The sequence below is a fragment of the Streptomyces sp. NPDC090994 genome, assembly GCF_044768905.1.
Classification (GTDB): Bacteria; Actinomycetota; Actinomycetes; order Streptomycetales; family Streptomycetaceae; genus Streptomyces.
Genome location: NZ_JBIVWS010000011.1, coordinates 140,416 through 194,687, shown reverse-complemented (window position 1 = coordinate 194,687; position 54,272 = coordinate 140,416). Strand labels below are relative to the sequence as shown.

Annotated in this window: 60 protein-coding genes, 1 tRNA gene and 1 pseudogene (1 of these 62 running past the window's edge); 45 read left to right on the top strand and 17 right to left on the bottom strand. The window is 71.2% G+C overall.

Going from position 1 to position 54,272, the window contains the following annotated elements; all coding sequences use genetic code 11:
• Positions 1-335: the 3' portion of a response regulator gene (locus tag ACIQR3_RS23340; RefSeq protein ID WP_403541912.1), read on the top strand. The gene continues 331 nt to the left of window position 1, outside the view; only the last 335 of its 666 coding nucleotides appear in the window; its start codon lies beyond the left edge, outside the window; the stop codon is at positions 333-335.
• 43 nt (positions 336-378) lie between these two features.
• On the opposite strand, the gene ACIQR3_RS23335 is transcribed toward ACIQR3_RS23340, so the two are convergent.
• Complete coding sequence (locus ACIQR3_RS23335; protein ID WP_403541909.1) at positions 379-840, bottom strand: ATP-binding protein; 462 nt, start codon at positions 838-840, stop codon at positions 379-381.
• Positions 841-1,049: 209 nt separating this feature from the next.
• Between ACIQR3_RS23335 and ACIQR3_RS23330 the strand changes: the two genes are divergently transcribed.
• From ACIQR3_RS23330 to ACIQR3_RS23315, 4 genes are read left to right on the top strand one after another with little or no spacing between them, the layout of a single operon-like run.
• Positions 1,050-1,901 (top strand): helix-turn-helix domain-containing protein, encoded by an 852-nt coding sequence (locus ACIQR3_RS23330; protein WP_403541908.1) that lies wholly within the window; start codon positions 1,050-1,052, stop codon positions 1,899-1,901.
• The gene (locus ACIQR3_RS23325; protein ID WP_403541905.1) at positions 1,901-2,086 is read left to right on the top strand and encodes a DUF397 domain-containing protein; all 186 of its coding nucleotides are present in this window, start codon (positions 1,901-1,903) and stop codon (positions 2,084-2,086) included. The genes ACIQR3_RS23330 and ACIQR3_RS23325 overlap by 1 nt, the downstream gene beginning before the upstream one ends.
• The gene (locus ACIQR3_RS23320) at positions 2,083-2,271 is read left to right on the top strand and encodes a DUF397 domain-containing protein (RefSeq protein ID WP_403541904.1); all 189 of its coding nucleotides are present in this window, start codon (positions 2,083-2,085) and stop codon (positions 2,269-2,271) included. Before ACIQR3_RS23325 ends, ACIQR3_RS23320 begins: the two co-directional genes overlap by 4 nt.
• 14 nt (positions 2,272-2,285) lie before the next feature.
• Positions 2,286-2,870: a hypothetical protein gene (locus ACIQR3_RS23315; RefSeq protein WP_403541903.1), complete on the top strand. Its 585-nt coding sequence runs from the start codon at positions 2,286-2,288 to the stop codon at positions 2,868-2,870.
• Between the two features lie 32 nt (positions 2,871-2,902).
• Here the strand turns inward: ACIQR3_RS23315 and ACIQR3_RS23310 are convergent.
• Positions 2,903-3,085 (bottom strand): annotated as a pseudogene (locus ACIQR3_RS23310) (IS5/IS1182 family transposase); the annotation flags it as partial.
• Between the two features lie 172 nt (positions 3,086-3,257).
• Between ACIQR3_RS23310 and ACIQR3_RS23305 the strand changes: the two are divergent.
• Positions 3,258-4,103: a hypothetical protein gene (locus ACIQR3_RS23305; RefSeq protein WP_403541900.1), complete on the top strand. Its 846-nt coding sequence runs from the start codon at positions 3,258-3,260 to the stop codon at positions 4,101-4,103.
• Positions 4,104-4,141: 38 nt separating this feature from the next.
• On the top strand, positions 4,142-5,365 hold the full coding sequence (locus ACIQR3_RS23300; RefSeq protein WP_403541898.1) for a cytochrome P450: 1,224 nt from the start codon (positions 4,142-4,144) through the stop codon (positions 5,363-5,365).
• Positions 5,366-5,421: 56 nt separating this feature from the next.
• Here ACIQR3_RS23300 and ACIQR3_RS23295 read toward each other — a convergent pair whose 3' ends face one another.
• Both ACIQR3_RS23295 and ACIQR3_RS23290 read right to left on the bottom strand, forming a co-directional pair.
• The gene (locus tag ACIQR3_RS23295) at positions 5,422-6,990 is read right to left on the bottom strand and encodes an ABC transporter permease (RefSeq protein ID WP_403541895.1); all 1,569 of its coding nucleotides are present in this window, start codon (positions 6,988-6,990) and stop codon (positions 5,422-5,424) included.
• Positions 6,990-7,874 (bottom strand): ATP-binding cassette domain-containing protein, encoded by an 885-nt coding sequence (locus ACIQR3_RS23290; protein ID WP_403541892.1) that lies wholly within the window; start codon positions 7,872-7,874, stop codon positions 6,990-6,992. Before ACIQR3_RS23290 ends, ACIQR3_RS23295 begins: the two co-directional genes overlap by 1 nt.
• Before the next feature lie 81 nt (positions 7,875-7,955).
• Between ACIQR3_RS23290 and ACIQR3_RS23285 the strand changes: the two genes are divergently transcribed.
• Both ACIQR3_RS23285 and ACIQR3_RS23280 read left to right on the top strand, forming a co-directional pair.
• Positions 7,956-8,453, top strand: coding sequence for a GbsR/MarR family transcriptional regulator (locus ACIQR3_RS23285; protein WP_403541891.1), 498 nt, complete (start codon positions 7,956-7,958; stop codon positions 8,451-8,453).
• Positions 8,454-8,516: 63 nt separating this feature from the next.
• The gene (locus tag ACIQR3_RS23280; protein ID WP_403541889.1) at positions 8,517-9,107 is read left to right on the top strand and encodes a Uma2 family endonuclease; all 591 of its coding nucleotides are present in this window, start codon (positions 8,517-8,519) and stop codon (positions 9,105-9,107) included.
• 3 nt (positions 9,108-9,110) lie between these two features.
• Here ACIQR3_RS23280 and ACIQR3_RS23275 read toward each other — a convergent pair whose 3' ends face one another.
• The gene (locus tag ACIQR3_RS23275) at positions 9,111-10,055 is read right to left on the bottom strand and encodes a diacylglycerol kinase (protein WP_403541886.1); all 945 of its coding nucleotides are present in this window, start codon (positions 10,053-10,055) and stop codon (positions 9,111-9,113) included.
• 207 nt (positions 10,056-10,262) lie between these two features.
• On the opposite strand from ACIQR3_RS23275, the gene ACIQR3_RS23270 reads away from it, so the two are divergent.
• Positions 10,263-11,546, top strand: a complete 1,284-nt coding sequence (locus tag ACIQR3_RS23270) for an adenylosuccinate synthase (protein ID WP_403541884.1) — start codon at positions 10,263-10,265, stop codon at positions 11,544-11,546.
• 122 nt (positions 11,547-11,668) lie between these two features.
• Positions 11,669-11,977, top strand: a complete 309-nt coding sequence (locus tag ACIQR3_RS23265; protein ID WP_403541882.1) for a hypothetical protein — start codon at positions 11,669-11,671, stop codon at positions 11,975-11,977.
• Here the strand turns inward: ACIQR3_RS23265 and ACIQR3_RS23260 are convergent.
• The 3 genes from ACIQR3_RS23260 to ACIQR3_RS23250 form a co-directional block, all read right to left on the bottom strand.
• Positions 11,970-12,620: a hypothetical protein gene (locus ACIQR3_RS23260; RefSeq protein WP_403541880.1), complete on the bottom strand. Its 651-nt coding sequence runs from the start codon at positions 12,618-12,620 to the stop codon at positions 11,970-11,972. The genes ACIQR3_RS23265 and ACIQR3_RS23260 overlap by 8 nt on opposite strands.
• A 143-nt stretch (positions 12,621-12,763) precedes the next feature.
• Positions 12,764-13,465, bottom strand: coding sequence for a GntR family transcriptional regulator (locus ACIQR3_RS23255; RefSeq protein ID WP_403541877.1), 702 nt, complete (start codon positions 13,463-13,465; stop codon positions 12,764-12,766).
• Between the two features lie 122 nt (positions 13,466-13,587).
• On the bottom strand, positions 13,588-14,952 hold the full coding sequence (locus ACIQR3_RS23250; protein WP_403541874.1) for an aspartate aminotransferase family protein: 1,365 nt from the start codon (positions 14,950-14,952) through the stop codon (positions 13,588-13,590).
• A gap of 218 nt (positions 14,953-15,170) precedes the next feature.
• Here ACIQR3_RS23250 and ACIQR3_RS23245 point away from each other — a divergent pair, with 218 nt between their 5' ends.
• Both ACIQR3_RS23245 and ACIQR3_RS23240 read left to right on the top strand, forming a co-directional pair.
• Positions 15,171-17,213, top strand: coding sequence for a serine/threonine-protein kinase (locus ACIQR3_RS23245; RefSeq protein ID WP_403542023.1), 2,043 nt, complete (start codon positions 15,171-15,173; stop codon positions 17,211-17,213).
• A gap of 171 nt (positions 17,214-17,384) precedes the next feature.
• The gene (locus ACIQR3_RS23240; protein WP_403541872.1) at positions 17,385-18,926 is read left to right on the top strand and encodes a substrate-binding domain-containing protein; all 1,542 of its coding nucleotides are present in this window, start codon (positions 17,385-17,387) and stop codon (positions 18,924-18,926) included.
• A gap of 103 nt (positions 18,927-19,029) precedes the next feature.
• On the opposite strand, the gene ACIQR3_RS23235 is transcribed toward ACIQR3_RS23240, so the two are convergent.
• Entirely contained in the window at positions 19,030-19,722 is a 693-nt protein-coding gene (locus ACIQR3_RS23235) for an SLATT domain-containing protein (protein WP_403541870.1), read from the bottom strand.
• 263 nt (positions 19,723-19,985) lie between these two features.
• Here ACIQR3_RS23235 and ACIQR3_RS23230 point away from each other — a divergent pair, with 263 nt between their 5' ends.
• The 3 genes from ACIQR3_RS23230 to ACIQR3_RS23220 are packed head-to-tail and all read left to right on the top strand — an operon-like array spanning position 19,986 to position 21,644.
• Complete coding sequence (locus tag ACIQR3_RS23230) at positions 19,986-20,333, top strand: YbaB/EbfC family nucleoid-associated protein (RefSeq protein WP_403541867.1); 348 nt, start codon at positions 19,986-19,988, stop codon at positions 20,331-20,333.
• Between the two features lie 59 nt (positions 20,334-20,392).
• Positions 20,393-20,992 carry a recombination mediator RecR gene (gene recR / locus ACIQR3_RS23225; RefSeq protein WP_215168682.1) on the top strand — a complete coding sequence of 200 codons (600 nt, stop codon included), beginning with the start codon at positions 20,393-20,395 and terminating at the stop codon, positions 20,990-20,992.
• Positions 20,985-21,644: a DUF5063 domain-containing protein gene (locus ACIQR3_RS23220; RefSeq protein ID WP_215168681.1), complete on the top strand. Its 660-nt coding sequence runs from the start codon at positions 20,985-20,987 to the stop codon at positions 21,642-21,644. Before recR ends, ACIQR3_RS23220 begins: the two co-directional genes overlap by 8 nt.
• A gap of 15 nt (positions 21,645-21,659) precedes the next feature.
• Here the strand turns inward: ACIQR3_RS23220 and ACIQR3_RS23215 are convergent, their stop codons facing one another.
• Complete coding sequence (locus ACIQR3_RS23215) at positions 21,660-21,986, bottom strand: hypothetical protein (RefSeq protein WP_403541864.1); 327 nt, start codon at positions 21,984-21,986, stop codon at positions 21,660-21,662.
• A gap of 154 nt (positions 21,987-22,140) precedes the next feature.
• On the opposite strand from ACIQR3_RS23215, the gene ACIQR3_RS23210 reads away from it, so the two are divergent.
• The 6 genes from ACIQR3_RS23210 to ACIQR3_RS23185 all read left to right on the top strand — a co-directional run bounded on the left by ACIQR3_RS23210 (position 22,141) and on the right by ACIQR3_RS23185 (position 27,921).
• Positions 22,141-22,938, top strand: a complete 798-nt coding sequence (locus tag ACIQR3_RS23210; protein WP_403541861.1) for a helix-turn-helix domain-containing protein — start codon at positions 22,141-22,143, stop codon at positions 22,936-22,938.
• A complete protein-coding gene (locus ACIQR3_RS23205) occupies positions 22,931-23,113 on the top strand; it encodes a DUF397 domain-containing protein (RefSeq protein WP_403541860.1) in 183 nt (60 codons plus the stop codon). Before ACIQR3_RS23210 ends, ACIQR3_RS23205 begins: the two co-directional genes overlap by 8 nt.
• A 189-nt stretch (positions 23,114-23,302) precedes the next feature.
• Positions 23,303-24,580 (top strand): aspartate kinase, encoded by a 1,278-nt coding sequence (locus ACIQR3_RS23200; RefSeq protein ID WP_403541857.1) that lies wholly within the window; start codon positions 23,303-23,305, stop codon positions 24,578-24,580.
• On the top strand, positions 24,580-25,656 hold the full coding sequence (locus tag ACIQR3_RS23195; RefSeq protein WP_403541855.1) for an aspartate-semialdehyde dehydrogenase: 1,077 nt from the start codon (positions 24,580-24,582) through the stop codon (positions 25,654-25,656). Before ACIQR3_RS23200 ends, ACIQR3_RS23195 begins: the two co-directional genes overlap by 1 nt.
• Before the next feature lie 502 nt (positions 25,657-26,158).
• Positions 26,159-26,734: a SigE family RNA polymerase sigma factor gene (locus tag ACIQR3_RS23190; protein ID WP_215168685.1), complete on the top strand. Its 576-nt coding sequence runs from the start codon at positions 26,159-26,161 to the stop codon at positions 26,732-26,734.
• Positions 26,735-26,805: 71 nt separating this feature from the next.
• Positions 26,806-27,921 carry a hypothetical protein gene (locus tag ACIQR3_RS23185; protein ID WP_403541852.1) on the top strand — a complete coding sequence of 372 codons (1,116 nt, stop codon included), beginning with the start codon at positions 26,806-26,808 and terminating at the stop codon, positions 27,919-27,921.
• Here ACIQR3_RS23185 and ACIQR3_RS23180 read toward each other — a convergent pair.
• On the bottom strand, positions 27,918-28,817 hold the full coding sequence (locus ACIQR3_RS23180; protein ID WP_403541849.1) for an SURF1 family protein: 900 nt from the start codon (positions 28,815-28,817) through the stop codon (positions 27,918-27,920). The two genes, ACIQR3_RS23185 and ACIQR3_RS23180, sit on opposite strands and share 4 nt — an antisense overlap.
• Positions 28,818-28,927: 110 nt before the next feature.
• On the opposite strand from ACIQR3_RS23180, the gene ACIQR3_RS23175 reads away from it, so the two are divergent.
• Positions 28,928-30,724 (top strand): S9 family peptidase, encoded by a 1,797-nt coding sequence (locus ACIQR3_RS23175; RefSeq protein WP_403541846.1) that lies wholly within the window; start codon positions 28,928-28,930, stop codon positions 30,722-30,724.
• A 132-nt stretch (positions 30,725-30,856) separates the two neighbouring features.
• Here ACIQR3_RS23175 and ACIQR3_RS23170 read toward each other — a convergent pair whose 3' ends face one another.
• Positions 30,857-32,761: an NAD-binding protein gene (locus ACIQR3_RS23170; protein WP_403542020.1), complete on the bottom strand. Its 1,905-nt coding sequence runs from the start codon at positions 32,759-32,761 to the stop codon at positions 30,857-30,859.
• Positions 32,762-32,975: 214 nt separating this feature from the next.
• Here ACIQR3_RS23170 and ACIQR3_RS23165 point away from each other — a divergent pair, with 214 nt between their 5' ends.
• The 6 genes from ACIQR3_RS23165 to ACIQR3_RS23140 all read left to right on the top strand — a co-directional run bounded on the left by ACIQR3_RS23165 (position 32,976) and on the right by ACIQR3_RS23140 (position 39,505).
• Positions 32,976-33,497, top strand: a complete 522-nt coding sequence (locus ACIQR3_RS23165) for a hypothetical protein (protein WP_403541843.1) — start codon at positions 32,976-32,978, stop codon at positions 33,495-33,497.
• A gap of 74 nt (positions 33,498-33,571) precedes the next feature.
• Positions 33,572-35,080 (top strand): flotillin family protein, encoded by a 1,509-nt coding sequence (locus tag ACIQR3_RS23160; protein ID WP_403541841.1) that lies wholly within the window; start codon positions 33,572-33,574, stop codon positions 35,078-35,080.
• 38 nt (positions 35,081-35,118) lie between these two features.
• Entirely contained in the window at positions 35,119-36,219 is a 1,101-nt protein-coding gene (locus tag ACIQR3_RS23155; protein ID WP_403541839.1) for a PucR family transcriptional regulator, read from the top strand.
• Between the two features lie 26 nt (positions 36,220-36,245).
• A complete protein-coding gene (locus tag ACIQR3_RS23150) occupies positions 36,246-36,473 on the top strand; it encodes a hypothetical protein (protein WP_403541836.1) in 228 nt (75 codons plus the stop codon).
• Between the two features lie 115 nt (positions 36,474-36,588).
• A complete protein-coding gene (locus ACIQR3_RS23145; RefSeq protein ID WP_403541835.1) occupies positions 36,589-38,745 on the top strand; it encodes a peptidoglycan recognition protein in 2,157 nt (718 codons plus the stop codon).
• Positions 38,746-38,860: 115 nt separating this feature from the next.
• Entirely contained in the window at positions 38,861-39,505 is a 645-nt protein-coding gene (locus tag ACIQR3_RS23140; protein WP_403541833.1) for a hypothetical protein, read from the top strand.
• Here ACIQR3_RS23140 and ACIQR3_RS23135 read toward each other — a convergent pair.
• The 3 genes from ACIQR3_RS23135 to ACIQR3_RS23125 form a co-directional block, all read right to left on the bottom strand.
• Positions 39,492-40,835 (bottom strand): XRE family transcriptional regulator, encoded by a 1,344-nt coding sequence (locus tag ACIQR3_RS23135; RefSeq protein ID WP_403541831.1) that lies wholly within the window; start codon positions 40,833-40,835, stop codon positions 39,492-39,494. The genes ACIQR3_RS23140 and ACIQR3_RS23135 overlap by 14 nt on opposite strands.
• A gap of 102 nt (positions 40,836-40,937) precedes the next feature.
• Positions 40,938-41,642, bottom strand: a complete 705-nt coding sequence (locus ACIQR3_RS23130; RefSeq protein WP_403541830.1) for a nucleotidyltransferase domain-containing protein — start codon at positions 41,640-41,642, stop codon at positions 40,938-40,940.
• A 317-nt stretch (positions 41,643-41,959) separates the two neighbouring features.
• On the bottom strand, positions 41,960-42,715 hold the full coding sequence (locus tag ACIQR3_RS23125) for a GntR family transcriptional regulator (protein WP_403541828.1): 756 nt from the start codon (positions 42,713-42,715) through the stop codon (positions 41,960-41,962).
• A 393-nt stretch (positions 42,716-43,108) separates the two neighbouring features.
• Between ACIQR3_RS23125 and ACIQR3_RS23120 the strand changes: the two genes are divergently transcribed.
• The 5 genes from ACIQR3_RS23120 to ACIQR3_RS23100 all read left to right on the top strand — a co-directional run bounded on the left by ACIQR3_RS23120 (position 43,109) and on the right by ACIQR3_RS23100 (position 46,152).
• Positions 43,109-43,417, top strand: a complete 309-nt coding sequence (locus ACIQR3_RS23120; RefSeq protein ID WP_403541825.1) for a hypothetical protein — start codon at positions 43,109-43,111, stop codon at positions 43,415-43,417.
• Positions 43,418-43,616: 199 nt separating this feature from the next.
• Positions 43,617-43,841, top strand: a complete 225-nt coding sequence (locus ACIQR3_RS23115; RefSeq protein ID WP_403541823.1) for a hypothetical protein — start codon at positions 43,617-43,619, stop codon at positions 43,839-43,841.
• 8 nt (positions 43,842-43,849) lie between these two features.
• Positions 43,850-44,581, top strand: a complete 732-nt coding sequence (locus tag ACIQR3_RS23110; RefSeq protein ID WP_403542018.1) for a GntR family transcriptional regulator — start codon at positions 43,850-43,852, stop codon at positions 44,579-44,581.
• Positions 44,578-44,877 carry a hypothetical protein gene (locus tag ACIQR3_RS23105; RefSeq protein ID WP_403541821.1) on the top strand — a complete coding sequence of 100 codons (300 nt, stop codon included), beginning with the start codon at positions 44,578-44,580 and terminating at the stop codon, positions 44,875-44,877. Before ACIQR3_RS23110 ends, ACIQR3_RS23105 begins: the two co-directional genes overlap by 4 nt.
• A 354-nt stretch (positions 44,878-45,231) precedes the next feature.
• Positions 45,232-46,152: a hypothetical protein gene (locus ACIQR3_RS23100; RefSeq protein WP_403541820.1), complete on the top strand. Its 921-nt coding sequence runs from the start codon at positions 45,232-45,234 to the stop codon at positions 46,150-46,152.
• Positions 46,153-46,473: 321 nt separating this feature from the next.
• Here ACIQR3_RS23100 and ACIQR3_RS23095 read toward each other — a convergent pair whose 3' ends face one another.
• Positions 46,474-46,938 (bottom strand): NUDIX hydrolase, encoded by a 465-nt coding sequence (locus ACIQR3_RS23095; protein ID WP_403541819.1) that lies wholly within the window; start codon positions 46,936-46,938, stop codon positions 46,474-46,476.
• Positions 46,939-46,956: 18 nt separating this feature from the next.
• Between ACIQR3_RS23095 and ACIQR3_RS23090 the strand changes: the two genes are divergently transcribed.
• From ACIQR3_RS23090 to xerC, 11 genes are all read left to right on the top strand, one after another.
• Complete coding sequence (locus ACIQR3_RS23090) at positions 46,957-47,736, top strand: GntR family transcriptional regulator (RefSeq protein ID WP_403541816.1); 780 nt, start codon at positions 46,957-46,959, stop codon at positions 47,734-47,736.
• Between the two features lie 138 nt (positions 47,737-47,874).
• The gene (locus tag ACIQR3_RS23085; protein ID WP_403541815.1) at positions 47,875-48,225 is read left to right on the top strand and encodes a hypothetical protein; all 351 of its coding nucleotides are present in this window, start codon (positions 47,875-47,877) and stop codon (positions 48,223-48,225) included.
• Between the two features lie 2 nt (positions 48,226-48,227).
• Complete coding sequence (locus ACIQR3_RS23080; RefSeq protein WP_403541812.1) at positions 48,228-49,586, top strand: FtsK/SpoIIIE domain-containing protein; 1,359 nt, start codon at positions 48,228-48,230, stop codon at positions 49,584-49,586.
• A gap of 83 nt (positions 49,587-49,669) precedes the next feature.
• A complete protein-coding gene (locus ACIQR3_RS23075) occupies positions 49,670-50,338 on the top strand; it encodes a DUF2637 domain-containing protein (RefSeq protein ID WP_403541810.1) in 669 nt (222 codons plus the stop codon).
• A gap of 18 nt (positions 50,339-50,356) precedes the next feature.
• Positions 50,357-50,551: a hypothetical protein gene (locus ACIQR3_RS23070; RefSeq protein WP_403541808.1), complete on the top strand. Its 195-nt coding sequence runs from the start codon at positions 50,357-50,359 to the stop codon at positions 50,549-50,551.
• 1 nt (position 50,552) lies between these two features.
• Positions 50,553-50,744, top strand: a complete 192-nt coding sequence (locus tag ACIQR3_RS23065; RefSeq protein ID WP_403541805.1) for a mobile element transfer protein — start codon at positions 50,553-50,555, stop codon at positions 50,742-50,744.
• Positions 50,745-50,755: 11 nt separating this feature from the next.
• Entirely contained in the window at positions 50,756-50,911 is a 156-nt protein-coding gene (locus ACIQR3_RS23060; RefSeq protein ID WP_403541802.1) for a hypothetical protein, read from the top strand.
• A 22-nt stretch (positions 50,912-50,933) separates the two neighbouring features.
• Positions 50,934-51,251: a SpdD-like protein gene (locus ACIQR3_RS23055; RefSeq protein ID WP_403541799.1), complete on the top strand. Its 318-nt coding sequence runs from the start codon at positions 50,934-50,936 to the stop codon at positions 51,249-51,251.
• 109 nt (positions 51,252-51,360) lie between these two features.
• Positions 51,361-52,746, top strand: a complete 1,386-nt coding sequence (repSA, locus tag ACIQR3_RS23050; protein ID WP_403542015.1) for a replication initiator protein RepSA — start codon at positions 51,361-51,363, stop codon at positions 52,744-52,746.
• Positions 52,743-52,931, top strand: a complete 189-nt coding sequence (locus ACIQR3_RS23045) for a helix-turn-helix domain-containing protein (protein WP_403541797.1) — start codon at positions 52,743-52,745, stop codon at positions 52,929-52,931. The genes repSA and ACIQR3_RS23045 overlap by 4 nt, the downstream gene beginning before the upstream one ends.
• Positions 52,931-54,097 carry a tyrosine recombinase XerC gene (gene xerC / locus ACIQR3_RS23040; protein WP_403541796.1) on the top strand — a complete coding sequence of 389 codons (1,167 nt, stop codon included), beginning with the start codon at positions 52,931-52,933 and terminating at the stop codon, positions 54,095-54,097. Before ACIQR3_RS23045 ends, xerC begins: the two co-directional genes overlap by 1 nt.
• A 77-nt stretch (positions 54,098-54,174) precedes the next feature.
• Here xerC and ACIQR3_RS23035 read toward each other — a convergent pair.
• Positions 54,175-54,248: transfer RNA gene (locus ACIQR3_RS23035), tRNA-Pro, on the bottom strand.
• Positions 54,249-54,272 lie beyond the last annotated feature (24 nt).

The window sequence follows — 54,272 nt, the reverse complement described above, 5'->3', positions numbered from 1 at the left end:
AACTGGCGGACGGCGTACGGGTGGTGGCGTCCGGCGAGGCACTGCTCGCCCCGTCCGTCACCCGCCGCCTGATCACCGAGTTCTCCAAACTCTCCGAGGCCCCGCGCCTGATGCCCGCGGCCCACGCGGCCTACGGCGACCTGACCGAACGGGAGACGGAGGTACTCGTACTGATCGCGCAGGGCCTGTCCAACTCGGAGATCGCCGCGCGCCTCGTCGTCGCCGAGTCGACCATCAAGACCCACGTCAGCCGCATCCTGGTCAAACTGGGCCTGCGGGACCGCACGCAGGCGGCGGTGTTCGCCTACGAGGCCCGGCTGGTGACGCCGGGGTGACGGACCCTTGGGGCGAAAACTGTGAGCACTTGGCCCTCTGGTGTCATTTGGGTGCTCGGATGAGCGAGGGGGTGACAGGGGAGGGGGAAGTGCTCAGGGTTTTTCGCGGGTGTAGCTCGCACCAGATGTATTTGCCGCGGTTCCCGAACCGGGAGAGGGGCTGCCAGCCCCAGAGGTCGGAGCAGGCCCGGACCAGGGCGAGCCCCCTGCCGTCCTCCTCGTCGGCGCCGGGCACGTCCGTGGCGGCGGGCGGCGGTTCGGGATCCGCGTCCCACGCCCCGATCCGCAACACCCCACCCGCCCAGCGCACCCGCAGCGCGGCCGGCCCCTCGGTGTGCAGCACGGCATTGGTGACCAACTCGGCCGCGAGCAGCTCCGCGACATCGACGAGCCCGATCAGCCCGTGCACGGTGAGGATCAGCCGGAGGGTACGCCGACTGACGGTGACGGCGCGGTGGTCGTTGGGGATGTAGAGGGAGTACTCCCAAGGTTCGATTTCAGGCATGGGTGGGCTCCGTTCGGTGCGTTCGAGGAGAGGCGGGGGCGGTGTCATTGCCGCAACCGTCATGGCAGGACGGTGCGGTGTGCTTCCGGCGCCCCGGTGTTTCGCAGCGTGTGCGTTACGTCACCGACGGTAGGGCAATATTTATTGCCAGGGCAACCGCCTGGCGTAACCTGGCACTCGAAAGAAGGGCGCGCCTACGAGGGGGTTGGATGCCGCTGAGAAGTCACGCCACCAAGCGACAAGTGCGTCTGGGCACCGAGCTCCGACGCCTGCGCGAGGCGGCCGGGCTGAAGGCTCGCGAGGTGGCCGCGTTGCTGAACTCGACTTCTGCCCAGATCAGCCAGATGGAGCTGGGTTTCGCGGGTGTCAGCGAAGTACGGGTGCGGCGGCTCGCGGCGCATTGTGCGTGTACGGACGAGGCGTTGGTCGATGCACTTGTAGCGATGGCGACCGATCGGACGCGTGGCTGGTGGGAGGAGTACCGGGGCGTGCTGCCGCCGGCGTTCATGGACTCTGCGGAAGCCGAGCACCATGCGGCCTACCTCCGGGAGATCGTCATCACCCGCGTCCCGGGGCTGCTTCAGACACCGGACTACGCGCGGGCGGTCTTCAGCTACATGAGGCCGGAGTTGCCTCGGGCGGAAGTGAACCCCAGGGTCGAACACCGGATGCGGCGGCGATCTGTCATCGAGGGGGACCATCCCACCCCGTACGAGGCGATCATCCATGAGGTCGCCCTGCGGCTACGTGTCGCTGACCGTCAGTGCTCGCGTGCGCAACTCCAGCAGATCCTGCACCTGATCGAGCAGGAGCAGGTGACCGTCCGTGTGATCCCTCTCGACCAGGACGGCTTCGCGGGCTCCGGGGCCTCGATGACGTACGTGGGAGGCCCGCTGCCCCGGCTGGACACCTGCCTGCGTGACTCACCCACAGGGGTCGCGTTCATTGATGCCGAGGCTCAGCTCGACCAGTTGCGGGGGCTGCTTCGCACGGTGAAGGGCGCCTCACTGGAACCCTTGGCGTCCCGTGACTTTATCCACCGATTGGCGAAGGAACTCTGATGAACTGGCGCAAGTCCACCTACTCGGACGGCGGTGACGGCGACACCTGCGTCGAGATCGCGGCCCTCGCTGCCCGCATAGCCGTCCGCGATTCCAAGGTTCCGGCCCGAGCCACCCTCTTCTTCCGCACGTCTGCGTTCACTGCTTTCATCGACTCTGTGAAACAAGGAAGGAAGACTTCGTGATCTGGCGTAAGTCCACCTACTCCGGTGGCGGCGACGGTGACGCCTGCGTCCAGATCGCAGCGTCACCCACCCACGTACGCATCCGCGACTCCAAGACCCCGGCCCGAGCCACCCTCTCCGTGCCCCCCCGTTCCTTCGCCGCCTTCACCGAGGCACTCAAACGCGGACCTTGGCCGGAGGCATAAGAGACCATCACGCCATGACGAGCCCTGCCGACTTCCGGGACCAGACCAACTGGGCCAACGGTTACTACGAACTGGCCATAGAGGTCGGGTCGACTGATGATGCCCAGATTCAAGCCGTCCTGAGCGCTCTGTGGTCTGCCGCAGACGTCCACGGGTGCTTTGGACGGAGAGACCGTGAACCTGAGGAACAGGATCCCGTGCCGTGCACAGTCGGGTCACTGACCGAGTTCGGACACCTCCGTGGTCAGGTCCACCTGCCGACGGGTCAACTGGTCGTCTGCGGTTGTGTGGCGATCCGGGGCGGTGATGACAGCGGCGACTGGCTGGACTTCTACGTCCCCGTCGGTGCGCTGGATCAGGCGGGCCTTGCCTACTGGGACGGTCGGCCGTTCTTCAGGTCTGACGTGATGGACGAATGGCTGTCTGCCATCGGAGCCGAAATCTTCGAAAGCGCCTCCTTCAGCCTGGGGGTCATCGGTTTCGAGGTTTCCGGTTGCACCGACTCATCGACGCTGGCGGGCAGGCTGCCGCAGACGCGTGACATCGGATACCTGCTCCCACAAGGCGACGTTCTGCATTATGGCGCCGCGAACACCTGAGCCTTGTCACCCCGGGTGGGCAACGTGAGCCTGCGGACCAGCCGTTGAGAGGACTCGACGCATGTGCGGGCGATGCGGCGGGTGATGCCACGCTCACGTAACCATCGCCGCAGGTGAGAGCAGACGTAGGCGTTGTCGCCGTGGAGCTTGCACGGTTTGCGCCGCCGGGGCCCGCGACGGGAGCGCACCGGCGGTATGCCCGAGGGGATGTGAATACCTCTGGAACTGCCCTCCGGTACCTCCTCCGTCACCGCCGCCGCTCCTAGGCTCGGACTCGGTGACATCACGAGGAAGGACGGGCGAAGCGTGTACGAACACCGAAGGGCCACGAAGACACCGACGGCTCCGCACCCCGCCCCTGGGCGAGGCGCGTCACCCCTGACAGGGATGGCCGCGTTACAGCGCCGCGCGGGAAACGCGGCGGCGACCCGCGTGGTGCAGCGCCAGACGGACCCCCTGAAAGGGCACTACGCCACGAGGCCCAGGGAACACCCCGAGTGGGCGACGTACCAGGCGCTGACGAAGGCCGCCGGCATCCCCGACGACGAGGCCGACGCCGCCTGGCAGCTCCTGCTCGGCGGGGTCGACTCGCAGGGCGCGCTGAACGCCGAGGCCGCGGCGCGGACGAGCGACCGCCAGGCGCAGCGCGAGATACGGGCCACGAACACGTGGTACCAGGAGTCCATCAAGCTCATGACCACGTACCTGCGGCCCGAGACACCCACCATGGCCCTGTGGGCCGGCGGCTTCGACGTCAGCGAGTACGCGCACGGGAAGGGCCACACGCCGCTGGCGAACACCCGGATCGGCAGCGTGCTCAACGCCCTGAAACTGCACGCGAACTCCAAGCTGACGGGGCCGATGTGGTACATCGTGTCCAAGGCCTTCGTGTCCCTCGCGACCGGCCCCGTGCACATCTTCGTACGCGGCTACGACCCCGAGAGCATCCTCATCCGGCTGGAGGTCCCCCACCTCCACGAGGTGCAGCGGCTGAACCCGAACGTGCGCATGATCTGGCACCCCCTGTACACCGGTCCGGACGGGGTGACGCGGGAGATCTCCAGAGACCTCCACCTCGTGGACGAGGCGGAGTACGACAAGCGCGACCCGTGCGTGAGCGTCCTCGTCCAGTACCTCAGGCTCCACCACGACCAGGGCAACAAGCACGCCCAGCCCGGTTACGAGAGCACGAAGAAGCTGCTCACCGAGAACGGTCACAAGGACGGCGTCTGAAGCTGCGCCGCAGGGCGCCGGCGCCGTATCGTCCGTTCATGACGGCTCAATCCGACCTCGCGTTCGACCCGTGGAACCCGGCGTTCGTCGCCGACCCCTACCCCGCCTACGCCGAGCTGCGCGCCCGGGGGCGGGTCCTCTACTACGAGCCCACCGACCAGTGGCTGGTCCCGCACCACGCGGACGTCTCCGCGCTGCTGAGGGACCGGCGGCTGGGGCGCACGTACCAGCACCGCTTCTCGCACGAGGACTTCGGCCGCACGCCGCCCCCGCCGGAACACGAGCCGTTCCACACCCTCAACGACCACGGCATGCTGGACCTGGAGCCGCCGGACCACACCCGTATCCGGCGCCTGGTGTCGAAGGCGTTCACGCCGCGCACGGTCGAGCGGCTGAAGCCGTACGTGCACGGCCTGGCGAACGACCTGGTGGCCCGGCTCGTCGAGGCCGGCGGCGGCGATCTGCTCACCGACGTCGCCGAGCCGCTGCCCGTCGCCGTGATCGCCGAGATGCTCGGCATCCCGGAGGCGGACCGGGCCCCGCTGCGCCCCTGGTCGGCCGACATCTGCGGGATGTACGAGCTGAACCCGTCGGAGGAGACGGCGCGGCGGGCGGTGCGCGCGTCGGTGGAGTTCTCCGACTACCTGCGCGAACTGATCGCGGCCCGGCGCGAGGCCCCCGGCGACGACCTGATCTCGGGTCTGATCGCCGCGCACGACGAGGACGACGACCGCCTCACCGAGCAGGAGATGATCTCGACCTGCGTCCTGCTGCTGAACGCCGGCCATGAGGCGACGGTGAACGCCACCGTCAACGGATGGCACGCGCTGTTCCAGAACCCCGGCCAGCTGGCCGCCCTCCGCGCGGACCACTCCCTGGTTCCCACGGCCGTGGAGGAGCTGATGCGCTACGACACCCCGCTCCAGCTCTTCGAACGGTGGGTGCTGGACGAGATCGAGATCGACGGGACGACGATCCCGCGCGGCGCGGAGGTCGCCCTGCTCTTCGGCTCCGCCAACCACGACCCGGCGGTCTTCACCGACCCCGGGCGGCTCGACCTGACCCGCCGCGACAACCCCCACATCTCCTTCAGCGCCGGCATCCACTACTGCATCGGCGCCCCCCTGGCCCGTATCGAACTGACCGCCTCCCTCACCGCCCTCCTGGAACAGGCCCCCACCCTCACCCTCACCACCGAACCGGAACGCAAGCCCAACTTCGTCATCCGGGGGCTGGAGGGGTTGCGGGTGGCGGTCTCCTGAGCTGCGTCTCCTGAGCTGAGTCTCCTGACCTGAGTCTCCTGACCTGAGCGGCGGCCTCAGCTCGTCGTGTCCCGTCGGCGCAGGGCGGCCAGTCCCGCCCCCACCAGCAGCGCCGTGACGCCGAGGAGCGCGGTGAGCGGGGTCCAGGTGAGGGGGGCGGCCGGGAGCTTGGGGAGGTGGCCGTAGGGGGAGAGGTCCAGGACGGCGGCGGGTACGTCCAGCGCGGGGCCGATCCAGCCGAGCAGCAGGGCCGCTCCGGCCACCGCCCAGGCCGCCGGGGCCGCGCGCGGCAGCAGCCCGTGCAGCAGGACCGCCGTGCCGCCGATCACCCACACCGCCGGCACCTGGACCAGGCAGGCCGCCAGGATCGGGCCGGGGTCGTGGCCGTAGCCCAGGGCGTAGCCGAGACCGGCGAGCAGCAGGACGAGGACCGCGCCGCCGAAGGCGATCACCAGGTGGCCGGCGGCCCACCGCAGCCGTCCCACGGCCCCGGCGAGCACGGGTTCCGCCCGGCCGGAGGTCTCCTCGCCGTGCAGCCGCAGGACCGACGAGACCACGAACAGGGCGGCGACCAGGCCCAGGACCCCGGTCATCGCGGCGACGAACGTGTCGGTCAGCGTGCCCTGCCCGCCCATCCGTTCGAGGATCTCGCGGCTTCCCTCGTTGTCGGTGAGGAGTTCCGTCGCCCCCTCGGTCATCCCGCCGAAGACGACCCCGGCGGCGAGGAAGCCGGTGCTCCACCCCAGTACGCCGCCCCGCTGGAGCCGCCAGGCCAGCGCGCCCGCCGTGCCGAGGCGGCCGTGCGCCGGTCCCGGCCGGGTCGGCAGGAAGCTCATGCCGGCGTCCCGGCGGGCGGTCAGTCCGTACGCCACCGCCGCCTGGGCCAGTGCCGCGCCGGCGAGCAGGGCCGGCACCCACCACCGTTCGTCCGCGAAGGCCCGGAGGTTCTCCAGCCAGCCCAGCGGTGAGACCCAGGTCGGCGGCGACGATCCGTCCGTCGCCGCCGAGTCGCCGGCCGCCCGCGACACGAAGGCCGCGCCCAGGGCCGCCGCCGTCAGGCCCCGGGCCAGCCGCGCGCTCTCGGTGAGCTGCGCGGCGATCGCCGCCGTCGCCGCGAAGACCATGCCGGTGCCCGCGACGCCCAGCGCGAAGGCGACCGCGCCCGCCGTGCCCTGCCCGGCCAGTCCGGCCGCCAGCAGCAGCGCGAGGGCGGCGTTGGCGACCGCCGCCGCCAGCAGGGCCGCCGTCAGCGGGGCGTGCCGGCCCACCGTCCCGGCCCGCAGCAGTTCGTCCCGGCCGCTCTCCTCCTCGTCCCGGGTGTGCCGGACCACGATCAGCAGGCTCATCACGGCCGCGACGGCGCCGGCGTACACGCCGACCCGCCAGGCCGTCAGCGCGCCGAGCGAGTCGCCGAAGAGGGGGCCGACCATGGCGCGCAGGGAGGAGTTGGCCGCTACTTGGCCGAGCAGGTCGGCGCGTTCGGCGGGGGTGGGGTACATGCTGTCGAGGGTGCGGGGCATGGAGAGGGCCATCAGCGCGTTCACGCCGGCCCAGACCGGGATCAGGACGCGGTCCCGGCGCAGGGCGAGGCGCAGCAGGGTGCCGGTGCCGGCGAGGGCGGACATCAGGCCTCCTGGTAGTGGCGCAGGAAGAGTTCCTCCAGCGTGGGCGGGGTCGAGGTCAGGGAGCGGACGCCCGACCCGGCGAGCGAGCGGAGCACGGCGTCGAGGTGGTCGGTGTCGACCTGGAGGCGCACCCGGCCGCCCCGGACGTCGAGGCCGTGCACGCCGGGCAGCGCGGCCAGCCCGTCCGGGGGGCCCGCCAGCTCGGCGGTGACGCTGGTCCGGGTCAGATGCCGCAGGTCGGCCAGCGAACCGCTCTCCACCGTCCGGCCCTTGCGGATGATGCTGACCCGGTCGCACAGCTCCTCGACCTCGCTGAGGATGTGGGAGGAGAGCAGGACCGTGCGCCCCCGGTCCCGTTCCTCGCGCACGCACCGCTGGAAGACCCCCTCCATCAGCGGGTCGAGGCCGCTGGTCGGCTCGTCCAGGATCAGCAGGTCGACGTCCGAGGCGAACGCGGCGACCAGGGCGACCTTCTGCCGGTTGCCCTTGGAGTAGGTGCGGCCCTTCTTGGTGGGGTCGAGTTCGAAGCGGTCGGTCAGCTCCGCGCGGCGCCGTCTGTCGAGGCCGCCGCGCAGCCTGCCGTACAGGTCGATGACCTCGCCGCCGGAGAGATTGCGCCACAGGGTCACGTCGCCGGGGACGTACGCGATCCGGCGGTGCGCCTCCACCGCGTCCGACCAGGGGTCGCGGCCGAGGACGCGGGCGGTGCCGGAGTCGGCGCGGAGCAGGCCGAGCAGGACCCGGATGGTGGTGGACTTGCCGGCGCCGTTGGGGCCGAGGAAGCCGTGCACCTCGCCGGTGGCGACGTCCAGGTCGAGGCCGTCGAGCGCGTGCGTGCGCCCGAAGGACTTGTGGAGCCCCGAGACGCTGATTGCCTTCGTCATGCTTCGGAAAGTACGCTTCCTTCAGAAAATTGTGAAGTTAGGGAACCGTCAAGACTGTCGGACGTGCGAGATGATCGAGGGATGACGGAAGAATCCCCGGGAGGAGAGGGCCGCGACCCCGAGGTCGTGTCGCGGTTCGTGGAGGGCTTCGCCGCGCAGCTCGTCGAGGCCGGCATGCAGCGGATGCCGGCCCGGATCTTCGCCGCGCTGCTGGCCTCCGACGCGGGCGCGCTGACCTCGGCGGAACTCGGCGAGCGGCTCAAGGTCAGCCCGGCCGCCGTCTCCGGCGGCGTGCGCTACCTCTCCCAGCAGCACATGGTGTCGCGCGAGCGCGAGCCCGGCTCGCGGCGGGAGCGGTACCGGGTGCACAGCGACCAGTGGTACGAGGCGCTCACCAACCGCGAGACCGTCATCAAGCGGTGGCAGGCCGCCCTCGCGGAGGGCGTCGCCGGTCTCGGCGCCGACACCCCGGCGGGGCGGCGGCTGGCGGAGACGCTGGCCTTCTTCGAGTTCGTCGACGGGGAGATCGCGGCGATGATGGAGCGGTGGCGGGTGCACCGGGAGGAACGGTTCGGGTGACGGGGCTGTGACCGTCCGGATACGCTGAGTCGCGACTGGTTCGCATCAAGGGGAGGGCGCATCATGACTGTCATGGCGGAGCGACCGACGATGAGCGGTACCGAGTCCCAGAGCTTCGAGGAACTGCTGGACGCCCTCGACGATCTGGATGTACCCGACGGCTTCAAGGCCGAGATCATCAGGGGGAACATCGTCGTGTCGCCGTGGTCCAAGGCGTACTACCTCGACGTCATGGAGCTGGTCTGTGAGCAGCTGAGGCCGCATCTCCCTGAGGAGCATCGGATCAGCTACGGCCCGTTCCTGTTCGTGTTTCCGCACGCGGAACGGGCGTACGGACCCGACATCCATGTGGCGCGTCGGAGCGCCAGCAGGACCGGTGACAACCACCTGGACGGTGAGGCCCTGTCCTTCGTCGCCGAGCTGACCTCCCCCAGCACCCGGGACGACGACCTGACCGACAAGGTCGAGGTCTACGGTCGGGCCGGTGTCCCCGTCTACCTGGTCCTCGACATGCAGGAGGAGCAGGCCACGGTCCTGTGGACGCCGTCCGCCAAGGGATACGACTCGCGCATCACCCGGCCGTTCGGCGAGAAACTGCCCGTCCCCGCCCCCTTCGACTGCCTGCTGGACACCACCGGCTTCAAGGCCCCCTGACCCTCACCGCGCCGGCAGCGTCAGCCCCCAGGCCCCCTCCCGTACCGTCCACGTCCGCGTCCCCACCGGCCCCGACTCCACCGCGTCCGCCCGGTACCGGAAGTGCGCCCCCGACACGGTCACCGTCCGCCCCCGCGCCGTCAGCGGGGACGCCGCCGCGCCGACCGACACCGGCCGCACCTCCACCTCGGCCGTCCCCGGGGCGCCCGGCGTCAGCGACACCCCCTCCACCGGCTGGTCCAGGTCCACCAGCGTCACCCCGTCGACCTCCACCCGCAGTCGCGCCGGACCGCTCCCCGGCGCCGACGCGGCCCGCGCCGGACGCGGCTGCGCCAGCGTCCGTACGAAGGACTGGCAGGTCCGCAGCCAGGGCAGCCGCGCCGCCGCCCCGTCGGCCGTACGGCCGTCCGCCGCCCCGGCGCTCCAGGGCGGCGCCACCGGCGGGCGCGCCGGGCGGGCCGGACGCGACGAGCCCGCCGGGCGCGGCGGCAGCGGCGGGATGCCCACCGCCCCCAGCACCACCCCGTCGCTGTCGTCGACCATCAGGTCCAGCCGCCGCTCCACCCCGTCCAGCACCGCCCGCGCCGCCGCCACCGCCCCCGACGGCACCCCGAACGAGCGGGACAGCTCCAGCTGCGGGCCGACCGGCACCAGCGACAGCGCACATCCGGACAGCTCGCGGCCCCGGTGCAGCAGGGCCACCGTGCGCAGCAGCGACCGGTCGTCACCGATCACCACCGGCCGCCGCGACCCCCGCCGCTCCAGCATCCGGGCGAACTCCTCCGGATCGTCCGGCAGACACACCTTCGTATGCGCCGCACCCGCTCTGAGCACGTCTTTCGCGATCCGGACGGACTCGCCGTCGGTCCGCCGGGCGACCGGATCGATGACCACCAGGAGCTGATCGGGCGTCGCGGAAGATCGCGCGGAAGTCGCCACCTCGGCCATGCCTCGCTTCCTCGGGTAGCATCTTTGTGCAAGAGCCCCTTGCGCGATTGCGCCAGGGGCTTCGTCTATTCCGGGGCATCCGGTCCGACGGGTCGCGGCCGACGAAGGTCGCGGGTGTACGAGCCATGAGCCGTGTGTACGAGGCACGAGCCGTGACACGTATGCCCTCGACCTTGGACATGCCCCGCCCGGAAGGGGTGTACGCGCGTGCCCGCACTTGTGCTGCTCGGTGCTCAGTGGGGTGACGAAGGCAAGGGAAAGGCGACGGACCTGCTCGGTGGATCCGTCGACTATGTGGTGCGCTACCAGGGCGGCAACAACGCCGGCCACACGGTAGTCGTGGGTGACCAGAAGTACGCCCTCCACCTGCTCCCTTCCGGGATTCTCTCCCCCGGCTGCACGCCGGTCATCGGCAACGGCGTCGTCGTCGACCCGTCGGTCCTGCTCTCCGAGCTGAGCGGTCTGAACGAGCGTGGCGTCGACACGTCCAAGCTCCTGATCAGCGGCAACGCTCACATCATCACGCCGTACAACGTCACCGTCGACAAGGTGACCGAGCGCTTCCTCGGCAAGCGCAAGATCGGCACCACCGGCCGCGGCATCGGCCCGACCTACGCCGACAAGATCAACCGCGTCGGCATCCGCGTCCAGGACCTCTACGACGAGTCGATCCTCACCCAGAAGGTCGAGGCGGCGCTGGACGTCAAGAACCAGATGCTCACCAAGCTCTACAACCGCCGCGCCATCGCCACCGGCCAGGTGGTCGAGGAGCTGCTGGGCTACGCGGAGAAGCTGCGCCCGTACGTCGCCGACACCGTCCTGGTCCTCAACCAGGCGCTGGAGGACGACAAGGTGGTCCTCTTCGAGGGCGGCCAGGGCACCCTGCTCGACATCGACCACGGCACGTACCCCTTCGTCACCTCGTCCAACCCGACCGCGGGCGGCGCCTGCACCGGCGCCGGCGTGGGCCCGACGAAGATCAGCCGGGTCATCGGCATCCTGAAGGCGTACACGACCCGCGTCGGCGCCGGCCCGTTCCCGACCGAGCTGTTCGACGAGGACGGCGAGGCGCTGCGCCGCATCGGCGGCGAGCGGGGCGTGACGACCGGGCGTGACCGGCGCTGCGGCTGGTTCGACGCGGTGATCGCCCGCTACGCGACCCGGGTCAACGGCCTGACCGACTTCTTCCTCACCAAGCTCGACGTCCTCACCGGCTGGGAGCAGATCCCGGTCTGCGTGGCGTACGAGATCGACGGCAAGCGGGTCGAGGAGCTGCCCTACTCGCAGTCCGACTTCCACCACGCGAAGCCCGTCTACGAGACGCTGCCGGGCTGGTCCGAGGACATCACCAAGGCCAAGTCCTTCGACGACCTGCCGAAGAACGCGCAGAACTACGTCAAGGCCCTGGAGGAGATGTCCGGCGCCCCGATCTCCGCGATCGGCGTGGGTCCGGGCCGGGACGAGACGATCGAGGTCAACTCCTTCCTGTAAGGCGTACACCGTCACCGCGACCGCGTTCGGCTCCCTTCCGGGGGCGCCGGGCGCGGTCGCGGCGGTGTCGGGCATAGCCTTGAGGAAGAGCCGCGTATCGACGACAGAAGAAGGTGAGTGCGATGCGCGTGATGCTCAAGGCGACGCTGGACACGGAGAAGGCGAACGAGGCCATCCGCAGCGGCAAGATGCCCGAACTGATGAAGGACGCCCTCGACCACCTCCGCCCCGAGGCGGCCTACTTCGGTCCCCTGGGCGGCCGGCGGACCGCCCTGCTGGTCTTCGACATGGCGGACAGCTCCGATCTGCCCGCCACCGGGGAACCGTTCTTCACCCAGTTCAACGCCGAGGTCGAGGTGTTCCCGGTCATGAACGGAGAGGATCTGCGCAAGGGCCTGGCCCAGCTCGGCCGGACCTCCGGCGTCAGCTGAAGACGATCATCGACCCCTGCGCCAGGCTCCGGGTGGCCGCCGCGTGCAGCCCCAGCCACACGTGCCGCTCCCGCGCGAACGGGCTGGGGTCGTACGGGGCCGGTGCCGCCGGCTCCTCCAGCTCGGTCGGCCCGGCGGGCGGCAGCGGGGCCGCCGGGGGATTGGCCGGATCGATGCCGAGGGACGGCGCGACGGACTCCAGTTCGCGCAGCAGGGCGTGGGAGGAGCCGAGCGGGCCGCCGCCGGCCAGCAGTTCGTCGTTGGCCAGGGGGTGCGGGAAGTCGACGGGGACGTAGGCGCCGGCGTGGTCGTAGTGCCAGACCAGGTGCGACTGCTGGGCCGTGGCCTCGAACATCTCCAGCAACTGCTCGTAGTCGCCGCCGAGTTCGTCCACCGGCGTCACCGGCAGTCCGCAGAGCTGGAGCAGGTGGGCGCGGCGCAGGAAGTGCAGCGCGTCGTAGTCGAACCCGGCCACCGGGGCGACCTCGCCGGTCAGCCCCGGCATGTACGCGAACACCGGTACCGGCGGCAGCCCGGCCTCGGCCAGCACCTTGTCGTACTGCGCGAGTTCCTCGGCGAAGGGGTTGTCCGGGGTGTGGCACAACACGTCGACGAGCGGTACCAGCCACAGGTCACAGGCCAAAAGAGGGCTCCTCACACAGCACGGTGGTGCAGGGCAGGGTAGTCGGTCCGGCCGGAGGGCGGCTCCCCGGGCGGGGGCCCTCGTGCCCATCCCATACCCAGGCGCGCGCCCCCCACCCGCGGCCCCCGCCCATGCCACCGCGGTCATCCGGCGGCGAGCCGCTCCACCAGCGTGAGCGCGTGCGTGTTGTACGCCGTGACGAGCGCGCGGGCCGCCTCGGTGTCCCGCCGGACCAGCGCGTCGACCAGCTCCGTGTGACCGGACCACAGGGTGCCCCGCAGATCGCTGAGCCGGCGCAGGTGCTGCACCGTGCACACCCAGCTCTGCACGCGCAGCCGGTGCAGGAAGTCGGCGAGGTACGGGTTGCCGTACACGGCCGCCAGCTCCCGCCAGAACCGCAGGTCGTAGCCGATCAGCACGGTGAGGTCCCCGGCGGTGGCGGCGCGCTGGGCCTCCTCGCCGCGGCGCCGCACCCCCGCCAGGGCGGCGGTCAGCCGCTGCTCGCCGCCGGGCGCCGCGTTCCGGCGGCCGGCCGCGCAGGTCTGGAACATCCCGTCGCTGACCAGGCGCCGGGCCTCGACCATGCCGCGGAAGTCGTCGACGGAGTACTCGTGGACCCGGAAGCCGCGGTGCTGGTCGGCCTCCAGCAGCCCCTGCGCGGACAGGTCGACCAGCGCCTCGCGCACGGGCGTCGCGGAGACCCCGTACTGCTCGGCTATCTCCTTGACGGTGAACTCCTGCCCCGGCTGGAGCCGTCCGGCCAGCACCTCGTCGCGGAGCGCGTCGGCGATCTGCTGCCGCAGGGTGCTGCGCGTCACGGCACCGTTGCCGCTGGGGCCGGGCATGGTCGGGCGTCTCCTCATCGCGTTCGGGCGGCGTGCGCGTACGGGTGTGCGCGTACGGTGTGCACGCATATGTGTGCGCGTATATGTGTACGAGCACGCCACCTTACGCGTTCACGGGTGCCTCACGCGGTGTACCCGTCCGCGACCGACAGGGCCGCGTCCAGCGCCGCCAGGCCCTCCTTCAGCTCCGCCTCGCTCACGTTGCAGGGCGGCACCACGTGGGTGCGGTTCATGTTCACGAAGGGCCACAGCCCGTGCGCCTTGGCGGAGGCGGCGAAGGCGTTCATCGGGGTGGCGGCCTGCCCGGTCGCGTTGTAGGGGACCAGCGGTTCCCGGGTCTCGCGGTTCTTCACCAGCTCCAGCGCCCAGAACATGCCGGTCCCGCGCACGTCGCCGACGCTCGGGTGCCGCTCGGCCAGTTCCCGCAGCGCCGGCTCGACGACCTCGGCGCCGAGCCGGGCGGCGTGCTCGACGACGCCCTCCTCGGCCATCACCCCGATCGTGGCGACGGCGGCGGCGCAGGCCAGCGGGTGCCCGGAGTAAGTCAGACCGCCCGGGTAGGGGCGCTCGGCGAAGGTCGCGGCGATCGCGGGGGAGATCGCCACCCCGCCGAGCGGGACGTATCCGCTGTTCACGCCCTTGGCGAAGGTCATCAGGTCCGGTACGACGCCGAACAGGTCGGCCGCGAACCACGTACCGGTCCGCCCGAACCCGGCCATCACCTCGTCCAGGACGAACACGATCCCGTACTTGTCGCAGATCTCCCGGACCCCGGCCAGGTACCCGGCGGGCGGCACCATGATCCCGGCCGTCCCCGGGATCGTCTCCAGGACGACCGCGGCGACGGTCCCGGGCCCCTCGAAGGCGATCGTCGTCTCCAGGTGCTCCAGCGCCCGCGCGCACTCCTGCTCCTCGGTCTCGGCGTAGAAGCGCGAGCGGTACAGGAACGGCGCCCAGAAGTGCACGACCCCCGCCGTGCCGCTGTCGGACGCCCACCGCCGGGGATCGCCCGTGACGTTGACCGCCTGCTGGGTGCCGCCGTGGTAGGAGCGGTACGCGGAGAGCACCTTGGGCCGGCCCGTGTGCAGCCGCGCCATCCGCAGCGCGTGCTCGACGGCGTCCGCGCCGCCGTTGGTGAAGAAGATCTTGTCGAGGTCGCCGGGGGTCCGCTCGGCGATCAGCCGCGCCGCCTCCGAGCGCGCCTCGACGGCGAAGGCGGGCGCGAACGTCGTCATCCGCGCCGCCTGCTCCTGGATCGCGGCGACGACCTTCGGGTGCTGGTAGCCGATGTTGGTGAAGACGAGGCCGCTGGTGAAGTCGACGTAGCGCTTGCCGTCGTAGTCCCAGAAGCAGGAACCCTCCGCGCCGGCGACGGCGAGCGGGTCGATGAGTTCCTGCGCGGACCAGGAGTGGAAGACGTGCGCGCGGTCGGCCGCCTTGACGGCGGCGCCGGTACGGGGGTCGGGGCTGTCGTGCTGAGGGGTCATGCGGGCGAGGGTAGGCGGCCGGGAGACCGCGGCGGTATCGGCGTCGTGTCTGCCGGCCGGGCCGTCGCGCGACAGGATGTCGACGACCGTACGTCTCCGGTTCCGTACGATCTGTTACGGAACCGTCGACACCGTGCGACCGCCTCCACCGCCAACTCCGCACTATCCTCGGCCTGTTGCTCATGTACAGGGACGGCCCGGGGGAAGGCGGCGCGACGGTGGAGAGGCTCGCGGAGGGGGACCCGCGGCGCATCGGCGCCTACCGGCTGCTGGCGCGGCTCGGTGCGGGCGGCATGGGGCGGGTCTATCTGGCCCGGTCGGACCGGGGCCGTACGGTCGCGGTGAAGCTGGTGCGCGAGGAACTGGCGGAGCGGGAGGAGTTCCGGGAACGGTTCCGGCAGGAGGTCGGGGCGGCCCGGCGGGTCGGCGGGTACTGGACGGCGCCGGTCCTGGACGCCGACACCGAGGCCGCCGTGCCCTGGGTCGCCACCGGGTACGTGGCCGGGCCCAGCCTCCAGCAGGTGGTCGGGCACGACCACGGGGCGCTGCCCGAGCGGTCGGTACGGGTTCTCGGGGCCGGGCTGGCGCACGCGCTGAAGGACATCCACGCCGCCGGCATCGTGCACCGCGACCTGAAACCGTCCAACGTCCTGGTCACCATCGACGGGCCCCGCGTCATCGACTTCGGGATCGCCCGCGCCCTGGAGAGCGGGACCGCCGTGGGGGTGACCCTCACCGGCGCGTTCGTCGGCTCGCCCGGCTTCATGGCACCCGAGCAGGTCCGCGGGGAACCTCTCACGCCCGCCTGCGACGTCTTCTGCCTCGGCTCGGTCCTGGCCTACGCCGCCACCGGGGCGCTTCCGTTCGGCACGGCCGACAGTGGTGTGCACGCCCTGATGTTCCGCATCGCGCAGGAGGAACCGGACCTGACCGGTGTGCCGGAGGGCATCGCCGACCTGGTCGGCGCGTGTCTGCGGAAGGACCCGGCCGCCCGGCCCTCCCTGGACGCCGTCCTGGCCCGCACGGGCGCGCGGGACGCCGTCGCCGACGGCCGCTCCCGCGACCCCTGGCTGCCGGGGGCGCTGGTGGCGCAGCTCGGGCGGCACGCGGCGGGGCTGCTGGACACCGAGGACCCGGAGGCCGCCGGCCCCCCGACGCCGGATGCCCCCCGCGCGCCCGCACCGACGGCCGGTGCGCGGGGGGTGTCCCGGGGGGCGTCCATGGGGGCGGCACTGGGGGCGGCCGGGGGTGGTGCCGTGTCCGGGGGCGCGTCCGGTGCGGTGTCCGGGGGCGCGTCCGGTGCGGTGTCCGGGGGCGCGTCCGGTGCCGTGCCTGGTGTCGCGTCCGGTGCCGTGCCTGGTGTCGCGTCCGGTGGTGTCGCGCCGGGGGCCGGAACACCGGCGCCGGGGGCGGCGGGGGCCGGTGTCCCCGGTGCCGGTGGCCCGCCTCCGCCCGGGCAGCCCGGGCAGCCGGGGCAGCCGGGGCAGCCGGGGCAGTATGGGCAGCCCGGTGCCGGTGCGCCGGTGAACCACCTTCCGACGGTGGCCGCGGGCCAGAGCCCGCCCGTATCACCGCCCGTGCCCGGCCACGGGTACGGATATCCGCAGCCGCCGCACGGGGCGGCCCCGCCGTTCGTCGCTCCGCCCGCCGCCCCGTCGGGGGAACCGGCCCGGCGAGGGCCCTCCACCGTGCTGTTGGTCGCGGTCGCGCTGGTCGTCGCGCTGGCCGCCGGTGGCTCGGTGTACGCGTTGATGAACGGTGACGGCGACGACGGCAGGGCCGACGGGCGTGCCCGCCCGGGGCCGGCCGTGACCGTGTCCTCCACACCCGGCCCCGGAACCTCCGACACCTCCGGCACCCCAGACACCACCGGTCCGTCCGCCGACGCCGGACCGACGACCGCCCCGGCGGCGGAGGACGGCGTGGTTCCGGCGGAGTACCTGGGCACCTGGACCACGACCATCGACAACGCCACCGGCACCCACCGGCGGCGGCTGACCGTCCGGCAGGGCGAGGTGGGCGACACCGTGCTCTCCCTGGTCGCCGACGGCGACACGTACCACTGTGTGTTCCAGGCCGAGCTGGCGGCCGATCCCGGTGGTGGCGGGCCGCTGCGGTTCGGGCCGTCCGAGGTGACGGTCGGGGAGCCGAGTTCGTCCTGCACCCCGGGGTCGGCCTCCGAGGCCACCCTGCTGTCCGACGGCCGGCTGGAACGCGTACTCACCAGCGACGGGAAGAAGCTCACCTTCTCCCGCGAGTGAGCGACCACCCCACGCCGCTCGCCCCCCGCTCGAAAGAGCGGCGCGTGAACAACGGGCGAACTGTTGCTCACGGGCATGAACAACTCACGACGCGGCCCGGCGGAGCCGCTCGCACAGCCGTACGGTGACCGGACGATCGCATAGGACGACGCTCAACGGCGGGGGCCCGGAGTGCAGTGGCTGAGCGCGGAAAACCTGATCGCCGTGGCCACGGCGGTCCTCGGCATCGTCGCCTCGGGCGTCATGCTGTGGTTCGAACGGCGGGTGCCGCGCCGCAAGCGGATCGGCTACCGCGTCCAGATGGACAACCCGATCGGTGACGACGCCCGCTCCGGCCGCCTCAACCGCCGCCTCGGCCTGTTCGACGAGACCCCGGGGATGACGGACGCCACCCTGGTCCTGCTCCGCGTCGAGAACGACGGCTCCCAGGGCATCGACCGCGACGACTACACCGGCCCCGAACCGCACGGACTGACCGCGGTCTTCACCGACCGCACCATCCGCGGCGTCTCGGTCACCCAGCCCTCCGACACCAGCCATCTGATGGACCACTTCACCGCCGGCCGCGGCTTCGGCTACGAGGGCAACACCCTGCGCGTCCCCCGCGTCCCCCTCAACCGCGGCGACCACTTCAAACTGCTCGTCCTGCTCTCCGGCGGCGACGTGGGCAGCGAGATCCGGCTGACCGGCGGCCTGCGGGACGGCGAGGTCCACCCCAACCGCAGCGCGACCCCGGACGACACCCCGCCGCTGTTCGGCCGCGCCGCCCGGCTGATCACCATCATGCTCACCGTGTGCGTGGTCACGCTGGCCGCGATCGTCGTCGCCCAGGACGACACCCGGCCCCCGATCGGCTGCGAGAGCGGCCGCCTGACCCTCATCGGCTCCACGGCCTTCGCCCCCGTGCTGCGGGAGGCCGCCGACAAGTACGAACGGGACTGCGCCGAGGACGAGACCGAGATCGTGGTGGACACGCACGGCTCCACCTCGGGCATCCGGGAGCTGGCGGCGGCCGGCGAGCGGGCGGAGCACGGCTCCCCGCCGGTGGTGGCCCTCTCCGACGGCCCCAAACCGAGCGGGATGCCGGAACTGCGGGAGAACCGGGTGGCGGTGTCGGTCTTCGCCCTGGTCGTCAACGACAGCGTGCGGCTGCCCGACGACAACCTCTCCACCGCCGACGTACGCCGCCTGTTCAGCGGCGAGGTCACCAACTGGCGCGAGCTGGGCGGCCCGGACCTACAGGTACGGCTGGTCAGCCGGGACGCCGACTCGGGCACCCGGCAGGTCCTCCAGCGCCGGGTGCTGGGCCGGGGCGAGATCGCCAACTCCTCCCTCGACTGCGTCCACAAGGACGACCCGTCGATCGCCTTCGTCCGCTGCGAACTCGACTCCACCGACCAGGTCCTGTCGACCGTCGCCGAACTCTCCGGCGCGATCGGCTACAGCGAACTCAACCTGGCCGGCCGCGTCGAGGGCGTCCGCCGTCTCAGCCTCGACGGCGACCCGCCCTCCGTCGACGCCATCGAGCACGGCACCAGCGACTACCCGTACCGCGAGATCGAGTACGCCTACACCTACGGCAGCCCGCCGGCCGACTCCCTGGCCTCCAGCTTCCTGACCTACCTGACCCGGGGCAACGGCCAGGACGTCACCCGTACCCACGGCCACGTCCCCTGCTACACCCCCGAGGGCCTGACCCTCTGCGCCGGCTGAACCCCCGCCGCCGGGGTCACCCTCCGGGCTCGCAGGCCCGCGACGGCCTGGTCGTGCGGCCGGCCGATCCGTTCGCGCCGCGGCTCCTGGGCCCCGCTGCCCCTCACCGCGCCTCCGGCGGCCGCTGCCGGGGCATGTTCGGCCGGGTGCCGCCCGGCGGCACCCCGAGCCGCCCCGGCACCACCGCCCCCTCCGCGGCCCGCCCGCCCGCGACCCCGCCCGCCTGGATGCCCAACGGCGCGGAGCCCGTCCGGAACTCCACCATCCAGTCCGCCGTCTCCGCCCGCACCAGCTCCGTCACGTCCTCGGAGAACCGCCGCAGCACCAGCAGGCACCGCTCCGCCGCCTCCCCGGCCGTCCCCTCGGCGGGACCGAGCACCTCCCGGACGCTCTCCGACGCCCAGTCGAACTGCAGCACCTGGAGCCGCCGCTGCACCGCCTGCGCGGTGGCCACGTCCCGCATCCAGCCGGACGTCACCCCGAAGTACCGGTCCGCGGCCACACACGCCACCCCGAGCAGCAGCGCCAGGTACCCCCAGGGCGCGACCCCGCCCACCACCCCCGTCATGTCCAGCAGCGGCAGCGCCGCCCCCGCGACCGCCCCCGCCGCCGCCCCGCCGCGCAGCACCCGCGCCCCCCGCCGCTTCCCCGTCCGGTCCGCGAGGTACCACGCCGCCGTCTCCAGCGCCCCCCGCTCCACCCACCGGTACAGCTCGTCCAGACGCTCGGCCGGCCGCCCCCAGTCGCCGAGCGGAAAGGCCCGTCCCGTCAGGTCACCCGGTTCACCTTGACCCACCCGGCACTCCCCACTGATCAAACGTCACTGTTCGAACAAGCACTCTGCGTGACGACTCCGACGCGCCGGACCCTTCCTACCCTCCGATGGGTGGCGAAAGCCCCGGTATCACCGCTTTTCCGCCCGGAAGGGGTCGCTGATCAGGGACAGAGGTCACTGCCTCTCACTCGAAAGAGTGCTGGGGCGAGGGCCGCCCGGACCACGTAGGCTCGTGCCAAACGGAAAAGCCCACAGCGAAACCGCAGCGACGACAGGAGCTGATCGTGATCCCCGGTGGTGGCCAGCCCAACATGCAGCAGCTGCTCCAGCAGGCCCAGAAGATGCAGCAGGACCTGGCCAAGGCCCAGGAGGAACTGGCGCGGACGGAGGTCGACGGCCAGGCCGGCGGCGGCCTGGTGAAGGCCACCGTCACCGGCTCGGGCGAGCTGCGCGGCCTCGTGATCGCCCCCGAGGCGGTGGACCCGGAGGACACCGAGACCCTCGCCGACCTGGTCGTCGCCGCGGTCCAGGCCGCCAACGAGAACGCCCAGACCCTCCAGCAGCAGAAGCTCGGCCCGCTGGCCCAGGGACTCGGCGGCGGGGGCAGCGGCATCCCGGGTCTGCCTTTCTAAGACGGCCCCCGGCCCCTTACCGTACGTACTGAAGGAACCCCAGGAAGGACGGCAGTCCGTTGTACGAAGGCGTGGTCCAGGACCTCATCGACGAGCTGGGGCGGCTGCCCGGCGTCGGTCCCAAGAGCGCGCAGCGGATCGCCTTCCACATCCTCCAGGCGGAACCGACCGACGTACGGCGTCTCGCGCACGCCCTGATGGAGGTCAAGGCGAAGGTCCGCTTCTGCGCGACCTGCGGCAACGTCGCGCAGGAGGAGTACTGCAACATCTGCCGCGACACCCGCCGCGACCCCGCCGTCATCTGCGTGGTCGAGGAGCCGAAGGACGTCGTGGCCATCGAGCGCACGCGTGAGTTCCGCGGCCGGTACCACGTGCTCGGCGGCGCGATCAGCCCGATCGACGGCGTGGGCCCCGACGACCTGCGTATACGGGAACTTCTCGCGCGGTTGGCCGACGGTACGGTCACGGAGCTGATCCTGGCCACGGACCCGAATCTGGAAGGCGAGGCCACGGCGACGTACCTCGCCCGCATGATCAAGCCCATGGGCCTCAAGGTCACCCGCCTGGCCAGCGGCCTCCCGGTGGGCGGCGACCTGGAATACGCGGACGAGGTGACCCTCGGCCGCGCCTTCGAGGGGAGACGACTCCTAGATGTCTGACGCCACGCTGCACGCGACCGACCAGAACCCGGACGACTTCGCGGTCCAGATCGCCGACCAGGTGGAGAGCTTCCTGGTCGCCGTCACGGAGGTCGCCAAGGGCGACGAACCGGCCTCCGCCGTCCCCTTCCTCCTCCTGGAGGTCTCCCAGCTCCTGCTGGCCGGCGGACGCCTGGGCGCCCACGAGGACATCGTCCCGGACGAGCGCTACGAGCCCGACCCGGGCCCGGAGCTGGACGTGGACGAACTCCGCGAGAACCTCGCCCGCCTCCTGGAGCCCGTCGACGTCTACTCCGAGGTCTTCGACCCCTACGAGCCCCGCAAGGCCCCCGTCCCGGCCCGCATCTCGGACGACCTGACCGACGTCATCACCGACCTCCGCCACGGCATGGTCCACTACCGCGCGGGCCGCACCACGGAGGCCCTGTGGTGGTGGCAGTTCTCCTACTTCTCCAACTGGGGCTCCACCGCGTCGGCGACCCTGCGCGCCCTCCAGTCGGTCGTCGCCCACGTCCGCCTCAACCAGCCGCTGGCCGCCCTCGACGGCCTCGACACCGACCAGGACCTCGGCGACGAGGCCCTGGAGGCGGAGGCCGGCCGGGTCATGGTGGAGGAGATCGCGGGCCCGCTGGGCCTGCGCCCGGTCAAGTAACTCCCCGCACTCCCTCTATCCCAGCGCGTCCCGCAGCCGGACGGGACACACGTAGGGCGCGGTCGCCGTGGGCCCGCTGTACCAGCGCAACGGCCAGGTGTTGCCCGCGAGCGCGGGGATGCCGACGTAGGTCACGGTCCCGGTCCCCGTCCCGCCCAGCAACTGCACGCCCAGCGGCCAGTCCCGCCCCGCCAGCGCCCCCGGCGGCACCAGGAAGTACACCCACCGCCCGCCGCTCGCCTCGCACACGATCGGCCCCGCGTCCTCGCCGGTGGCCTCGATCAGCCAATCGGCGACCAGTTCCCCGCGGATGCCGTCGATCCTTACGGCGTCGAAGTGCACGCCGGCGACATGCAGCCGGAGCCCGGTGAGAGGGACCCAGGCGGGCCGGGGGTGAATTGCGTTTCATCATGCTCACACGCTGCCCCTGACCTCCCTACGCTCGGTAGTGACGTGAGGGTTACACGCCGTGGTGTACCGATCGGAGGTGCGTGCTGTGTCCCAGCCGCCTGTCATGTGGCGCTTCACCGGCAACCAGCTGAAGCGCTGGCGTACAAGGGCGAACATCAGCCGAGTCCAACTGGCCGCCGCGACCAATTACTCGCCGGACACCATCAAGTCGATGGAGCAGGGGGTGCGGATGCCGACGGCCCGCGTCCTGGACGTGGCCGACGAACTGTGCGACGCGGGCGAGCTGTTGAGCGCGGCGAAGGAGTACCTGTGCAAGGAGAAGTTCCCGGCGCGGGCCCAGGAGTACATGGAGCGGGAGCGCGAAGCGATCAGTATCTGGTGGTACGAGGTCGCACTCATTCCCGGGCTGTTGCAGACGGCCGCGTACGCACGAAAGCTGATCAGCGACCGTCTGCCGCCGCAGGACGAGGAGACGGTGGAGGAGCGCGTCGCGACCCGGATGGACCGGCAGACGATCCTCACCACGCCGAAACCACCGGTGGCTTGCTGCTTCGTTCTGTACGAAGCGGCGTTGCGCAGTCCACTGGTCGACAAGGAGCAACTGGAGCGGCTGTTGGAGGTGGGGCGTCTGCGGAATGTCGTGATCCAGGTGCTGCCGTTCGAGCAGGCGTTCAGTAATGCTCTGGAGGGGCCCATGGTGCTCATCGAGACACGCGACCGTGAGCGTTACGCCTTCGCCGAGGGAGCGTTCGCCAGCGAACTTTCGGCCGATCCAGGGGCTGTCGGCCGTGTCACCGAGGCGCTTAGCATGATCCGCACGCGGGCCCTCGACCCCGAGGAGTCGGCCCGTTTCATCGAGCGGATGGTGAAGAGCCGTGAGTGACCAGATGAAGTGGGTCAAGTCGAGTCACAGCGACGGTGAAGGCGGCGCCTGCGTCGAGGTCGCCCGTTCGGCCACCATCCACATCCGCGACTCCAAGAACCGGACCGGCCCCGAACTCCGCGTCGCGGCCCCCGCCTGGTCGGCGTTCATCGCCGCGGTGCGGCCCCGTTTGTGAACGTGTGACCCACGGCACGTTCCGAGTGGCTCGCCGCAACCCTGGGCATGAGCCTGCCTGGACGAGCGGGCGGACAGCAGGTCTCAGCATGCGATATCGCAGGGGCCAAAACCGGACGCTCGCTAGACTGAGCCGACCGCAGTACATACACGTACGTGCGGAAAGAGACGGATTGAGCGAGGAGCGCACGTGGGCCTTGTCGTGCAGAAGTACGGAGGCTCCTCCGTAGCCGATGCCGAAGGCATCAAGCGCGTCGCCAAGCGGATCGTGGAAGCGAAGAAGAACGGCAACCAGGTGGTCGCCGTCGTTTCCGCGATGGGCGACACGACGGACGAGCTGATCGATCTCGCCGAGCAGGTTTCCCCGATGCCTGCCGGGCGTGAGCTCGACATGCTGCTGACCGCCGGAGAGCGGATCTCCATGGCCCTGCTGGCGATGGCGATCAAAAACCTGGGCCACGAGGCCCAGTCGTTCACCGGCAGCCAGGCGGGTGTCATCACCGACTCGGTCCACAACAAAGCCCGGATCATCGACGTCACGCCGGGCCGCATCCGCACCTCGGTGGACGAGGGCAACATCGCCATCGTGGCCGGCTTCCAGGGCGTCAGCCAGGACAGCAAGGACATCACCACGCTGGGGCGCGGCGGTTCCGACACCACCGCCGTGGCGCTGGCCGCCGCGCTCGACGCGGACGTCTGCGAGATCTACACCGACGTCGACGGCGTGTTCACCGCCGACCCGCGCGTGGTGAGCAAGGCGAAGAAGATCGACTGGATCTCCTTCGAGGACATGCTGGAGCTGGCCGCCAACGGTTCGAAGGTGCTGCTCCACCGGTGCGTCGAGTACGCCCGCCGGTACGACATCCCGATCCACGTCCGGTCCAGTTTCAGCGGGCTCCAGGGCACCTGGGTCAGCAGCGAGCCGATCAAGCAAGGGGACAAGCAGGTGGAGCAGGCCATGATCTCCGGTGTCGCGCACGACACCTCCGAGGCCAAGATCACGGTCGTCGGCGTGCCCGACAAGCCGGGCGAGGCGGCCACGATCTTCCGCACGATCGCCGACGCCCAGATCAACATCGACATGATCGTGCAGAACGTGTCCGCCGCCTCCACCGGCCTGACGGACATCTCCTTCACCCTCCCGGCGACCGAGGGCCGCAAGGCCATCGACGCCCTGGAGAACAACCGCTCCGGCATCGGTTTCGAGTCGCTGCGCTACGACGACCAGATCGGCAAGATCTCGCTGGTCGGGGCCGGGATGAAGACCAACCCGGGCGTGACCGCCGACTTCTTCAAGGCGCTCAGCGACGCCGGGGTGAACATCGAGCTGATCTCGACCTCCGAGATCCGCATCTCGGTCGTCACCCGCAAGGACGACGTCAACGACGCCGTGCGCGCCGTGCACACCGCCTTCGGCCTGGACTCCGAGAGCGACGAGGCCGTGGTCTACGGAGGCACCGGCCGCTGATGGCCGAAACCGAACGGTCCCCACGGGCCGGGCGGCCGACGCTCGCCGTCGTCGGCGCGACCGGGGTCGTGGGGTCGGTCATGCTCCAGATCCTGTCCCAGCACGCGGACATCTGGGGCGAGATCCGCCTGCTCGCCTCCCCGCGCTCGGCCGGCCGCAAGCTGGCCGTGCGCGGTGAGGAGACCGAGGTCGTCGCGCTCAGCGAGGACGCCTTCGACGGGGTCGACGTCGCCATGTTCGACGTACCCGACGAGGTCGCCGCGCAGTGGGCGCCGGTCGCCGCGGCCAAGGGCGTGGTCGTGGTCGACAACTCGGGTGCCTTCCGGCTGGACCCGGACGTGCCGCTGGTGGTGCCGGAGGTCAACGCGCACGCGGTGCGGACGCGCCCGCGCGGCATCGTCGCCAACCCGAACTGCACGACGCTGTCCATGATCGTGGCGCTGGGCGCGCTGCACGCCGAGTTCGGCCTGCGCGAGCTGGTGGTCTCCTCGTACCAGGCGGTGAGCGGGGCCGGGCGGCACGGCGTCGAGACGCTGCGCCGCCAGCTCTCCCTGGTGGCCGGTACGGAACTGGGGACCAGCCCCGGTGACCTGCGGCGGGCCGTCGGCGACGACACCGGCCCGTTCCCCGAGCCGGTCGCGCTGAACGTCGTACCGTGGGCCGGGTCGGCGCGCGAGGACGGCTGGTCCTCGGAGGAGATGAAGGTACGGGACGAGTCCCGCAAGATCCTCGGGCTGCCGCAGCTTCCCGTGGCGGTGACGTGCGTACGGGTGCCCGTGGTCACCACGCACTCCCTGACCGTGCACGCCCGCTTCGAGGACGAGGTCACCGTCGGCCGGGCCCGCGAGATCCTGGCCACCGCGCCGGGTGTCGTCCTCTTCGACAACCCCGCCGCCGGTGAGTTCCCCACGCCCGCCGACGCGGTCGGCACCGATCCGACCTGGGTGGGCAGGGTGCGGCGGGCGCTGGACGATCCCACCGCGCTCGAACTCTTCGTGTGCGGGGACAACCTGCGCAAGGGCGCGGCGCTGAACACCGCGCAGATCGCGGAGCTGGTCGCGGCCGAGTTCGCGTGAGGCCCCGCGCGGCCCGGCCGGTGGGGGCGGGGAAATACCAATCCGTTTCACGTGAAACGTTTGTAGGATCTGTGTGAGTGGTGTGATCCGGTCGTTGGTCCGGATCTATTGATCAATGACCGGGTGCCGTCAGAGGATTTCCTCCCCGCCGTCCGCAACCACGCGGACGGCGGGGAGCGTCTTTGCGGTCACCCCATCCGGGGCGCGGGGGCGCCGAGGCGCGGACGTGGGGACGTCCATGCCGTAGGGCATACAGGGGAAGAGCGGGACGCATGACGGCGAATGAGGCACCAGCGGGGGCACAGCCGGACGCGAGAGCGAACGAGGTGAACAAGGCGCTCGGCGCGTACAACCCTCATGGGGCGAGGCGTGTCCAACTGGCGTGGCAGAGGTACTCGACTTGTCCCCCAAGCTCTTCGAGCAGGGGGTACCCCCAGCGGCGGCACGCGGCACGGCCCTCCGGCCGACCCGTCGGCTCGCGCGTGCTCGCGCGGCCGGTGGCATGCCGGTGATCGCCCCCATGCCCGCAGCCCAGCCCGCACCCCTGCCGGCGCAGCGAGACGGTGCCGAGGACGTCGCGGCGGCGGGCACCACCGTCGACCACCTCACCGAGACGTACCGCACCCACTACCGGTCGCTGCTCGGCCTGGCCGCGCTCCTGCTCGACGACACCGCCTCCTGCGAGGACGTCGTGCAGGAGGCGTTCATCCGCGTGCACTCGGCGCGCAAGCGGGTCCGTGACCCCCAGAAGACGCTGGCGTACCTGCGGCAGACGGTCGTCAACCTGTCCCGGTCGGCCCTGCGCCGCCGGATCATCGGCCTGAAGCTGCTGTCGAAGCCGATGCCCGACATGGCGAGCGCGGAAGAGGGCGCCTACGACCAGCTGGAGCGCGACTCCCTGATCAAGGCGATGAAGGGCCTCCAGCGCCGCCAGCGCGAGGTGCTGGTCCTCAGGTACTTCGCCGACATGACCGAGGCGCAGGTGGCCGAGACGCTCGGCATATCGCTGGGCTCGGTCAAGGCGTACGGTTCGCGTGGCATCGCCGCCCTCAGGCTGGCCATGGGGGAGCCGGCATGAGCGACGGCACCGGTGCGTCGCACGGACCGGACGGACAAGAGCGGAACCACTCGCACGCTGGGAACGGAACTGTGAACCACGGTCCCTACGGACTCGACGACGGGCAGGAACCTGCGCCCGGGGACGGGACAGAGGCCGCGGCGGAGGCCGTGGAAAGGGCCGGGGCGGAGGCCGGTGACGGGCTCGCGCCGGACGAGCTGGCCCTGCGCCGGCTGCTCCACCAGGCCGTCCAGGAGGTGGAGCCCCGCGAGGGCGCCCTGGAGCAACTGCGCCGCGCGGTCCCCGCCCGACGCGCCCGCAAGCGGCAGGCCGCCGTGGGCATGGCCGCCGCCGCCCTCTTCATCGGCACCGCCGTCCCCGCCCTGGTCCACGTCTCCAACTCCACCGGCCCGGGCGCCGACCCGTCCGTGGCCGGCCACGCCTCCCAGGCGCAGGGCGGTTCCGGCCAGGGCAAGGACCCGGCCGGCGGGCAGAGCGCCACCGTCGGCTCCTCCGAGAAGGGCAAGGACAAGGGGGAGGCCGGGCAGCAGGAGAAGGAGAAGGACAAGGCGGCCGCGGCCGGCGGCGGAGCGGCCACCGGCGCCGACCCCTCGACCAGCAGCGGCACCGCCACGGCCGCCTGTACGGCGGCCCAGCTGGGCGCCGCCGTGGGCTCCAGCGCCGCACCCGACTCGACCGGCGTGGTCTACGGCTCCTTCCGGGTCAGCAACGTCTCCTCGGCCGGCTGCACCGTCGGCGGCCCCGGCTCGGTGAGCGTGACCGCCCAGGGCGCGGCGGACCCCACCAGGATCGGCACCGCCCGGCACGCGGCCGGGGACCCGGCGACCGGGCTGCCGGACCCGTCCCTGGAGGCCGGGCAGCTGCTGCTGGAGCCGGGCGGGACGTACGAGGTGCGGTTCGCCTGGGTGCCCTCGGAGACGTGTCCCACCACCGGCGGGGGCACGGACGGCGGCACCGGCGACCCCTCACCGGACCCGTCACCCACCGAGACCACCGGCACCGGCACCACCGACAACGCGAGCACCACCACCGGCACCACGCCCCAGCTGATCGCGGCGGACGCCCCGGCCGACGGCAGCGTGGCCGTGACGTACACGACGGAGACGGGCGCGGGCGCGGCGACGGCGACGGTGGCCAACGCCTGCGCGGGGACGGTGTACTGGACGGGCGTGCTGGCGGGGTCCTAGAGGTTCCCCGCGGGCTGTTTGTGCTGCTCGCCGGATTCCGGTCCGTCCGCCGCGGACCCGTCCACCGCGGACCCGTCCACTGCGGACCCGTCCACTGCGGACCCGTCCACCGCGGGCTCGTCCACCGAGGGCTCGTCCACCGGGGCCAGTCCCAGCTCCGCGTCCCGGGCCAGCTCCACCTCGCGGCGCAGCAGCCGGAACCACATGAAGACCACGAAGCCCACGAACGCGAACCACTCGGCGGTGTAGCCGAGGTTCTGGAACGCCTTCAGGTCCAGGCCGGAGTCCTGCGTCTCGCTGAGCGGCACGGCCCGCATCCCCGAGTCGCCCTCGTTGAGGGTGACGTACGCGTCGTACACGTCGTACGGCACGAGGTTCACCAGCGAGGCCGCGCTGATCGCGGCGGTCTGGCCGTCGGGGAGGCCGCCGCGGGCGCTGACGCCGTTGTCGCCCGGTGTCTCGGACGCCTGGAGCGCGCCGGTGACGGTGACCTCGCCGGTGGGCGGGGCCGGGGCCTTCGCCGGGTCCGCCGCGCCGGGCAGCCAGCCGCGTACGACGGGCAGCGCCTCGCCGGAGTCGGTGCGCAGCATCGTCAGGACGTAGTAGCCCTCGCGGTCGTCCAGGGTGCGGTCGGGGACGAGGAGCTGGTCGGCGTAGCGGCCGGTGACGGTGGTCTGGTGGTTGACGGTCGCCTTGTCCACCGGCAGCAGGTCGGCCAGCGGGCGCGCGGCCTGGGTCTGGGCGGCCTCGGCCAGCCGGTCCGCGGTGTGGTGGTCGTCGACCCGGTCCTCGAACCGGCTCAGCTGCCAGGAGCCCATGAAGACGCAGAAGGGGATCGCGAGCACGACGAAGACGTTGATCCCCCACCAGCGGGGCGTCAGCAGGAACCGGTACACGCCCTCAACGGTACGGGTTCGGATGCGCGCAACGGTCGCGGGGTCGGAGTTTTCCACAGGCTGGGGGCCGGATCTGCGGGAAGGCCGCCCGGCCGGGCAGTATGGGGCCCATGAGTGAGAGCAACGGGTCCATGCCCGACTGGGAGAAGCGGTTCCGGGCGCCGAGGGTGTCCCTGCCGGACTGGGCGGAGGACGCGCCGGACCGCTCCCTGTTCGTGTCGAACGTGACGGGGACGTACGAGCTGTACGCCTGGGACCGGTCGACCGGCGAGCAGCGGCAGGCCACCGACCGTCCCCACGGCACGACGGACGGGGTGCTCTCGCCGGACGGCGCGCGGATCTGGTGGTTCGACGACAAGGACGGCGACGAGTTCGGCGTCTGGCGCCGCCAGCCCTTCGCGGGCGGCGCGGACGAACTGGCGGTGCCGGGCCTCGACCCCTCCTACCCGGCGGGCCTCGCCCTCGGCCGCGACGGGCGTACGGCGGTGATCGGCCGCTCCACGGACGAGGACGGTACGACGATCCACCTGGCGCGCGGTGACCAGGCCCCGGTGGAGATCTACCGGCACCGCGAGTCGGCGGGCGTCGGGGACCTCTCCCACGACGGTTCGCTGATCGCCGTCGAGCACACCGAGCACGGCGACGCGATGCACTCGGCGCTGCGCGTGCTGCGCCCCGACGGCACCAAGGTCGCGGAGCTGGACGACACCGAGGGCGGCACGCGGGAGCTGGGCCTGGAGGTGCTGGGCTTCGCCCCCGTCGACGGCGACACCCGCCTGCTCATCGGGCACCAGCGCCGGGGCCGCTGGGAGCCGCTGGTCTGGGACGTGGCGACGGGCGAGGAGACCGACCTCGCGCTGGAGCTGCCGGGCGACGTGAGCGCGGAGTGGTTCCCCGACGGTTCGGGCCTGCTGATCGTGCACAGCTTCGAGGCCCGCAGCGAGATGTTCCGCTACGACCTGGCGGCGCGCGAGCTGATCGAGATCCCCACGCCGGCCGGCATGGTCTCGGGGGCGACGGCCCGCCCCGACGGCAGCGTGGAGTACCTGTGGTCGTCGGCCGCCGAGCCGCCGGCGGTGCGGTCGACGTCCGGGCGCGTCGTCCTCGACCCCCCGGGCATGAAGTCGCCGGGCTCGGTGCCGGTGGAGGACGTGTGGGTGGAGGGCCCCGGCGGGCGCATCCACGCCCTGGTCCAGAAGCCGGCGGGGGTGACGGGGCCGCTGCCGACGGTCTTCGACATCCACGGCGGCCCGACGTACCACGACAGCGACTCCTTCGCCGCGGGCCCGGCGGCCTGGGTCGACCACGGCTACGCGGTGGTCCGGGTCAACTACCGGGGTTCCACCGGTTACGGCCGGGCCTGGACCGACGCCCTGAAGCACCGGGTCGGCCTCATCGAGCTGGAGGACATCGCCGCGGTCCGCGAGTGGGCGGTCACCTCCGGCCTCGCCGACCCCGCCCGGCTGATCCTCACGGGCGGCTCCTGGGGCGGCTACCTCACCCTGCTCGGCATCGGCACCCAGCCGGACGCCTGGGCCCTGGGCATCGCGGCGGTCCCGGTCGCCGACTACGTCACCGCGTACCACGACGAGATGGAGGCGCTGAAGGCCCTCGACCGCACGCTGCTGGGCGGCACCCCCGAGGAGGTCCCCGAGCGCTTCGCGGCGTCCTCCCCCCTGACGTACGTCGACGACGTGAAGGCCCCGGTGTACATCTCGGCGGGCGTCAACGACCCCCGCTGCCCGATCCGCCAGGTCGAGAACTACGTCAAGCGCCTGGAGGCCAGGGGAGCCGTCCACGAGGTCTACCGCTACGACGCGGGGCACGGTTCGCTGGTGGTCGACGAGCGCATCAAGCAGCTGCGACTGGAACTCGACTTCGCAGAACGGCACCTGCCACGTCCCTGACCGCCCCAGGTCTCGACGGGGCCTCTGGGCGGGCCGAGTCGGGTGGTGGGTGGGCACAGGCCGGGGATCCAGGGGGCGGAGCCCCCTGGTGGGGGGTGACGCGCAGGGCGCCCAGCCCTACGCACCCGCCCCCTACGCGTCCGCCCCCCGCCGTACCCCCCGCCGCCCCAGCAACTCCGCCAGCCCCCGCCGCGTAGCCGCCAGCACCACCCGGTCCGACCCCCGCAGCACATACGTGTCCGGCAGATCCCACACCAGCCCCGCCCCGGCGACGTCCACCGCACCCGCACCCGCACCCGCACCCCCGCCTCCCCGACCGCCGGAGGCCACCGTGTCCAGCGCCAGCACCCGCCACGCCCCCGCCCGGAACGCCTCCCCGACCGTCCGCCCCTCCAGCTGCGGATGCCCCGCCACCCGCACCGCCGCGAACAGCAGCACCCGCCGTTCGACCGGGATCGCCCCCAGGATCTGCCGCCCCATCATCGCCCCGGCGAACGCCGGCGCCGACAGGTGCGTCACGCTCCGGCTCCGCGTCAGCGCCCCGGGATGCGCGGCCCGCAGGGTCCGGTAGACCGCCGTCGCGAAGTCGTCGTCGTACAGCCGCAGCACCACCCGCAGGTCGGCCCGCACCGACCGCGCGTACAGCACCGCCTCCAGGTTCGTCGTGTCCACACTGGTCAGCGCCAGCAGCGAGTGCGCCCGGTGGATCTTCGCCGCCTCCAGCACGCCCTCCTGCGTGACGTCCCCCAGCACCACCGGCACCCGCAGCCGCCGTGCCGTCGCCATGCCGCGCGCCTCGGGGTCGGACTCCACGCACACCACCGGGATGTGCAGCTCCCGCAACCGGGTCAGCACCCGCGTACCGATCTTGCCGAGTCCCAGCAGCACCACATGCCCGCCGAGCCCGCGCGGCGGCTTCCGCAGCGTCGTCGCCGTCCGGAGCGTCCCCAGCGCCTCCAGTACCGCCGCCAGCAGCACCGGCAGCAGCAGCAACCCCATCAGCCCGGTGAGCAGTTGCAGCACCTGCTCCCCGGTCGACCCCTCCAGCGCCGGCTCGTTGATGGCGAACAGGTCCAGCAGCGTCACGTACGTCGCGTGCAGCGGATGGTCCCCGGTCACCAGCGTCAGCGCCACCGCCAGCGCGACCACGCAGGCCGCGAGGCCCGCGATCGACCACCGCAGCCGCCGCGAGAACAGCGAGGCGAACGGCGGCACCACCCCGCCCCGCGCGGACAGCGCGGGCCCGGAGTACGACACCTGCTCCAGCACGACGGTGCCCCGCCCCGTCGCCCGGGCCACCTCCGCCGCGTCGGGCAGCAGCCGCGGCCCCTGGTCGCCGCTCTCCTCCGAACCGTCGGTCCCGGCGGGGTCGTTGCTGGTCGCGGAGAGCAGCGCCAGCGTGCACAGCCCCGGGTCGGCCACCTCGCCGGGCCGCGGCGGCTGCCGCTCGACCGCGCGCAGCAGCAGCCCGTCCGTCTCCACGACCTTGCTGGTGCCGACCAGCGCGGTCGCGGCCAGCGCGGGCGCGGCGGTGTCGGCGTCCGAGAGCACGGTGGTGGAGGCGTCCAGAGCAGGGGTCCGGGCCTCGCCCGCCGCCAACGCGGCGGCCTGGTCGAGGAGTTCCTCTATGTGCTGGCCCAGGCGCCGGTTGTACAGCCGCAGCACCAGCCGCAGCCGGGGGTTGAGGCGGCGGGCGGTGAGGGCGGCGCGGATGTTGGTCTCGTCGTCGTCGTAGACCAGGGCCAGCGCGGCGGCCCGCCCCACACCGGCCTCGGCGAGCACGTCCTCGGTCGGCTCCCCGGCCTCCATCTCCTGCCCCGCGCTGTCGGCGCCGTCCGGCTCGGCGGCACCGGCCCGGTTGACCGCCGCGTTCACCAGGTCCAGCAGCGCGGCGGAGGCGGCGCGGGCGCGGCCCACCACCGGCTGGCGCACCCGGCGCCCGGAGGGCGGCACGACGAGGGTGACCTGTTCGCCGTAGACACCGCGCAGTTCGGCGGCGAGCCGGTGCGCCAGCCCGTCGTCGCCGCAGACCACCATGTGCGCGGCGGGCGTTCCCTGCTGACTCTGGTTCGGAAGGCTAGGCACGAGGCAACAGACTGCCATGCCCTCCCGGGAGGCGTTAAGAACGCGTTAAGACGCGGCAGGGAAGACGTATGAACATTGCCGGAATCCGGCAATGACGGCCTGCTCTGCCCCATGCCAGACTCCCTCGCACCGGAGGTCGGCGGCAGGGCGAGAGGGGGCGGCACGCATGGCCTGGTTTCTCGGCCTTGGCATCACGGGGGTCGTGCTGCTCGCCCTGTCGCTGATCTTCGGCGGCGTCGTCGAAGGCGCCCTCGACGGCGCTCTCGACGGCGCGCTGGGCGGCGTCCTCGACGGGTGGCTGTCGCTGCCGGTCCTCGCCGGCTTCACGTCGATGACCGGCTTCACCGGCGCCCTCGTCCTGGGCAGCGGCTGGACGGGCCCGGTGGGCGCCGCCTCGGCGGGCGTGCTCGCCGGAGCGGGCGCGGGCTGGCTGACGTACCGCCTCAGCCGGGCGCTGATGCGCGACCAGACCGCCGTGACGCCCACCGCGGACCACCTGCTGGGCACCCCCGGCAAGGTGGTGACCGCCATCCCCGCCGACGGCTTCGGCGAGGTCCTGCTGCACCTCGGCGGCCAGCCGCTCAAGTGCGCGGCGCGCAGCGCGGCGCCGGTGGCGCGCGGCACCCGGGTGTGGGTGGAGGCGGTCCCGACGTCGACGTCGGTGGTCGTCCGCCCGGTCGACAGCTGAACCCACCTCTCTCCACGAACTTCTCCACGAACTTCTCCACGAACTTCTCCACGAACCCATACGGGGGCACAGCCATGAGTCCTGTCCTGATCGCGGCACTGGGAGTCGTCGTACTCCTGGTGCTGCTCGCACTGGTCGTCGTCAGCCGGTACAAGGTGGCCGGGCCGAGCGAGGCGTTCATCGTCACCGGCCGGCGCGGCAAGAAGTCCACCGACCCGGAGACCGGCCGGGTGTTCACGGACAACAGCGGCCAGAAGGTCGTGGTCGGCGGCGGTGTCTTCGTCGTGCCGTTCGTGCAGCAGAAGTTCACCCTCGACCTGTCCTCGCGGCACATCCCGGTCGCCGTGCGCGGCGCGGTGACGCTGCGCGGGGTCAAGGCCCACCTCGAAGGCGTCGCCATCGTCAAGGTCGGCGGCACCGAGGACGCGATACGGGCCGCCGCCCAGCGGTTCCTGATGCAGCAGGACGGCATCGTCGGCTTCACCCAGGAGGTGCTGTCCGGCGCGCTGCGGGCGATCGTCGGCCGGATGTCGGTGGAGGACGTCATCCGCGACCGGGCCGCCTTCGCGAGCCAGGTGGCGGAGGAGGCGGAGGCCAGCCTCTCCGGGCAGGGCCTGGTCCTGGACGCCTTCCAGATCCAGGACATCACCACCGAGGGCTCCTACCTGGAGGACCTCGGCCGTCCCGAGGCCGCCCGGGCCAAGCAGGAGGCCGACATCGCCGAGGCGGTGGCGCGGCGCGCGGCCGAGCAGGCCCGGCTGAAGGCCGAGGAGGAGATCGCGGTCGCCCAGCGGACGCTCTACCTGAAGCAGGCCGAGATCAAGGCCGAGACCGACCAGGCCTCCGCCCGCGCCAACGCCGCCGGCCCGCTCGCCGAGGCCGCCCGGCAGCAGGACATCCTCGCCGAGCAGGAGAAAGTCGCCGAACGCCAGGCGGCCCTGAAGGACCGTCAGCTGGACACCGAGGTCCGCAAGCCGGCCGACGCCAAGCGGTACGAGGCCGAGCAGGAGGCCGAGGCTCGCCGGGTGTCCCGCGTCAAGCAGGCCGAGGCCGAGCGCGCGGCCGGCATCGCCGCCGCCCAGGCGGAGGCCGAGCGGGCGCGGCTGACCGGTGAGGGCGAGAAGCAGCGCCGCAGCGCGCTGGCCGAGGCGCAGGCCATCGAGGGCCTCAAGCAGGGCGAGGCCGAGCGGTCCCGGCGCGCGGCGATCGCGGAGGCGGTACGGCTGGAGGGCGAGGCGGAGGCCGCGGCGATCGGTGCCAAGGGCGCGGCCGAGGCCGAGGCGATGCGGAAGAAGGCCGACGCCTTCGACCGGTACGGCGAGGCGGCGGTGCTCCAGATGCTGGTCGAGGTGTTGCCGCAGGTGGTGGCGAAGGCGTCCGAGCCGCTGTCCGCCGTCGACAAGATGACGGTGATCTCCACGGACGGCGCGAGCCGCCTGTCCCGCACGGTCGCCGACAACGTCGCCCAGGGCATGGAACTGCTCACCTCCACCACCGGCATGGACCTGGCCGGGCTCCTGAAGGACCTCACCGCGCGCAAGACGGCGGCGGCCGAGGACGGCAAGGTCGAGATCACCGGCTGACAGTGGCCGCCCGTACCCTGGAAGGCGCCGGCGACGGCATGGACGTGACACGACGGGTGCGGCAGGGGTGGGCGGAGGTGGCGGACCGGCAGGCGGCGCGGGCGTACGTCGAGGGCTACGCGGACCTCCTCGCCTCCGCCTCCGCCACCGGCCGCCGGCTGAACCGGGAGGAGCTGGACTCCCGCCGCGCCCTGGGGGAGCGCGCCGCGGAGGCCGGCCTCAAGCTGCGGGACCTGGTCGTCGCCCACCTCGACGCCACCCGCGCCGACTGGCCCACCGGCCCCGGCGTCACCCCCGACTGCGTGCTGGCCGTGGTCGCCCAGGCCGTGGACGCGCTGGCCGAGGGGTACGAGCGGGCGCAGCGGCTGGCCGTGCGTCAGGAGGAGGCGGCGCGGCGGGAGTTCATCGACGACCTGCTCTACGGCCGCAGCGACCTGGGCCGGGTCGCCGAGCGCGCCGAGCGCTACGGCCTGCGGCTGGCCTACGAGCACGCCGTGGCTGTGGCGCGCGGCGCCTTGGCGTACGACGACGGCGACCCCGTCCCCCGGGAGGTGGAGCGGGCGCTGATCGGCCGGTTCGGCGACCGCCGCATACTCCTCACCACCAAGGACGGCCGCCTGGTGTGCGTCGCCCCCGGCGACCAGCAGGAGATCCTCACCTTCTTCGCCAAGCTGGCGCACACCGCCACCGACGGCGGCCAGGTCGCCATCGGCCGCTCCCAGCCCGGCGCCGCCGGTGTCGTCCAGTCCTACGAGGAGGCGCTGAACACCCTCGACCTCGCCGAACGCCTGGAACTCGACGAGCCGTTGCTGCGCGCCGCGGACCTCCTCGTCTACCCCGTCCTCACCCGTGACCGCCAGGCCATGGCCGACCTGGTGACCAGCACCCTCAGCCCGTTGCGCGAGGCCCGCGGCGGCGCCGAGCCGCTGCTCGACACGCTCACCGCGTACTTCGACTCCGGCTGCGTGGCGGCGGAGGCGGCCCGCCGGCTCTCCCTGAGCGTGCGCGCCCTCACCTACCGGCTGGAACGCATCCACCGGATCACCGGCGCCGACCCCTCCGACCCGGTCCACCGCTACACCCTCCAGACGGCGGTGATCGGCGCCCGCCTGCTGGGCTGGCCGGCCAACCCCCTCTGACAGGTTCCGACAGGAGAGACACCCCCATGGCGAAGAAACCGGTCCGCGCGGCGGTCGGAGACATCCGGATCACCTGCCAGGTGTGCGGCAGCGAACATTTCCGGGACCGTCCCGTCCTCCTCAACAGCTCCGGCATGGAGTTCATGAAACTGGCCTGGGCGAACGAGACGGCGACCGGCCTGATCTGCTGGCAGTGCGGATACGTCCAGCTGTTCGCGAACCAGGATCTCCAGCTGTACCGGGGGGACGCGTAACCGGCCGGACGTACCATTCCCGGGGCTGATGTGCCCCGATCAACTTTCCGCTGTCTTTCCGTGGGGGGAAATACTCGTGAGTCGTCGTACGTCGCATGCGTACAGACCGCTGAACATGAAGCGAAGAGCCTGGCTGACGCTCGGCGCGGTCGTCCTGGGCGGCGGCGGAGTGGTGACGTACGCCGCCGCCAGCCCGTCCGCCGACACCGGGCCCGCGACCCGGGCCAAGCGGCCGGTGAAGGTCTACGACCTGGCGCTGAAGGGCGCCGGGAGCGATGTGCGGAAGCTGCCGCGCACGGAGACCAAGCAGTTCTCGCTGCTCGGCGTCTCCTGGACGGATGCCGACCGGGAGCTGAACGGCAGCATCCAGGTGCGGACCCGCGACGCCGAGAGCGGCGCGTGGACCGGCTGGCGGGACCTGGAGACCGGCGTCGACCCGGTCGAGGTCCCCGAGGCCGACTCGGAGGAACGCGGCGCGTCCGAGCCGCTGTGGACCGGCCCGTCCGACGGCGTCGAGGTCCAGGTCGTCCACGACGACGGTTCCACCGACGCGGGGCTGCCCAAGGGGTTCGAGGTCAACCTGGTCGACCCCGGGGTGGTGACGGAGGCGGAGACGCGGATCGACCCGGCGGCGTTCGCGACGGACGCGTCGGCGGAGCCGACGGTCTCTTCCGAACCTGCCGCCGCCGCGTCCGCCGCGTCCGCCGCGTCCGCCGCGTCCGCCGCGTCCGCCGCTCCCACCGCCCCGGCGTCCACCGCCCCCCAGCCGCCGGTCGTCTCCCGCGCGGGCTGGGGCGCCGACGAGTCGCTGAGCCCGGAAGGCCCCGAGTACAACGAGGACGTGAAGTCGGTCTTCGTCCACCACACGGCCGGCACCAACGACTACTCCTGCGCCGACTCGGCCGCCCTCGTCCGGGGCATCTACGCGTACCACGTGCAGACCAACGGCTGGAAGGACCTCGGCTACAACTTCCTCGTCGACAAGTGCGGCACCGTCTTCGAGGGCCGCAAGGGCGGCATCGACCTGCCGGTCCTCGGCGCGCACACCTACGGCTTCAACCGCGAGTCGACCGGCATCGCCGTCCTCGGTGACTACACCTCCACCGCCGCGCCCCAGGCGACCCTGACCGCGATCGCGCGGGTGGCGGCCTGGAAGCTCGGCCAGTACGGCGCCGACCCGTCCTCGACCGTCAAGCTCACCGCGGGCGCGACCCAGAAGAACTACTTCGGTACGAGCTTCACCGCGGGCGGCACCTACGCCTTCGGCCGCATCGCCGCCCACCGCGACGGCTACAACACCGAGTGCCCCGGCGACTCCCTCTACGCCCAGCTGCCGGCCATCCGCACCCTTGCCGCAGGCCCGGTGCAGGGCCTGAAGATCACCGCGCTCGACGGGACGGGCCTGAACGGCTCCACGTACTACACCAAGGGCAAGATCACCGCCCGCTGGTCGGCCACCACCCCCGCCGCGCTCGTCGAGCACTTCGAGATCCTGGTCGACGGCACGTCGGTCGCCACCGCCCCGGCCACCGCGACCTCCCAGAGCGTCACCCTCGCCGCGGGCAGCCACACCGTCGCCGTACGGGCGGTGCACCAGTCCGGCAGGACCACGACGACGGCGACCAAGAAGGTCGTCACGGACACCACCGCGCCGACCTTCACCACCACGCCCAAGCTGACCCTGCGCACCGGCACCGTCGACACCACCGCCGTCCCGGTCACCCTCGGCTGGAAGGCCGCCGACAGCGCCGCGCTGCGCCGGGTGAAGCTGCTGTCCCCGACCACGGCCACCTTCGGCCCGACGACGACGTCCTCCAAGCGGACCGCCAAGTCCGGCTCGGCCGCCACTTGGTCGATGCGGGCGTACGACTGGGCCGGCAACTACCGCACCTCCTCGCCCTCCTACACCCCGGTGATCCTCCAGGAGAGCTCCGCCAAGAAGTCCGGCAGCTGGAGCACGCGTTCCTCCTCCAGCTACCTCGGCGGGAAGTCGTACTCCAGCTCCTCCAAGAGCGCGAGCCTGACGTGGACGTTCACCGGCCGCTCCGCGGCGTGGGTGGTGTCGCGGGCCTCGTCCTCCGGCCAGGCGTACGTCTACGTCGACGGCAAGAAGGTCGCGACCGTCGATCTGAAGTCGGCGACCACCAAGTACCGCCAGGCGATCTGGACGAAGTCCTGGTCGAGCAGTGCCAAGCACACGATCAAGGTCGTGGTCGTCGGCACGAGCGGCCGCCCGACCATCACCACGGACGGTCTGGTCCATCTGAAGTAACGGCTCCGGATCCGAACCGCGCGCCTTCCGTTCCCGTCTCTCGGACTGTCGGAGAGAACTGTCGGAGAACTGTCGGAGGGTGTCGATGACGCACAGAAGAAGGCGCGCGGGCTGGATGACCACGGGCTGGATGACCACGGGCGCGCTGACGACAGCGACGCTGGTGGGCCTCACGGGCTGCTCGGACGGATCGGGTTCGGACTCCGCCTCGGAGTCCGACTCGGCCTCGCACTCCGCCTCTGCCTCTGCCTCCGCCTCTGCCTCCGCCGAGGGCGCCACGCCGACGGCGGAGGCCTCGTCCGCGACGGCCGGGGGGAGCTCCGAAGGAGGAGAGACCCCCGAAGCAACGGTCGAGGCGTGGGTGGCCGCGGTCGTCAAGGGCGACACGAAGGAGGCGTGCCTGCTGATGGGGGAGGCGGCCACCGGTTCGTCGCCCGCGCAGACCGGCAGCGAGGAGACCTGCGGCACGGACTCGGCGCAGGGCAAGCGGATCCAGGACACGGTCGGTCAGTTCAAGGAGTCGTTCACTCCCGACCCGCCCACGGCCGACCCGAAGGTGGAGGCCACCGCGCCCGCCGACGCCTCCGCCGAGAAGGCGGTCTTCCCCGCCGACCGGATCACCATCGACGGCAAGACCCTCGAAGAGATCATCATCTCGAACTCCACCGGCGTGGGGCCGGGCCAGCTGGACGTGAAGATCGGGACCGACAAGCTCGACGGCGCCTGGTACGTGACCGACATGGACTTCAACCTCGGCTGACCCCACGGCTCATGCTGCTCATGCGGCGCATACAGCGCATACGGTGCATCCGGGCGAGGTAGTCCCGTACCCCCGGTTCGGTGCCGTACCGGCGGCTGAGCTCGGCGGCGAGTTCCCCGCCGGCCATGACCAGCGACGGCACCGACCGGCGGTCTCCTTCGAGGGCCCGTCCCCCCAGGGCGAGCGCCTGCTCCAGATCCCCCGCACGCGCCGCCGTGACCGCGAGCGTGAGCCGCGCTTCCGCGTTGCGCATCGGCGACCGCTCGGTGCCGTCGGCGTCCGTTCCCGTCCTCAGCACCTCCTCGGCGAGCAGGCGGGCGAGCCTGTCCTCACCGACCAGGCGGTGACAGTCCATCGCGTAGAAGTCGAACTTGCCCGGGTCCACCACGAAGTGGTTCTCCGGGTTCTCGGGGTACGGCATCCGCTCCAACAGCAGCCGCCCCTCGTCCAGGGCCGCCTCGACCCGCCGGCGCTCCCCGAGCCGCGCCCATGCCTTGGCCTCCTGGGCGGCGAGCTGCACGGCCACACCACGGTCCGGGGCCCGCTCGGCCCCGGCCCGCGCCGCCGCGACGGCGCCCCGGTAGTCACCGTCGGTGAGGGCGAACCACGCCCGCATCTCGTGCGCCCACCCGGCGATCTCCGCATGGCCGGCCTCGGCCGCGAGCGACAGCGCCGCCTGCCGTGCCGCCTCCGCCGCGTGGCGCGCCCCCGTGTCGTACTCGGCACAGCCGACCAGCAGGGCGAGCCACCCGGACACCGCGAGCACCTCACGCCGCTGCGCGGAAGTGAGGCCGCTGGTGTGGTGCAGCGCGGCGACACGGCGCAGCCACCACCGCCCCTCGACGAGCAGCCGCTCACCCGGCACGAACGGGTACTCCGAGGCGAGCCGGTCCGCGACGCCCCGCAGGGCGTCGAGCGTGGCGCCGTCGAGGTCGGACCGTTCGAGCCGGCGCGCGATCTCCAGCGTCTCCACACCGGACGCGTCGACGAACCCCCGGCCCCCGCCCCGCCCCGGGGGCGCCGGGAAGAGCGCGTACGTCACGGTGCCGAAGAGGGCGGCGATCCCCGACCGCCACCAGCCGTCCGGCATCCGATCACCCGCTTCCCACCCCTTCCACTGACGCACCAAACTGTCTTCGGAACTGCCTTCTGCGCTGCCTTCTGCGCTGCCTTCTGCGCTGCCTTCTGTGCTGTCTTCCGCGCTCTCTCCCGAAGACATCCCCCCGGCAACGCGCTCCCGCAGCGCCCGTACCGCCTCCCGCTCCGACCACCCACGGGCCACCCGCTCGGCAGCGATACGCCGCGCCCACCCGGGCCTGTCATCGACCATGCGCCCACCTCCGCGTGCTCTCCTACGAGTACCCCCTCCCAGTCCCACTCGCGAGCAGAACCCAGCAGTGTTCCGGCCGGCGCGTCGGCCGTACCCGATCGGTCAGGGAGTGCCGGCGCGCCGGTAGCCGGCCCACAGCCGGCCGCCGGCCCGCGCGAGCACCTCGTCCACCACGGTCACGAGGGGTTCCGGCCGCCCGCTCAGTACCTCGTGGAGACCGTGGTGCAGGCGCCTGCCGAGCCCCGGGGCGGTCGACTCCAGCCGGCGTGCCAGCCACTTCCCCCCTCCGTTCCAGGAACCGCCGACGGCCAGCGCCAGTTCGCCGGTGCGCCGGACCAACTCGGTGGCGATGAACAGACGCTCGCCCTGGTCGTCGCTTCCCGCGAGATCGTCGAGGAGGTCGGTGATCGCGTAGCGGCGGTCCTCGATCTCTTCCGCCGACGCCGGCGGCGGTCCCGCGACGGCCAGCCTCCGGGCTTCCGCGGCGAGACGCGCTCCGAGCCCGTCGGTGTCGAGGAGCAGCAACCCGTCGGCACACATCCACAACAGCGGCGACCGGCGCCGGCCCAGCTCCCGCTCGATGTACGACCGCCAGGTCGCCTCGGTGTGCACGAACATCTCCACCGGCCAGCCGTCGTGCCGAAGACTTGCCCGGTACGGCGCCGGGGCACCGTGCAGCAGCACCACGACGTCCAGATCCGACATCGCCGTGCGCCGGCCCGTCACGACACTGCCTCCCAGGAACGCGGCCCGAGCGTCGGGATGATGTCCCTCTACGACGGCACGTGCCGCCTCGATCCCATCCATACGGCAACTATCAACACGGCCCCCACCGCACGCACACCCCTTCTCCGGGAGGACTACGGCGGCTTGCTGGACACGCACGCAAAACAGGTCGGGCGCCTACTGCATTCAGTAGGCGCCCGACCTGGTGTTTCAGCTGTCGGGGTGGCGGGATTTGAACCCACGACCTCTTCGTCCCGAAGCAACTTCGGGGACGGTACCGCCTGGGCTCATTGTGCCCCTCACCTGCGCTGATGGTCCGCAGCCGTTCGCGCTCGTCCGTCGTTGTCCGCTGGCGTTGTCACGCAGTTAGACACTCAGTCGTGCCGCCGGGACACGCCCTATCGGTTGATCGGGATCTCGTAGACGATCTCGCAGTGAGCCGCGGGCACCACGATGTCCGCTGTCTCCACGGGCCGGCCGTCGTCGCTGTAGTACGTCCGCCGGATGTGCGTGACAAGTGCACCCTTCTGGACGCCGAGCAATGAGGCTTCCTCGGCGGTCGCCTGCCTCGGCTCCGGCTGCTCTACGGCATGGCTGACCGTGATGCCGATCTCGGCCATGCGTCGCACCACGCCCATCCCCGCGTACGGCCCGCCCTCCGGCAGGACCGCGAGCGTGCCGGACGTGATGCTGTACGGCTCCCAACTCGTGGAGACGAGAACGGGCTTGCCGTCGGCCAGGTACTCGTACAGCGTGCGCACGCAGTAGTCCGCCTCAGGGATCTCAAGGCGCGCTGCGATGTCCGCCGGAGCCGGCACCATCGCCTCGCTTCGGCTCTCCCAAGTCCCCTTCTTGCCGAGCGCCGCCATCTCCGCGCGGAACAGCGATCCGTCGGTGTGCTGTTGCTGCCGTGAGCGGACCATGCGCAGTCGCTCCCGCGGCTCCGCGACGTAGGTTCCCGAGCCCGCACGTCCTTCCAGGACGCCCTCGGCGATCAGCATCTCTTGGGCACGGCGAATGACGGCGTCGCCTACTCCGTACTCCTGCGCCAGTTGGGCGCGAGACGGCAGACGGTCTCCCGGCGTCCATTCCTGATCGGCGATGCGCTCTCGTAGCAGGTCAGCGATGTGGAGGTACGGCGGCTGCTCACGCATATGGAAAATCTAGACCACTACCTCTAATCTAGATAGCCAGCTTGCTCTTAGCTATCTAGCTTGCGAGAGGGGGTCAGGTGCAGCCGAGGGACCATCTCGCGTTATCCACCGATGCTCGTGTCGACCATATGGCCGCACGCCTCGCAGCCCTCGGTATCGCGCCCATCGTGACGCGCGGCAAGGGATGGGGGCGTGTGGAAGCGCACGTGCCTGGCCCCCTCTCTCCCGAGCGATGGCAAGAGCTCCTCGCGGCACTGGCGACGGCCGACTCTTACGGGCTCGTCGACAGCAGCGAGGACGGCCGCAGCGTCTGGGCCGGAGTCAACGACAAAACCCCCGCGGCGGTACCTGCCGCCCGGGGGCACGGCCATCAGCCCTGAGGAGCTGATCAGCATGCTCAACCGTATCCGTCGTGCCGTCTCGCTCGCCAGAGCGCGGTACTTCCGCAAGGGCAGGCACCGTCGCGCCTCAACGCCGTCTTGGGATGTGGCGGTGATGTCTCCCGCGCTTGCCGCACGACAGGCAGCCGTCCCGAAACGGGTGCCAGCGACATCAGACCGTTTCCCCCTGCTCCGGGGCGAGGAGAACGCGCTCGTCCGCCCGTATGTGCTGGCCACGGAGGAGCGCGCGCGGCGGCGTTCGGTGATCGTGGCGCCGCGACTGTCGGCTGAGGCGTGGTCGGCCCTGGCGGGGGCCCACTGATGCCCTCTCGTCAACGACTCCGGATCGCGGAATCCTCGGCCGCTGCCTACCGGTCGACCGCATGCCGAATCGGCACCCACACCGCCTGTTCGGACGCCTCACCGGCCGTGGCGCCGGCCGACCTGCCGGTGATCTACGAGACATGTGACTGCCCCTGTCACTCGGCGCCGGACCACTCCACGCGACCGGCGGTGACTCGGTGAGCAACTGGGCCCCCGGGGGCGCGCTCGCGTCCACCATCGAGATCACTGCCGCCACCGTGCTGCGGGGCGACGTCATCCAAGTCGGCGGCCAAGCATGCCGGGTGAGCGACCTCTTCCAGCTGCCCCAGGGCGCCAAGCAACTCCTCTTCGAGTCCGGAGAGCTGCTGACCATGAACGGGCGGACCCGGCTCCTTGCCGTGCGAATGGTGAGAAGGCGGTGACGGAGTTTATGGCATCGCGTCGCCTCGTCGTCACCGACGATCTGAGGCGCCAGATCGCGGCCGGACACATCCGACCCGGTGATCGTCTTCCGTCTGAGACCGCTTTGGCCGACCGGTACAAGGTCAGTACGGCGACACTCCGGAGTGCTCTGGCGGTTCTCCAGGGAGAAGGTCTCGTCGAGAAGATCCACGGCAAGGGGAACTTCGTCCGCCGCCCGCTGCGCAAGATCACGTACGTCGGCGGATGGGGCACGCTGGACCCTCGGACAGCCGCAGATGCGGATCTGCGAGTGACAGTTCGCACGACCGCGATGCACGCGCGGGGGCACCTGACAGCGCTGCTGAGGGTCGAGGACGGAAGCCCACTGACCGAATTCGTCCGCCTCAGCTACGAGGGGGAGTCTCCGCACAGCCTGGCCCGCATCTACGTACCGCAGGATCTGACGCCGACCACGGCATTCGGTGACCGTCCCTCATGCGCGTGGGTGGAGGCCAGTTTCTCTGTGCCGGACCCGCCGCCGGCCGAGGTCCACGAGACGGTGTCCGCCCGGCTCCCCACACCGGATGAGGCGTCAACCCTGCGGATCAGCACAGCCCTGGCTGTCCTCGCGATCACGCGGGTCGCGGCCGACAACGCCGGGCGAGTCGTCGAAGCGGCGCTGCTCGTGTTCCCGGGGGACCGTGTCGACGCCGTCTTCACTACTCACCACGTGATCGACGAAAGGCAGGCGCAAAGATGACGCCGCAGAGCGAACTGCGACTCCTCCCGTGGTCGGGTCCGGACGGCAAGCCCTGCTACCTGAGCACCGACGAGAGCGGCGGCTACATGTCGCGCCTGGCGGACAGCATCGAAGCGGTACAGCTCGGGATGGCAGCCGATCTTGTGGAGCAAGCCTCGGAAGTCCTCGACGACCGGGACGCCGGCCCCGATGACCTACGGCTCACGCTGGCCGAACTGGCCGCAGCCTTGCGAGACGTGCTCCGCGTAGCAACCAGCCGCGGTCACCTCCTGGCGGTGAGCGAACCTCACTCCTGAAGGGAGCCGTCGCCAAGTGCGCTGCCTGCGGCGACGCTCATAGGCCCGTGTACTGATCGCCCCTCCCGCTGACCAGCGGACCTGACAAAGCTCACGGCTCTGACCAGTTCAGACGCCGTGGGCTTCTGTCGTTGTCGGACGGCATTGGCTGACCTTGGACGGCCCGGAGACGGCCCCGGAGAGGCGCGGGCTGAGGATGAGCACAACAGGCGACAGGGGCGCCGGGATGCTCACTGCCTGACAGCCGCGACCGCCCGTCCTGACGCGGTCAGCCCGGGCACTGGTATGTAGTTGCCACGCGGGCTGTCCTTGCCGATAAACTCACAGATCATCTATTTGATCACTGGAGGGGTTATGAGTGACGCGAATGATGAATGGGTGCCCTTCTCGGCTCGCCGCTCAGAAGCCGGGCGTCAGGAATTTGTCCGCCTCTCCGATGGAGTGCCTGAGTGGCTACGCGAGTCGCTCTGGAATTGGCTTTCTGAGCGGATGCACAAGAGGGCTCTCGGTAGCAATCACAAGTGGTACATGACACCGTGCGAAGCAGGAATCAGAAGAGCTGAGCGAATTCTCAAGATTTCATCTGGTTGGACGTCGTCGGGAGACTCGCACCCCGACAGGATCGGCGGCCTTGCAAAGTTCAGGGTCGCTCTGTATAAAAATCCGGAAGCATTTCTTGGGGCAGTAGATCTAGCCCTCTCTCAACTCGACCCAAATGCGCCAGAGTGTGACGCATTGGAAACAGTCCTGGAAGAGGGTGCCTCCGCCTGGCGGGTAGGCCTAGTTAGTGGCAGAGCTGGCCTTGTTGAGCGCATCGATGCGACGGTACAACTTGCAGCAGAAACGACCGGAGCGCTTGAGCCGAGAGCTGGAAGACTGTTGGCCGACGCGTGGAAGCATGCCTTCTCCATGAATCGAGATCCGTCGGCCGCTTACCGGTATGCCGTTCGTGCAGTGGAAGCGGCAGCAGCTCCCGTGATCTCTCCAAGCGACGCCATTCCCACTCTTGGGAAAATGATTTCGGCATTCAGGAGTAAACCAGAGAAGTGGAACTTCTCTTTTAAGGTTGACTCTGCCGTCGACCCTAAGGGCGTTCTTTTGGGTATGCTTCAAATTCTCTGGACGAACGAGTATTCTCGGCACGTTGATCTGGATATCCAAGCCCCTCTGCACGTATCACAAGAGGAGGCTGAAAGCGCGATCGTTCTGGCGGTTACGCTGGTCAACTGGTTTGTCTCTGGGTCGGTTTCCAGAAACCCGGCTCAGAGTACGTAAGGTCGGCGGAGCGGCTTTGGGCTGGAGCTGCTTTGGGGCGAGTGATCTTGGCCCCGTAAGCTGATGGCGAGTCGGGCAGTCTGTGGACCTGCCCGTTAAAGCACGACGTTGGGGCCAAGATCTTAGAGGCTCGCCCCAAAGTGGCTGCCTAAAGCCGTGGAGCCGACCGCCCCAGCCACAGAGGGTGTCTCCCCACTTCATGCCCGCAGCCGCCCAGCGCGCCGCCGGGCGCGGCCAGCCGGGGCGAAGACAGGAGGCAGGCCGCGCCGCAGAGGCGGCGCGCCCGCGCCGTGCGCGGGCCTTGATGAAGTAGGGAAAGTCTTATCCCACTGGGATCAGGTGCTTGCCGTCGTGGCTCCGTACGTGGGGACCGGCGCCGTCCAGGGCGTCCAGGAGCCGGATCGCGTAGACCTCGGACATGCGCTCGCTGACCTCGTCGGGTGTGAGCCAGGAGACGGCTGTCGACTCGCTTGAGGTGCGTTCCGTGCCGCCGGACGGCTTGCAGCGGAAGACCAGGGCGACGATGCCTCGGGTGGTGTTCTTGTAGACGCCGGTGAGTTCGTCTACCTCGACGTGGATGCCTGTCTCTTCCCAGACTTCGCGGGCGACGCCGGCCTCCGGGGTCTCGTTGAGTTCGAGTACGCCGCCGGGGAGTTCCCAGGTGCCGTTGTCGGCTCGGCGGATCGCCAGGAGGCGCCCGTCGTCGCGCACCACTACCCCGGCTACTGACACGGAGTGCAAGGGTGGCGACGTCGCTTCCTGTGGTTGACTCATGTACAGGAGCATAGGAGGCAGAGGAAGACTATGGGAACTGCGGTAGAGGGGGGCAGGCTCGGGCCTCGGTACGTGCAGATCGCGGACGAGATCGTGCAGCAGATCCGGGCGGGTGTGCTCAAGCCCGGTGACATGGTGCCCAGTGAATCGGAGCTGGTGGAACGCTACGGCGTGTCCGGCGGCACGATCCGCAAGGCCATGGCCGAGGTACGGGCGAGCGGACTGGTCGAGACCCGGCACGGCAAGGGCTCGATCGTGAAGGACCGGCCGCCGGTACGGCACCGTTCCTCCGACCGCTTCCGTCGCTCGCTTCGCCAGGGCGGCAAGGCCGCGTACCTCGCTGAGTCCGCACAGTCCGGCGCCACCGCCAAGGTGAGTGTTCTCTACATCGGGCCCATGGAGGCTCCTGCGGACGCCGCCCAGCGACTGGGCATCTCCGCCGGCACTCAGGTGCTCGCCCGGCGACGCCTCTACTTCCGCAACGGCACCCCGGTCGAGACTGCCTCCTCATATCTCCCATGGGATGTCGCGAAGGAGATCCCTGAGCTGTTCGCCGAGAATCCCGGCGGCGGTGGTATCTACGCCCGACTCGAAGAACACGGGCACGAGTTCGCCGAGTTTGTCGAGACGCTGCAAGCGCGGCCGGCCTCCAAGGCGGAAGCCTCAGAGTTGGCGCTCAGCCCGGGTGCGCCGGTGATTCACCTGATCCGGGAGGCTCGTACGGCGGCCGGGCTCGTGGTGGAGGTCTGCGACACGCTCATGGCTGCTGACCAGTTCGTTTTCGAGTACCGCATCCCTGCCGCCGACTGACGCTCGCTCAACTTCTCGCAACCCGTCGTGACTTCGATGTCGCGGCGGGTTGACTCATGTACAGGAGTGGTGCACTCTTCTTCATGTCACTCATGTACATGAGTGACGGAGCTCTGCACCTATAGAGGAGTGATCGCTGTGCGTCAGATCCCCGTCGACACCTCCGCTGCGACCGTGATGGTCGCCAAGACGCCGGAGCCGAAGGTGAAGGACCGCCGGACCGGTGAGCTGGCCCTCGACGCCGAGACCGGCTCCAAGCTGATGACCGTGAACGTGATGTTCGCGGCCAACGACGAAGTCGAGATCCTGTCCATCACTGTCCCGGAAACGGGCGTCTCCGGTGACCTGACCATGGGCACCCCGGTCGCGCTCACCGGGCTGATCGCCCGGCCGTGGGAGAACGAGTTCAACGGCCAGAAGCGGCACGGCATCGCCTTCCGCGCGGTCGCCGTGACCTCGCTGGCCGCTGCGGGCGCGAAGGCGGCCTGACCATGACCACCTGGTTCATGGTCGCTGTGCTGGTGGTCGCTGCCGCCGCGGGTCTCCTGCGGTGGCGGCGCCCCGCCTGGTACTGGATGTCCTTCGGCGTCACCTTCGCCACCGTGCGGGTCCTGGTCCGGTACACGTCGGTGATGGACGCGTGCGGGCTGACCGTTCCGCCGGCCCGGTGGCGGCTGGCGCTGGCCCGGATGACCGGTCGGGAGGCTCCGGAGTTCCGGGCGCCGCGCATCCTGCGGCTGCGTCCGACCCGCACGGGCCTGGTTCTGCGGCTCAAGCTCAGGCCGGGTCAGGACGCCTTCGACGTCGCCGCCGCCACCGACCGGCTCCGCCACTCCTTCGGGTTGTACGGCGTCACCTCCCGCGAGATCCGTTCCGGTGTCGTCGAGGTGCGCATGACCGGGTACGACGTGCTGAAGCGGGTGCAGATGCCCGCCATGCTCGACACCCGGCCGATGCGTGTCCCGGTCGCCCTGCGCGAGGACGGCTCCGTCCACTACCGCGACTACCGGGCCGTCCCGCACGGGCTGACTCTCGGCGCCACGGAGTCCGGGAAGTCGGTCTACCAGCGCAACCTGGTTGCCGGCCTCGCCGCCCAACAGGTCGCCCTGGTCGGCATCGACTGCAAGCAAGGGGTGGAGCTGTTCCCGCTGGCCCGCCGGTTCTCCGCGCTGGCCGACGACCCCGATACCGCCCTGGACCTGCTGGAAGCTCTCGTGGGGCACATGGCGGACGTCTATCAGCTCATCCGCGCCGAGCAGCGCATCAGCGTCGCTGTGCCGGATGCGGAGATCGCCTCCGACATCTGGGACCTGCCCGAGCATCTGCGGCCGGTGCCGGTCGTGGTCCTGGTCGACGAGGTCGCCGAACTCGCCCTGTACGCCTCCAAGGAGGAGGAGAAGCGACGGGACCGGATCATCACCGCGCTGGTCCGTCTCGCCCAGCTCGGCCGCGCGGCCGGCATCTACCTGGAGATCTGCGGGCAGCGCTTCGGCTCCGAACTCGGCAAGGGCATCACCATGCTCCGCGCCCAGCTCACCGGGCGTACCGCCCACCGCGTCAACGACGAGACCTCGGCGAACATGGCCTTCGGTGACATCGCTCCTGATGCCGTCCTGGCCGCGATCCAGATCCCCGCCGAGACGCGCGGGCTGGCCATCGCCGGGGACTCGACCGGCGGCTGGCACCGTATCCGCGCACCGCACACCTCGCTGCGCGACGCCGTGAACATCTGCAACCGGCACTCCCACCGCACCCCCGACGTGCCCGCTCTGGCGGCCTTCCGCCCCGCCGTCGCCGCGGTTCCCCCGGCCCGGGTCCGGCTGACCAAGTCGGCCCCCGCCACGGCCTGACCCTCACCCTCCCTCGGTCGGCGCGACCGCCTTCGCGCCGGGTCCCTACCCCTCCCATGCCTGACGACAGAAAGGGAACCGTGATGGCCCGCACCGCTCTCCGCGTCGACGCTGTCCTGGTCCAGGCCGTCATCGCCGGGGCGCTGTCCTTCGCCCACCTCCACGACCTCGCCGCCGCTGCCGGACAGGACGGCTGGAAAGCCTGGGCCTACCCGATCAGCGTCGACCTGCTCCTGGTCGCCGCCTGGCGCCGACTGCGCACTGATGGACCGACCCGGCTGGCCTGGTGCTGGTTCGTCATCGCCCTGGTCGCCTCCCTCGGCGCCAACGTCGCCACCGCCGGCCTCCTCGACCTGAACGACGTCCCGGCCTGGCTGCGCATCCTCGTCGCCGCCTGGCCCGCGCTCGCCTTCATGGGCGGCACGCTCCTCGCCCACTCACCCGAAGGCCTCTCGTCGGCTCCGTCGGCACCCTCCACCCCGGCTCCGCACTCCGCGCCCGAAACGGAGCCTGAACCGGCCACCGACGCCGAACCGGATCGAGTACCCGAACCCGTCACCGTCCCGGAAACCGAGGAGCCCCCGGCCCTGCCCGCAGCCGTGCCGGTCCCTGCCGCGCTGGTCGACCACGCCCGGAAGGTCGCCGCCGACCACCACGCCCGCACCGGCGCCCGGATCGACACGGACACCCTCCGCGCCCGACTCGGCGTTCCGCCTCACCTGGCCGACGCCATCGCCGCCCAACTCACCTGACCCGAAAGGGGAAACGCCGTGTTCCGTGACCCGGCCGACCTGACCGCAGCCGACCACCTCGACGGCGCCCGCGAGATGGCCGCCGCCAGCCGGCCCTACCTCGCCCACCTGCTCGCCGAGGAAGCCGCCCGGCGCACCACCGACCCCGCCAGCGCCGCCGCCATCCGCGCCACCTTCCCCAACCCGAACGCAACCCGAGAGGAGACCGACTGACATGCCCGCCCGCGACTTCTTCCACTCCGTGATGCGGATCGGCCCCGTGCAGATCGGCACCCACCGCGACCACCGAGGCCAGACCAAACACGCCGCCGTGTGCACCAACGACAGCTGCGGCTGGTCCGCCGACTACTCCAGCCGGTCCGCCGCACAGCTCGCCGCCCGCACCCACCGCTGCCGCGTCAGCTAGGAGGCCGACCGATGGACGTTCCGCTCTGGCTCGCACTGCTCGCCGTCGGCTACCTCGGCGTCAAGCTCATCCGCCCGCCCTGGTGGCTCATCGCTGTCATCCTCCTCGGCGGCTACCTCCTCGCCGACAGCGTGCTGGCCCCCGTCGTCAACGGCTTCGTCAAGTAGCACGCCCGAAGGGAGAACACCGATGCTCCGCCCGAAGATCCCGACCAACCCCACGCCCACCGGTCACGTCATGCCGCCCGTGGTGGTGGAGCCGACCACCATCGTGCCGAGCGCGCAGGTTCCGCCCCCTGCTCCGGTCGCTCCGACGTCGTCCCGGCCCACGGTGCAGCTCACCCCCGGCACCGCCCTCGCCCTCGTCGGTGGCGGAACGGCCGTCGTCCTGGTCGTCGGCGCCGTCCTGGTCTCCATGCTCCTCGCGGTCGCCATCACCGGCGCCTCGGTCGCCGTCTGCGCCGTCGTCCTGCGCTCCCTGCTCAACGCCGACGCCAAGCGTCGCTGACCGGCCCCCGGGCGGCCTCGATACCGCCAAGCATCCGCCGCCCGGGCGCCGTCCCGTCCGATCTCGCAACCGGAAGGAAGACTCCAGCATGGCGCATCGCGCCCCGCCCGTGCCTGCCCCGCTGCTCGACCCGACCACTCTCGGCGACCTCCTCCGCGTCGCCTCGGCCCCCGACTACACCCGGTGGGAAGACCAGATCCGCCGCACCGGCGGCTGCTCCGACCCCATCCACCTCACCGGCTGGACACTCCACAAGGACAAGACCACCGGCGAGACCCTGCACCACTACACCACCGCCGGTGAACCCGGCGGACGCCTCCGCCTCGCCTGCGGCAACCGCCGTGCCTCCCGCTGCCCGGCCTGCGCCCGGACCTACGCGGGCGACACCTACCACCTCATCCGCGCCGGCCTCGCTGGAGACGACCGCCGCGACATCCCTGCCACCGTCCGCGATCACCCCCGCGTTTTCGCCACCCTCACCGCCCCCTCCTTCGGCCCGGTCCACAACCGCCCCGACTCCGGCACCTGCCGCTGTGGCACCGCGCACGCCCCCGACGCCCCGGAACTGGGCACCGCCCTCGATCCCGCGACGTACGACTACGCGGGCGCCGTCCTGTTCAACAACCACACCGGACAGCTCTGGCAGCGCTTCACCACCCGCCTGCGCCGCGAACTCGCCGCCCGCGCCGGCCTCACCCGCAGAGAACTCGCCGACCGCCTCCGCGTCTCCTACGGAAAGGTCGCCGAATTCCAGAAGCGCGGCGCCATCCACTTCCACGCCATCATCCGCGTCGACGGTCCCGAAGGACCGGGCTCCGCCCCGCCGTCCTGGGCCACCGTGCAGCTTCTCGACGACGCCGTTCGAGCCGCCGCCGCGCACGGCTACACCTCGGTCTCCGTCCCGGCCGCCGACGACCACCCCGCCCGCACCTTCCGCTGGGGCCGACAGCTCGACGTACGCCCCGTGAAGGCATTCGGCGACGGCTCAGACCTGACCGAACAGGCCGTTGCCTCGTACGTCGCCAAGTACGCGACCAAAGCCGCCGAGAGCACCGGCACCCTGGACCGCCGCATCGGCGAACTCGCCGAACTCGACCGCCACGGCGTCCCCGACCACACTCGCCGACTGATCACCGCATGCCGGGACCTGGACGCGCTGTACCCGGACCGGCGGCTCTGGGCCTGGGCTCACATGCTCGGCTTCCGTGGCCACTTCTCCTCCAAGTCCCGTCGCTACTCGACGACTCTCGGCGCCCTGCGCCAGGCACGCGCCGACTTCCGCGCCGAGCAGGAGCGCGCAGCACTCGGCATCGACGTCGACGATCAGGCGCCGGGCACCGTGCTCGTCCTGGCGGACTGGCAGTACGCCGGCCATGGCCACACCCCCGGTGAATCCGTCCTCGCCGCGACCATCGCGCGCGACCTGCAACTCAACCGCGAGACAGCCCGTGAAGCCCTGCGCGATCAGTTCGCTCAGGAAGGAGCCGCGGCATGACCACCGTCACCCCGGAACTGCTGACCGTGCCGGAAGTCATGATGCGACTCAGGCTCGGACGCTCCACGGTCTACGACCTGATCCGTTCCGGTCGGCTCGTCTCCATCACGGTCGGCCGCTCTCGCCGCATCCCCGCCGATGCTCTGCGCGACTTCATCACCCATGAGATCGAGGAAGCCGCCTGATGGCCAAGCGTCGTAGCCGTGGTGACGGTGGCCTGCACTGGGACGAGAAGAGACAGCGTTGGATCGCCACGGCGAACCTGGGCTTCGATCCGAGCGGCAAGCGGATCGTGAAGCGGGGGAGTGGCAAGACCAAGACGGAGGCGAAGAACAAGCTGAAGGAGGTGTTGCGGGACCATGAGGACGGTCTCGCCATCGCGCCCACCAACTACACGGTCAAGGACGCGGTGACGGACTGGCTCACCTACGGTCTGGCCGGCCTCGACCCCAGCACCGTAGAGACGACCACGCTCCTGAGCCAGAAGCACGTCATCCCGGCACTCGGCGCTCGCAAGCTCCGTGACCTCAGTGCGGAGGACGTAGACCGCTGGTTGGCCACCAAGGCCAGGACGCTCAGCACCCGTACTCTCCAGTCGCTCCACTCCTGCCTGAACCGTGCGGTCAAGCGGGCCATGGCGCGGGACAAGGTGAAGCGCAACGTCGTCGAGCTGTGCTCCGTCCCCCAGGGGCAGGCGGGACGACCGTCCAAGGCGCTCACGTTCGCTCAGGCTGAGGCCCTGCTGAAGGGGGCTGAGGGGACCTCGATGTACGCGTACATAGTCGTCGCGCTGCTGACCGGTGCCCGTACCGAGGAGCTGCGGGCCCTCACCTGGGATCACGTCTTCCTCAAGGGGCGTCCGGAGTTCGATCCGCCGCAGCCTCCGCATATCGCCGTGTGGCGGTCGGTCCGGCGGAGTGGGGATACGAAGACCCGGAAGTCTCGTCGCACCCTCGCCCTGCCGGCGCGCTGCGTCGAGGCGCTCTGGCAGCAGTTCGAAGATCAGGGCTGGGACCGGCTCGCCGCCGGCGACAAGTGGGAGGAACACGGGCTCGTCTTCTCCTCGGCCGTCGGCAAGCCGCTCGATGCTGCCAACGTCCGGCGTGCCTTCCGGCAGGCGCTCAAGGGCATCGACGGGATCGACGCGGACGAGTGGACGCCCCGGGAGCTCCGGCACAGCTTCGTGTCGCTGCTCTCCGACCGTGGCGTCCCGCTGGAGGAGATCTCCCGGCTCGTCGGACACTCCGGTACCGCCGTGACCGAGGAGGTCTACCGGAAGCAGATCCGGCCCGTGATCCAGACCGGTGCCGTGGTCATGGACGGCATCTTCAAGCACGCACCAGAGCGGTAGTCACGCAGATAGACACGCAGCAGAAACAGGCGAGGCACCTACGAAAATCCGTAGGTGCCTCACCTGGTATTTCAGCGTCGGGGTGGCGGGATTTGAACCCACGACCTCTTCGTCCCGAACGAAGCGCGCTGCCAAGCTGCGCCACACCCCGAGTGTCGTCGCTGTCGCGGCGACG

Excerpts from the sequence above, each read along its gene's own strand:
- ACIQR3_RS23335 (WP_403541909.1), bottom strand. The coding sequence starts at position 840 with ATGCCTGAAATCGAACCTTGGGAGTACTCCCTCTACATCCCCAACGAC.
- ACIQR3_RS23330 (WP_403541908.1), top strand. The coding sequence starts at position 1,050 with ATGCCGCTGAGAAGTCACGCCACCAAGCGACAAGTGCGTCTGGGCACC.
- ACIQR3_RS23325 (WP_403541905.1), top strand. The coding sequence starts at position 1,901 with ATGAACTGGCGCAAGTCCACCTACTCGGACGGCGGTGACGGCGACACC.
- ACIQR3_RS23315 (WP_403541903.1), top strand. The coding sequence starts at position 2,286 with ATGACGAGCCCTGCCGACTTCCGGGACCAGACCAACTGGGCCAACGGT.
- ACIQR3_RS23305 (WP_403541900.1), top strand. The coding sequence starts at position 3,258 with ATGGCCGCGTTACAGCGCCGCGCGGGAAACGCGGCGGCGACCCGCGTG.
- ACIQR3_RS23300 (WP_403541898.1), top strand. The coding sequence starts at position 4,142 with ATGACGGCTCAATCCGACCTCGCGTTCGACCCGTGGAACCCGGCGTTC.
- ACIQR3_RS23295 (WP_403541895.1), bottom strand. The coding sequence starts at position 6,990 with ATGTCCGCCCTCGCCGGCACCGGCACCCTGCTGCGCCTCGCCCTGCGC.
- ACIQR3_RS23290 (WP_403541892.1), bottom strand. The coding sequence starts at position 7,874 with ATGACGAAGGCAATCAGCGTCTCGGGGCTCCACAAGTCCTTCGGGCGC.
- ACIQR3_RS23285 (WP_403541891.1), top strand. The coding sequence starts at position 7,956 with ATGACGGAAGAATCCCCGGGAGGAGAGGGCCGCGACCCCGAGGTCGTG.
- ACIQR3_RS23280 (WP_403541889.1), top strand. The coding sequence starts at position 8,517 with ATGACTGTCATGGCGGAGCGACCGACGATGAGCGGTACCGAGTCCCAG.
- ACIQR3_RS23275 (WP_403541886.1), bottom strand. The coding sequence starts at position 10,055 with ATGGCCGAGGTGGCGACTTCCGCGCGATCTTCCGCGACGCCCGATCAG.
- ACIQR3_RS23265 (WP_403541882.1), top strand. The coding sequence starts at position 11,669 with ATGCGCGTGATGCTCAAGGCGACGCTGGACACGGAGAAGGCGAACGAG.
- ACIQR3_RS23255 (WP_403541877.1), bottom strand. The coding sequence starts at position 13,465 with ATGCCCGGCCCCAGCGGCAACGGTGCCGTGACGCGCAGCACCCTGCGG.
- ACIQR3_RS23250 (WP_403541874.1), bottom strand. The coding sequence starts at position 14,952 with ATGACCCCTCAGCACGACAGCCCCGACCCCCGTACCGGCGCCGCCGTC.
- ACIQR3_RS23220 (WP_215168681.1), top strand. The coding sequence starts at position 20,985 with ATGTCTGACGCCACGCTGCACGCGACCGACCAGAACCCGGACGACTTC.
- ACIQR3_RS23195 (WP_403541855.1), top strand. The coding sequence starts at position 24,580 with ATGGCCGAAACCGAACGGTCCCCACGGGCCGGGCGGCCGACGCTCGCC.
- ACIQR3_RS23190 (WP_215168685.1), top strand. The coding sequence starts at position 26,159 with ATGCCGGTGATCGCCCCCATGCCCGCAGCCCAGCCCGCACCCCTGCCG.
- ACIQR3_RS23175 (WP_403541846.1), top strand. The coding sequence starts at position 28,928 with ATGAGTGAGAGCAACGGGTCCATGCCCGACTGGGAGAAGCGGTTCCGG.
- ACIQR3_RS23170 (WP_403542020.1), bottom strand. The coding sequence starts at position 32,761 with ATGGTGGTCTGCGGCGACGACGGGCTGGCGCACCGGCTCGCCGCCGAA.
- ACIQR3_RS23165 (WP_403541843.1), top strand. The coding sequence starts at position 32,976 with ATGGCCTGGTTTCTCGGCCTTGGCATCACGGGGGTCGTGCTGCTCGCC.
- ACIQR3_RS23160 (WP_403541841.1), top strand. The coding sequence starts at position 33,572 with ATGAGTCCTGTCCTGATCGCGGCACTGGGAGTCGTCGTACTCCTGGTG.
- ACIQR3_RS23155 (WP_403541839.1), top strand. The coding sequence starts at position 35,119 with ATGGACGTGACACGACGGGTGCGGCAGGGGTGGGCGGAGGTGGCGGAC.
- ACIQR3_RS23150 (WP_403541836.1), top strand. The coding sequence starts at position 36,246 with ATGGCGAAGAAACCGGTCCGCGCGGCGGTCGGAGACATCCGGATCACC.
- ACIQR3_RS23145 (WP_403541835.1), top strand. The coding sequence starts at position 36,589 with ATGAAGCGAAGAGCCTGGCTGACGCTCGGCGCGGTCGTCCTGGGCGGC.
- ACIQR3_RS23140 (WP_403541833.1), top strand. The coding sequence starts at position 38,861 with ATGACCACGGGCTGGATGACCACGGGCGCGCTGACGACAGCGACGCTG.
- ACIQR3_RS23135 (WP_403541831.1), bottom strand. The coding sequence starts at position 40,835 with ATGGTCGATGACAGGCCCGGGTGGGCGCGGCGTATCGCTGCCGAGCGG.
- ACIQR3_RS23130 (WP_403541830.1), bottom strand. The coding sequence starts at position 41,642 with ATGGATGGGATCGAGGCGGCACGTGCCGTCGTAGAGGGACATCATCCC.
- ACIQR3_RS23125 (WP_403541828.1), bottom strand. The coding sequence starts at position 42,715 with ATGCGTGAGCAGCCGCCGTACCTCCACATCGCTGACCTGCTACGAGAG.
- ACIQR3_RS23120 (WP_403541825.1), top strand. The coding sequence starts at position 43,109 with ATGCTCAACCGTATCCGTCGTGCCGTCTCGCTCGCCAGAGCGCGGTAC.
- ACIQR3_RS23110 (WP_403542018.1), top strand. The coding sequence starts at position 43,850 with ATGGCATCGCGTCGCCTCGTCGTCACCGACGATCTGAGGCGCCAGATC.
- ACIQR3_RS23105 (WP_403541821.1), top strand. The coding sequence starts at position 44,578 with ATGACGCCGCAGAGCGAACTGCGACTCCTCCCGTGGTCGGGTCCGGAC.
- ACIQR3_RS23100 (WP_403541820.1), top strand. The coding sequence starts at position 45,232 with ATGAGTGACGCGAATGATGAATGGGTGCCCTTCTCGGCTCGCCGCTCA.
- ACIQR3_RS23095 (WP_403541819.1), bottom strand. The coding sequence starts at position 46,938 with ATGCTCCTGTACATGAGTCAACCACAGGAAGCGACGTCGCCACCCTTG.
- ACIQR3_RS23090 (WP_403541816.1), top strand. The coding sequence starts at position 46,957 with ATGGGAACTGCGGTAGAGGGGGGCAGGCTCGGGCCTCGGTACGTGCAG.
- ACIQR3_RS23080 (WP_403541812.1), top strand. The coding sequence starts at position 48,228 with ATGACCACCTGGTTCATGGTCGCTGTGCTGGTGGTCGCTGCCGCCGCG.
- ACIQR3_RS23075 (WP_403541810.1), top strand. The coding sequence starts at position 49,670 with ATGGCCCGCACCGCTCTCCGCGTCGACGCTGTCCTGGTCCAGGCCGTC.
- ACIQR3_RS23065 (WP_403541805.1), top strand. The coding sequence starts at position 50,553 with ATGCCCGCCCGCGACTTCTTCCACTCCGTGATGCGGATCGGCCCCGTG.
- ACIQR3_RS23060 (WP_403541802.1), top strand. The coding sequence starts at position 50,756 with ATGGACGTTCCGCTCTGGCTCGCACTGCTCGCCGTCGGCTACCTCGGC.
- ACIQR3_RS23055 (WP_403541799.1), top strand. The coding sequence starts at position 50,934 with ATGCTCCGCCCGAAGATCCCGACCAACCCCACGCCCACCGGTCACGTC.
- ACIQR3_RS23045 (WP_403541797.1), top strand. The coding sequence starts at position 52,743 with ATGACCACCGTCACCCCGGAACTGCTGACCGTGCCGGAAGTCATGATG.
- xerC (WP_403541796.1), top strand. The coding sequence starts at position 52,931 with ATGGCCAAGCGTCGTAGCCGTGGTGACGGTGGCCTGCACTGGGACGAG.